Here is a 55,292-nt window from a genome sequence, read left to right on the forward strand (position 1 = left end):
CCGCCGTAAGGGCGGAACCATACGCAGCCGTTACGCAAATAACGGATATGTACTCAGCCAACCCCTCAGCGATGCTGAAACCTGGGCAACGAAGCAATCCGCAATTTAGGCTCCTGCAACCGCGCCAAATCCGCCGCAATCTGCGCCCGCCAAAAATGCGCCCCCGCCAACTGCGCATCCACCCACGCCTGGCGCAACAACACCTTGGCCTTATCCACCGACCCATACTGCGCCTGACGCAACGTCAACTGCGCCTTGATCCGCAGCATCTGCGGCACAAACCAACGCTCCTGGCGGCCCACCGCCAATTGCAGCGTGTCCTCCAACACCTCCAGCGCCAGCTTCTCCAGGCCCAGGCGCGCCAGGCCCAGCGCATATTCACAGCGCAACAGGCTATAGAGCTGGCTGTCCCCCTGGCCCTGCAACTGCTGCAACGCCTCGCCCAGTTGCGGCACGCCTTCTTCCGGCGAGCCCTGGCGAATCAACAGAATGCTCTCGAAGCACAAGCGAAACTGCCGCCAAATGTGCAGGTCCTGACGCGTGGTGCTGTCTTGCAGCAAGCTCAAATAATGCCGCGCCTTGGGCAGATTAGAGGCCAGCAACGCCAGAGGAATCGCCCCCAGGCACAGGGTGTACCAGAGCGTCGCAGGGTGATCGAGGGAGATGGCCTCGTCCACACAGGTGCCGATCAAACGCAGCGCCGGATCGACGTCGCCTTCGAGCAATTGCACCTTGGCCTTGAGGCAGCGCGCGGCAATGCGTTGGTCAAAATGCACGTCGATGATGTGCGAACGCGGCGCCGATGGAGAGCCGAGGGCTTCGTCGATGTTCTGCCGTGCGCCCGCCAGGTCGCCCATGTGAAACAGCGCTACGGCGCGCATGCGTTTGCCCAGCAATTGCTGGTTGCCGCTGCTGTCGAGGGCGATGTAGCGCTCGGCCAGCTCCAGGGCTTCGGTGTACTGGTTGCAGCCGCAGCGGTCGGTCCACAGGCCCCACAAGGCGCGCAGTTTGTGCTCGGCATCGCCGAGGTCGCGGGCGTCTTCGCGCACTTGGCGCCAGGCTTCGCGCATGGGGCCGCCGGTGCCGTAGGTGAGCATCAGCACACTGGCCAGGGCCGTCTGCAGCAGCATGCGCTGGCGCAGTGGCAACGGCGCTATGGCGTTGCTCGCCAGGCCTTTTTCCACCCAGGTGCGGCATTCGCTGACCAACGACAGGCGCAGCCACAGCGGCACGCCGCCCAGGGTCAGTTCGATGCCCAGGGGCAGGTCGCCGGCCATCGAGAACGCCCAGTCGAGGGCTGAACGAATGGTGTTGATCTCGGGTCCGTAGAGCGCCAGCCAGGTCTCCGGCGAGAGGCCGTCGAGAGTCTGTCCGGCTTCCTGCAACACGCCCAGGGCGTAACGCGCATGGCGCTGGGCGGTGAAGTGGGTTTCGCCATGTTCGGTGAGTTTTTCCTGGGCGTAGGCGCGGGTGGTTTCCAGCAGGCGGTAGCGCTTGAGCAGCTGCGATTCGCCGGCGATCAGCAGGGACTTGTCCATCAGGCTTTCGAGCAGCGGCAAGGCGTTGCGTGGGTCGAGGCTGCTGCTGGCGGTCATGGCCTTGACCGCGTCGAGGGTGAACGAACCGGTGAACACCGCCAGTTGGCGCAGCATCGCCTGTTCGTCGCTGCTGAGCATGGCGTAGGTCCAGTCCAGCGTGGCACTCAGGGTGCGGTGGCGGGCGAGGGCGGTGCGCCGGGCGGTCATCTGCAGGCGAAAGCTGCCGTCGAGCAGCCCGACCAAATCCTGGATGCCAAAGGTGCGCACGCGGGCGGCGGCGATCTCGATGGCCAGCGCATTGCTGTCGAGCTTGCGGCAGATGGCGCTGACCGCAGCGACGTCGGCGTCGTGGAACACGAAATCGGGGTCGAGGGCGCGCACGCGTTCCACGAACAGGCGCACGCCGGACCAGGCCAGGGCTTCGCCGGCACTCAGGCGCGCGTGTTCGTCCGGCACTTGCAGCGCCGCCAGGTCGTGCACCCGTTCGCCGTCGGCGCGCAGGGGCTCGCGGCTGGTGGTCAACACGCAGCAGTGGGGCGCGTGGCGCAGCAGGCTTTCCACGGCGGTGGCGGTGGCGGGCAGCACGTGTTCGCAGTTGTCGAGCACCAGCAGCAAGCGGCGTTCGGCGAGGGTGGCGGTGATGCTGTGCAGCGGGTCGTCGCTGATGGTCTGGATGCCCAAGGCGCTGGCGAGCATGCCGGCCACCCATTGCCCGCTGGTGGCGGGCGCCAGGTCGACGAAGCAGGTGGCCAGGTCGGCGTCGCTGGCCAGTCGCTGCGCCACGGCCATGGCCACGGTGGTCTTGCCGATGCCACCGGGGCCGGTGATGGTCACGAAACGCTGGCTCACCACCTGGTCGGCCAGGTTGGCGATCAAGCCATCGCGGCCGATCACTTCGGCGCAAGGCGTCGGCAGGGCGCTTTCTTCGACCCGCACGTAGGGCACCGGCAAGGCGTCTTCACTGGCGGTTTGCAGCGTTACCGGTGCTACAAAACGATAACCCCGGCCCGGTACGGTAACGATGTAGCTGAAGTTGCCGTCGTCACCCAAGGCCCGGCGCAGGGCGACGATCTGCGCACGCAGGTTGCATTCCTCCACCACCACCTTGGGCCAGGCAAAGGAGATCAGTTCGGATTTCTCCAGCAGTTCGCCGGCGCGGGTAGCCAGGGCGATCAGCAGGTACAGGGCACGGCTGCCGAGGGTGACGGGCTCGCCGTTGCGCAGCAATACATGCTGGCGTGCCAGTAACAGGAAGGGGCCAAAGCCAATGGCGCTCTCGGCGGCTGCCGGGGCCAGGGGGTCTGCGTCCATACAGGACACTGCGTGGTTCTTGCTCGAGCTCATCAATTCGTCCTTTTTATAGTCGGGCTTGTTATTGGCGATCAGGCCATTCGCCCTTTTGGGTGCAGATGTGCAGCAGCAGTCTTGGAAAGTTGATGTCGATCAAAAAGTCGGAAGGCCGCCCTCCTTTGGGGCATGGTCGTTTTTATAGGCGTTTCACGGAGCGTGTTTCAGGGGATGAGACTGTCTCAGAGCTGAAACATTTTATTACCAGAAACATGGATAAAGCAGAATGTATGCCAGTTGGCATGTAACAAAGATGACAACAACCGCATGAAATTTATGGTGATTTTTGCGGTCGTCGAACGCGCACAAGCGGCTGCGTTCGGAAAGGCGAATATTTCTAATTGTGTCGTTCGGGATGCCGAATAAAACGGCGGTGGTTTGGCGTCTGTTATTTGGCTGTGTATCGAACTGTATCCACGCCCCATCCTGATACACCGGCATGACGTTCTATCGCGTTCGCGACACAGACCGGATACACGCCTGGCTTTAACTCTGTTCACCAGCCGGCGCAGGCGGTCAACCACCGCCACACGCGCCCTGGCCACACTCAGTCAAGCCAGGAGATACACCGATGAAGCGTCCTTACGCCGCCCTCGCGGCCACCCTTGCCCTGTCCCTCAGCGCCTTCGCCGCCGTGGCCCATGCCGATGAGGCCAAACCCCAGGAGAAATGCTTTGGCGTGTCCCTCGCCGGGGCCAACGACTGCGCAGCCGGCAAAGGCACCTCGTGCGCCGGCACCGCCACCGCCGACTACCAGGGCAACGCCTGGGTGCTGGTGGACAAAGGCACCTGCACCCAGATCAAGACCCCCAAAGGCTTCGGCAGCCTGACGGAGCAGCCATGAGCCGAGCGGCCCCGGCGGTGCTGATCCAGCGCCTGCTGCCCGAAGCGTTGCTGTTGCTGGTGGCGCGGCTGGGGATCGCGGCGGTGTTCTTTCTGTCGGGGCGCACCAAGGTCACGGGTTTCCTGAACCTCAAACCATCGACCTACACGCTGTTCCGCTCGGAATACGCCTTGCCGCTGATCCCGCCCGACTGGGCCGCGCACCTGGCGACCTATGCCGAGCACCTGTTCCCGCTGTTGCTGGTGCTGGGCCTGCTGACCCGCCCGGCGGCGGCCGCGCTGCTGGGCATGACCCTGGTGATCGAGGTGTTCGTGTACCCCGACGCCTGGCCGGTGCACCTGACGTGGGCCGGCTTGTTGTTGCCGTTGCTGGCCTACGGCGGCGGTGCCTGGTCCCTGGACCGCCTGATCTCAGGCAAACGTTCCCAACTGTGATGGAGAGTTCCAATGCGTATGCTTTCTTCCCTGGCCATTGCCATGGCCCTGACGGTTCCAATGTTCGCCCAGGCAGCCGATGCCCCACAGCCCGGCGCCGGTAAAAGCGTGGTGATCGTGCCCGGTTCGTTTGTCGACGGTTCCGGCTGGCGCGTGGTGCACGACATCCTGATTCACAAGGGCTACAAGGTCACCGTGGTGCACCAAGGCCACGAAAACCTCGCCGCCGACGTGGCCGAAGCCCGCGAAGTGCTGGAGCAGCAAGTCGGCCCGGTGGTGCTGGTGGGCCACAGTTCCGGTGGCGGGGTGATCTCGATTGCCGGCGACCGCGACAAGGTCAAGGCGCTGGTCTACGTCTCGGCGCTGCAACCCGAAGTGGGCGAAAACATGGCCCAGTTGATCGGCTCCATGCCGTCGCCCAGCGATGACATCAAGCCGAGCCGCGACGGCCACCTGTTCTTCGACCGCACCAAATTCAACGCCGACTTTGCGGCCGACCTGACCACCAATCGCACCGACTTCATGGCCGCCTCCCAAGTGCCGGCCACCACCGCGCTGTTCGGCGGCACCGTATGGGCCGCGGCCTGGCACAAGAAGCCGACCTACGCCGTGGTGTCCACCGAAGACCGTGCCCTGAGCCCCGACCTGCAGCGCTGGATGTACAAGCGCGCCGGTTCCAAGGTCACCGAAATCAAGGCCAGCCACTCGGTGTACATCTCCCAGCCTGAGGCTGTGGCGAAGGTCATCGAAGACGCGGCATCCGTCATCAAGTAATTCACCCACCCCCCTGGAGAAACACCCATGAACACTGCACTCAAATCCCGCCTGAGCCTCGCTGCCGCTGCTGCAATGATCGCCATGGCGTCTGCCTCGTTCGCCACTGCCGCCAGCGCCGCCGACCAAGCGGAAAAACCCGGCCGTTGCTACGGCGTCAACACCTGCAAGGGCACCAGCCTGTGCGCCACGGCCAAGAACGATTGCAAGGGCCTCAACAGCTGCAAGGGTGAGGGCGTGATCGTCAAGACCCCGTCCGAATGCCTCAAGGCGGGTGGCACGCTGACTGAACCCAAGTAACGCCTCACCCCTCCTGTGGGAGCGGGCTTGCCCGCGAAGATCGTCAACGATGACGCGAGCGTTCAGAAAGTACGCGGCGTTCTCAGGATTTTCGCGAGCAGGCTTGCTTCTACAGGTTTAACGGAGAACCTCGTATGTCCGCATCCAACCCCCCCTTTTCCGGCTACGGCCTGGGGCTGCGCAAGGAGCATTACTGCGACTTCCTGGAGACCTCGGTGCCCGTGGATTTCGTCGAAGTGATCTCCGAAAACTTCATGGTCGCAGGCGGCCAGCCCCGGCATATCCTGCGCCAGGTGCGCGAGCGTTACCCGGTGGCGCTGCATGGGGTGTCCATGTCCATCGGTACCGCTGAAGGGCTGGACACCGATTATTTGCTGCGCCTCAAGTCGTTGGTGGACGAGGTGGAACCGCTGTTCGTCTCCGACCACCTGAGCTGGTCGCGCAGTGCTGGTTTCAATGCCCATGACTTGTTGCCCGTGCCCTATACCGACGAAGCCCTCGACCGAGTCTGCGCCAATATTCATCAGGCCCAGGACGTGCTGGGCCGCACGATGCTGTTTGAAAACCCGTCGAGCTACCTGGCGTTCGATGGCGCGTCCATGAGTGAGTGGGAATTCATCGCTGCCATGGCCAAGCGCACCGGGTGTGAGTTGCTGCTGGACGTCAACAACGTGTTCGTCAGTGCCAGCAACCACGGTTTTGATGCCTTGGCGTTTTTGGACGGTATCCCCGCCGAGCGCGTGCGCCAGGTGCATTTGGCCGGGCATAGCCAGGGCCGCGAGCTGTTGATCGACAGTCATGACAGCCCGGTGTGCGCCGGGGTCTGGGAACTGTATGCCGAGGCCATGACCCGGCTCGGTCCCGTAGCCACCATGATTGAACGCGATGATGAGATTCCGCCGCTGACCGAGCTGCTGCGTGAGTTGTCGATGGCACGGGCGTTGGGAGCGCAGCGATGAACCTGGCGGAACTGCAACAGGTCTTCAGCCACTGGTTGGTGAACCCGTCCGATGAGTCCGCGCAGTTGCTCGGCAATAACGTCGCAGGCCTGGCGGTGTACCAGAACAACTACCGCGCCCAGTTGGTGGGCTGCCTGGAACAGGCGTTTCCCCACCTGCGCCGGTGGGTCGGCGAGGAGGCGTTTTTGGCGGCGAGCATCACCCATATCGACAATCACCCGCCCCATGCCTGGACCCTGGACGCTTACCCGGAAGGTTTCTACGCCACCTTGAAAGAGGTGTTCCCGCGCAACCCCGATGTGCATGAGCTGGCCTGGATCGAATCGGCCCTGAATGAGGTGTTCGTGGCCGCCGACGCCGCGCCACTCGCCACGCAGGTGCTGGCCGAGCTGGATTGGGACAGCGCCGTGCTGAGCCTGACGCCGTCCCTGCGTTGCCATGGCCTGACGACGAATGCCGAGGCGATCTGGTCGGCACTGTGGCAGGAAGACGCTGCACCCGAGGCGGTGATGCTGGAACAGGCGGGCGGCATGTTGGTATGGCGTCGCCAATTCACCTCGCGCCTGCGCCAGGTGGATGCGCTGGAACTGGCGGCGCTGCAACAGGTGCAGGCCGACGGCAGTTTTGCCGGGCTGTGCGAGTTTTTGGTGGAACGCCTGGGCGAAGAGGCCGGCGTGATGCGCGCAGGCGAATACCTGGCCACGTGGCTGGGCAGTGAATTGATTGTGGGGGTGAGGGATGTTTGATCGTCGAGGTTTTATGCTGCTGGCGGCAGTGGCGGTGTGTGCGCCGGCGTTTGCCGTGCAAACGGTCAGCACCGATGACCAGGAGATTAGCTATGAGCGCTTCGGGCCGGAAGAGGGGCACGCGATTATTTTGCTGGCGGCCGACACCCAGGTGTTTGCCACCGTCACTGGGCCGTTGGCGGCACAAGGGTTTCGGGTGATCGTGCCGTACCTGCGTGACAGCGATGATGGGACACTGGGCCAGGAGGTGCTGGAATTGATGAACGCCCTGCATATTCCCGAGGCCGTCCTGGCGGGCGTGGAGCAGGGCGCGCGGGTGGCGGCCAAGGCGGCCACCTTGAAGCCCACCCGCTGCGTGGGGCTGGTCACGCTGAACACGCCACCCCAGCCCGGGTTTGCCGACGCGGTGGCGCTGATGGCGAAGACCGGGCATTGGCGAACATGAAAATATTGACAGCCAGGCAATAGGCCACTGAAAAAAATCCCGTCTGCCCGTACTCTAGAGGCCTTCGTCACCTGTGTGGATTGTTCATGTCTTCTGTCGCCGATGGGTTGCCCTCCAATAAACGCTTGCCGGCCGTGATCGCCCTGTCTTTGGGGATCGGCATGGCAACCCTGGACACGGCGATCGTCAACACGGCGCTGCCTACGCTGGCCGAGGGCATCGGCACCGATTCGGCCTCGGTGATCTGGGTGGTCAATGCCTACCAGCTGGCGATTATCGCCACGGTGCTGCCGTTTGCGTCCTTGAGCGATGTGCTGGGGCACCGTCGGGTGTACCTCGGCGGGTTGCTGCTGTTTATCGTGTCGTCGCTGTTTTGCGGGTTGGCCGGCTCGCTGCTGACCCTGACTGCTGCGCGAGTGGCACAAGGTCTGGGCGCGGCGGCGCTGATGAGTGTTAACACGGCGCTGCTGCGGCATATCTACCCGTCGAAGATGCTGGGGCGCGGCCTGGGCTACAACTCGCTGGTGGTGGGGTTGGCGTTCACATTGGGGCCGACCGCTGCGTCGGCGATTCTGTCGGTGGCGACCTGGCACTGGTTGTACCTGATCAACGTGCCGCTGGGCCTGCTCGCATTGGGCCTGGGCCTGCGTTCATTACCGGTGCTGCCATTGACCGGCCACGCCTTCGACCGCTTCGCTGCGGTGTTGTGTGCCGGGTTGTTTGCCTTGCTGGTGCTGGGCCTGGGCACGGCGGTGCATGGCGCGCAAGGCGCCTTGACCCTGGGCCTGATTGCGGTGGCGCTGGTGTGTGGCGCCTTGCTGCTGCGCCGTGAGGCCGGGCACCCGGCGCCGATGCTGGCGGTGGACCTGTTCAAGCTTCCGGTGTTTGCCCTGTCGTCCCTCACGGCGATCTGCGCATTCAGTGCCCAGGGCCTGGCGTTTGTCTCGCTGCCGTTTTTGTTGCAGGCGGTGCTGGGCCATAGTCAGGTGGAAACCGGTTTTCTGATGACGCCCTGGCCGGCGGTGGTGGCGGTGATGGCCCTGGTGGCGGGGCGCCTGGCGGACCGGGTGTCCCTGGGCGTGCTGTGCGGCATAGGCCTGTTGATGCTGAGCGTGGGCATGGCTGCACTGGCGACCCTGGGCAGCGGCGCGTCGGCGTTTGATATCGGCTGGCGCATGGCGTTGTGCGGTGCCGGTTTCGGGTTCTTCCAGTCACCCAACCTCAAGGCGATCATGACCAGCGCACCCTTGGCCCGCAGCGGCGGGGCCAGCGGCATCGTGGCGATTTCGCGGTTGCTGGGGCAAACGCTGGGGGCCTCGTTGGTAGCGTTCTGTTTCCATTTGTCCCTGGGCAGTGGCCCGCAATACGCGCTGTGGCTGGGCTGCGGGTTTGCCCTGGTGGGCGCGGTGGCGAGCGTCTTGCGCTTGTTGCCGTATGACAAAAAGGCGTGATTGAGCGTTGTAAAACACCGTTCGGGAAGGCTACCGTGGCGACCTGAATATTTCGGGATGTTTCAGATTTATGTCCAGCCTGGCCCAACGCACTGCTGATGTGTCTTCCCGCCGCGCCGCGCTGACCCTGGCTTTATGCTTGCCCAGTGACGTGTTGCTCTACCTGCTGCTGCCCATGGAATCCCAGGCGTTCGGCATCACCCTGGCCCAGGCCGGGGTGCTGCTGGCGGCCAACCGCCTGGTGCGGATTTTCGGCTACCGGCATGTCCTCAACTTTTACGCGCGCAACGGTGACCGCCTCACCTGCATGATCGCCGCAGGCGCCGCGACCGTGTGCGCCCTGGGCAACTCGATGCTCTCGGGCTTTGCGGCGCTGCTCTGCCTGCGCTTGATCTGGGGCCTGTGCTTTGCCGCGTTGAACCTGTCGACCCAAGTACTGGCCACCTCCGAACCCGCAGGCGCGGCGCGGAGGGCAGGGCGCTCGCGGGCCATGATCGCGCTGGGGCCGATGCTCGCGCTGCCTTTGGGCGGCTGGCTGACGCTGTGGGCGGGGCCGCGTCCGATCTTCGCGATTCTGGCCGGCTGCTGCCTGCTGGGGCTATGGGCGGCCCACGGCCTGCCGCGCACCAGGCATGACCTGCACAGCACCGGGCGGCGCTTCAAGTGGCCGGACAGCGTGGCGACCTGGTCGTTTATCGAAGGCGTGGCGTTGGATGGGTTGTTCATTTTTGGCCTGTCGATCCAGGCGCAGAAGATTTTGGGCGGCAACGCGGTGCTGATCGCCGGTGGCCTGATGGCCCTGCGGTATGCCTCGGAAATGCTCCTGAGCCCCCTCGGTGGCCGGGCCGCCCAGCGCTTTGGCGCCACCTCGATGTTGCTGCTGTTTTCATTCCTGAGTGCCCTGGCCCTGACTGCGTTTGGCAGCTACTGGGTGATCGTCGGCGCGGCGGCGGTGCTGGTGTTGCGCGCCCTGCAACTGCCGCTGGTGACCACCCTGGTGGCCGAGCGCAACCCGGGTTCGATGCGCGTTTCTGCCCTGGCGTCCAACGCGGTGTGGCGCGACGTGGGTGCGGGGCTCGGGCCGCTGCTGGCCGGTTTGTTGCTGCCGGTGGCGTCGGCCCCCTGGGTATTCGGCCTGGCAGGCGCCGCGATTGCACTGAGCGCGGTGTTCTGCTGGCGGGCAAAGGTTTCCCACTGACGATGTGAGGTTGTGTGTGTCCCTTCAAGAAAACTTCGTAAGCGTGCTGGATGAGGCATATCGACACTGGACCGGCCAGGGACTGCCGGCCCCCGAACACCTGGACCCGCCACAACGCCTGGCCTGGCTGCACGCCGAGGCCCCCTACAGCCTGCTGGCCCATGACGGCGCCGCCGACCCGCTGTTTACCTACGTCAACGCCTGCGCGCTGGCCTGCTTCAAGTACCCGCGTGAAGACTTCATCGGCATGCCGTCGCGCTTCAGCGCCTCGGAACTCGACCGCGCCGCACGTCAGGTGCTGCTGGAGCAGGTCACTGCCAATGGCATCGCCGACGGCTACAGCGGCTGGCGGGTGGACGCGCAGGGTGAGCCGTTCATGATCCACGCCGGGGTGGTGTGGACGTTGCTCGATAACGCCGGCCAACCCTGCGGGCAGGCCGCGCTGTTCTGGCCCGATGAGCAACGCATCGGCGTGCTCGCCTAAGCGCTTTTAAAGCGTTCCAGCCAGGCGGGGTCGAACCGGGTTTGCTCGGTGTCGATCCCCAGCGCCTGCAGCTTCGCCTTGTGCGCTTCAAGCTCGCCCACCAACTGCGCCTGGGCGCTGGAATTGGCATCCAGCGCATGCATCTGCGTCAGCCCCAGGTGATAGAAACGCAGCACCTTGAGGGCGGTCGGGTCGTTGGCTTGTACGCCCTCGGTGACCCGGTGCATCACGTTGGTGATGCTCATCAGGCTGCGCTTGAGTTGCCAGCCATACAACGCCGGCGCCAACCACGGCTGGTTCCACAGCGGGCCACGCACCAGGGCGACGGTGACCAACACGCCAGCAAACACACCCCCGACGTTGAAGCGGAAGTTGTCACCCCCGGGCTCGCCAAACAGCATCACCGCCAGGCTCGACAGCAACATGGCCAGGGCCACGAACACCACGGCGATAATCAGCGTGCTGCGGCGGGTGAGTTGACGGTAGGTGGCGGGGTCGCAGGGTTTGAGTTCGAACATCCGGTTCAGCTCTCCAGGAGGGGCAGGGCGGCATCTTCTCATGCTTGCGCAAAAGAGTTGAACGATGGTTCGCGGGGCTTTCTCTAAAACGGTGTAGGCCACCCACTTGAAAGGTGAACCGTCATGCCCGAATACAAACAGCCGCCGCCTGGTACGCCCAACCCTGACCGCACACCCGGCGAAGAGGAGCGCGACAACGATGCGCTACGCCCCAATGACCCGGCGGAGCGTCAGGACAACGATGTGGAACAGGTAGAAGAAGACCTGGAAAACCTTCACGACAAGGCACGTCCGCTTTAAATCAGGAGACCACCATGAGCCATCCCCCGAAAGGCCCCCGTTCGGACGAACATCGCAGTGGCGAAGATGAACTGGGCTTCGACCCGGACTCGCCGGATTTGGAAGACCCGCAGGTTGACCCCATAGGTCCGGCGATTGCGCCGTTGGACAAGGAGAAAGCGCCGGCGCAGAAACCGCGCCCCTATGATCCTTTGGGTGATCTGAAGCCATGACGGTAGCGGCTCGCCATTGCTGGGGAGTGGAGGGGACAGATGGACCGAAGCTCATCTGTTCCAACTCCAAGTCGAGTCGCTTCAACACGAACGCTTGCCTTTGAAAGTGAAGGTCCTGTTTCGGGCCATCGCTGGAACCGTGCTCATTCCATCAAAGTCGCTGATCAGCACATCGTCTCGCACATCGCATCCACAGCAGATGCGGCTGTGTACGCGCTCCTGCCCCTGAACGCTTAGCCACTGCCCCTGGATAAAGTCCTCTGGCGAAGCCCAGCCCTCGCCCCATCGGGGCTCACTTCTTTCCCATCGTCGCGTCTGATACCGAACTGATACCGAAGTGATCCCGCCATGGCCTGGCGCCATGATCGCCACCGCCGCCATATTGAATCGCCCCAATAAGGCCAACGCCAAACTCAATAACGCAATGATCAATTAACCCACTACTGGGCAGGAGCGAGCCATGAATGGCGAAATAGACACAGCCAACGTTATCAAAACTGCGGATTACAAGGAGCTCAACGGCGATCTCGGCCATGGTCGAAACCGCCTCAGCGCAGCCCAGTCACCGAAAGAGCGCGTATTTGATCCGGCATCCGGCGCCGGCATCCAGCGGCACACGGACACACGTCGCGAAGATTACTCATCATTCTACAAATCGATTCTGGATTATCGTCGCGAAACAAAGCTCGAATTCAATACGACTGCCAGCTATGGCAAATTTTCCGCCGAATTTCATTTCAACTTTGAAAGTAAATACACCTCCCACCAAGACAACACGGCCGCCGTGCGGACCCTGCGCCTGGTCTTCGGCGGCGCGAAGCTCGACGCGGTTTCGGCCGCGGTGCTTTCGTCCAAGTTCAGCGCAGAAGTCGACCGCCTGCCTACGCTGTTCAACCACGAAGAAGCGCATAAATTCTACAGGTTCTTCGACATGTTCGGGACCGACGTGGTGACCTCGATCGCTCTGGGCGGCAATCTGTACTTCCAGGTCCTGGTGCAGAAATCCAAAGTCACGGAGCTCGAAAAGATCAAGGTCGAGCTGGAGGCCGAGTACGGCAGCTTCTTCAAGGCTGACGGTTCGCTTGATGATACGGTCGAGCGCAGGCAGTACATCGAGAGCCGTGAAGCCTCAGTCACCACTGAGGGCGGCAACAACAACATCTTCTCCGACGCCATCTTCACGAAGCCGGCGAGGTATGCCGAAAAGACGAACGATTGGGTGACTTCCGTCGGGAAAAAACCAGTCGTCGTCGGACGGGAATTCAAGCCGGTCTACGCTTTCATTGCCGACGACAAGCGACGCATCGCGGCACAGAAGGCCTTGGACCACTATCTGGGCCGCTACCTGAACGTCCATTCGACCTGGGCTTACTCCAGCTTGACCGTCGGCAACATGACACAGCAAAAATCGGCCGCCGGTGCCGTCGGCAGGCCCGGTATCAAGGTACGCGTGATCGACCGCAAGACGCTGGAGGGACGGGAAGAGTATTTCACGGCCCCCGCTATCGGTAGCGCCGTACCCGAGATCAACCAGTTCTGGAATACGTTCGAGTCCGGTGTCGAATCCATGGGACTCGAGGGCGCAATCGTACTGCTGGCGACGGAATTTTGGCCACGGGAAAGCCGCTACAGCCCGCCGGATCACATCATCGATTTCCTCAGGCATAAATGCGGCGGCTCGGAGGCGACCCTGCATCGCTGGCGCGATGATTCCCTTCGCTGCGTGCCATGCCCCTATGCCGGCGCCAGCTATGGGCTGATCGGCTACGGCAGGGGCACCTTCCAGGACAAGGGTGGCGATGCCTACGTGATCGGCTTCGGCAATCCGGGTGAAACGCTGCGGCTGGAGCTTCAGATTTCCGCTGACCTCCATACTGATGAAGACGGTACGGCGAAGGTCACTTGCAACGATATCTTCCAGGGGGAAGCGATCCGTTTCCTGAAGTTTCGCAGCGAACATTGGAGCACCTGGCAGATCGCCGCCGACCCTCAGGTTCCGGGGCGCGTCATATTGGAAAACGACAGTGCGGGTGATGCCAGCAAGGCACTGTGGTACGCGCAGCCGGTACCGCCAAAATACGGCTTTCAACCTTTCTACTTGATCAACGCCCAGACCTGCGGCGTTCTGCAATGGGACAGTGGCGGAGCGGCCGAAGAGAAGGAGGCCGTGCTGCGCCCGTTCGCCCCCAATCTCGACATCAACCTGTGGCACCTGGGCTACCCTTTTATTGTGTGCCTGTCTTACAACCCGAGCTGGGACCTGCGTGCCTTTGGAGATCGGCGCGTGAAAGTGGCGCCCTACCGGGGCAGGGACACAGAACTGCGTTGGTCGCCAAGTGAAGTCAGTCGTGTGCTCTGACCCCTGTTTGCTCCGTCCTCCTATTTGAAAAGGAATATTAAAATGGCTAAGGGATACCAGTCGTTTCTGCAGAAATCGACCCGCATTACCTACTGCAGCAAAGAGAAATATGCCAATCACGAGCTCTCTGCCGTATGGGTGGCTGATGCATTGAAGCACTTCAAGATCGAGGCCTCGGACACCAAGGACTACAAATACCCTCTCGACAGCCAGCCGGCCCGAGCCACGATCTGGCCGACCTGACCGCAAGCGCTCCAGGTGCTGTAAAGGACGCAGACGGCCAGCCACTTCGTCGACAGACGGGGATGTCAACAGCCGGCTCTTGATGGCTAATGCCAGTCAGCTTGACTGACTGGCATTAGCCGCTGCGAGAACTGCGGCGATGATCTGCACTGTGTTTATCCGTTCACTAATCGCCGCGCCAATCGTATGAAAAACCCAAACCTGCCAGTCGCCACAGGCAGAAACTCACCCAAAGCGCGCATTTGACAGTCAGTACTCGATAACTGACTTTTCACTGTGGTTCCCACTCTGACCATAAACAACGGCGGCCAATGGGGGCCATTCACCTCAGCCTGACTCGTCCCCGTTGCTTCGCATTCTTCACGCACCCGCTTCAAAAAGGTCACAGGAAATGAGATCAGTAGAAAACAATCCTCCACAGCTCACGCGTATTCCGCTCGCCGCCATCGGCGCCTTGCTTGGGGTTGTTTTCAGCCCTTCGCGCAAGGTGTTCAAGGCGCTGGTGGCGTTTGTGTGGGTGGTGGTTGGGATAGGGGGGAATTTGGCGGTTCTCGCTGTGATGGTCACGTAAGCGTCCCCGGTGGTCACTCGCGAATTGCTCCCTCAGTCCCTTCAATACAGGCGAGCCCGCCTATGATTTTGAACCCCGTCATTACCGCTCATTTGGTCGCTGAAGTCAGGGCGCTTTCGGCGTCACCGCGTTGGCAATATCCAGACACTCCGGGGTCGGCGCAAATAGTCGAGTTGAGCGCGCGCCTCTGTTCTCCAACGATGTACAGAGCCTTTCGGGATACTCCTGAAGGCAATTACCTGTTGTACGTGATCGAGGCATATGAGCAGGCCATGAATGATGATTTCAGGCGCTCGCAGTAGTACCCTTGCGACCGCTCAATATTTCCGTCATGGCATGTAAGGACACAGATAAAGTATGACTCGGAACCTATCATTGATTGCGCTGTTGTTCGCCTTGGCTGGTTGCCAAAGCCTGAGCGATATGGGTAAAAACACCGCTGCCTACATCAAGACGGCACGAAATAATCCGGCATCGATGGACCTGCAAAGCACCCGCTACGAGCCGTTTGGCACCTTCGATTACACGCGTGACGACAGCCAGAGCAATGCCTGCCATGAAGCCATTTATAGCAGAGAGATTGCATCCGCTAGCCTGAAAATGGTGAAGGAGGGGAGCAATGCTGGCAATGCGACGTGCCAGCATGTACTCGGCACGTTTTACGAGAGCGGAAATGGCGTCACTCAGGATTTCGGTAAGGCCCGCAGCCTGTATCTCGAAGCGGTAAAGGATGACCCATATGCCTATGTTGAACTCGGACGCATGGCGCACGATGGGGTGGGCGAACCCGCTGATCTGGTCAAGGCCCGTGATTACTACCGACTGGCGGGGCGAGCGGGTGCGGTGGCGCTGGGTGGGATGATGGAGCACGGTCAGGGCGGTACACATGATGTGCCCGCAGCTTTGAAGCTTTATGTTGAGGCGACGCAGAAATATGGCGACTCAGCCTGGCAGGCGATGCGGCCGTTGTTGGCGCGAGGGGTTGAACTCGACGCCGAGCAGGTGCAGAAATACAACCGGTTATGGATTGAAGGATTGGTACGCCAACAACGCATTCGCTTGGTGATGTCTTCGGTGTTCAAGCATGTCAGGGCATCCGGTCAGACCTTCACGGTCACCGTGCTTTATCAGTTTGCAGTGGGGGACACCCGTTCCAAGGCCTATCTGGTCAAGAGCTGTGGCGATCCGATGATCGACAATCTCGTTGTGGCGGCCGTGGACCGTCTATCCATGAAAGACCTCTATTTGACTCCGGGAGGAAAGGGGGCTCCAAGTATTCAAGTTCCGATCATGCTGGTGCCCAGTGCTGGTTGAAATTGCGTGTTGTCATTGGCGTCATTGCCGGCTCGGACTTTGTAAAAACACCACGTGCCAACGCCGTTGAATTTATAGGGTAAGGAATTCCAATGTTTCAAGGTCGATCTCGGCGTAGCTTCCCACATCACTTTTGTAGAGCCAGATCCGAGAGACCCCCAGCGCCGTCTGCAAGAAAGCGACAAGCTGCCCAAGGGGGCCGTTGGCCTGTGCCCTGGTCGGACTCACGACAGTCGCACGCCCTGGTTCGTTATCGTATGTTCTGATCAGGAACATATTCCCTTCGTTCTGCACGCTGTGATTATAGCCACGGTACTCATACCCTAAATCGTGGTCGACATCGTCAAAACGGGTAGATTTCACTATCTTCACAGCAGCGTCCAACATTCGGGTTCGACAGGAGCATCGCTTTGCGAAGCGCTTTGTTCAAGGGGAGTATGAAGCTCAACCGCTGGCGTTCGAAACTCCCGATCGAAGCCAACGCATAACTTGTGATCTTCATCGGTGTGACCTTCATGTCATTGAGGCAACCCAGACCCAGCGGTGGGCTCCCTGTTTTTAGAAAACCTAAGATTTCTGCCGAAGCCACCCCATGCAACAACGACGGCGCTCTATCCGCCTCAATACCTGTATCCCATTCTCCGGGTCATGCAGACGACAAAGCTGCCGGTCCGTGAAAATGAAAAAGGCGCAAAATTAACCTCGAAGCTTTTTCACCATCAGCCTCGTAGAGTTTGCGCAATGAATCTTGATCGTTGAGTTTGTGTAGGTTGAAGTGATTATAGAAGGCTTGGCCCAATCGCTGATGCTTGAAGCCTCCTTGACCCCACAGCCGGATGAACTCGTCATAGACTGCGCGTTCGATCTGCAGCGACAAATTAGTTTCCATCTTCGGGAAGTCATCAACGAAAGACTCAAGTTTACGAACCGACTACGAATCTCTCAACCCTCACAGTCTGCAGCTAAGAATGGTTAAAGCCAGGCTATTCAAACAACGCACGTACTCGTTGAGCCATCTCATCGGCGTTATCAGGTACATCTACCAAAATGCCCAGATAGTGTTCAAGGTGCAACGTGAGCATCTGTTCACCCGCCATCAGATCCCAGTAGCGCTCATCCAGGCCGTCGACTTTTTCTTTCCAGTAACCGCCCAGCGCTTGTTCAAGCTTCTGAGCCACGTCCTCGAAAAGTTTCCAGTCGGCGTGTTCTGATATTTCTATGGTCACCATGCTTCACCTTACAGGAGTTGATTACGCTTGGATGGGTATAGAGGGCACTACCACCACCTCCACCAGGCCTTCTGAACAATCACCTCAGGCGCCAGCGAAGCCCTCTCAGAACTTGCGATCTTCATCGGTGTGACCTCCATGCCATCGAGGCAACCCAGGCCCAGCGGTGGGCTCTCTGTTTTTAGAAAACCCATGATTTCTGCCGAAGCCACCCCATGCAGCAACGACGACGGCGCTCTATCCCGCCTCAATACCTGTATCCCATTCTCCGGGTCATGCAGACTACTCACATCGCAGCCTTCAACGCCCTCCAGCAGCAGCGGCTGGACCGTGACTGTCCCAGGCTCATAAGTGATTTCCAGATCACCGCACACGCAACGCAACCTTTGCAGTTCACCCTTCGACGAGATGCACACAAAATCCAGCCCGTCGTCATCGGTGCAAACGCTGCAAATGTCTAATTGAAGGCTTTTACTAAGCGCCAGGTTGAGGTTCAAGAACGCTCTCTTGAAGGTGTTGGCTAGCCGGGCGCTCTCAAGCACCGTGTACACCCGCGACAACGCTGCCAGTTGTTCAGGCAGCTCAAGGGGTACATCCTTGATGGGCGGCATGGACGTGAAGGGCCATTTGCGTTCTGCGCCGGCCTTGAACGTGTCCAGGTAGAACGACGTGGTGTTTTCATCCCTGTGCAATGACCAGCCAATGCTCTTGGGTAACGTGGAAAGTGGCTCCAGCGCCGGCATCACGTTCATCGCGTGAGCCACGACAAGGTGTCCCATGGTGTAGATCCTTTCGGTATAGGACTGAGCTGGGGTGAGTGGCTCGTTGTTCTTTAGCGCTCGATACATGCAGTGTTTTATTAACGTATGCAGCAGAGGGTTTTAGTGTGGTCCCTGTAATAAAGCCCCTCTAACGTTCCGGTTACCGCTGGCAAGCCTTCGAACGACTCTGAATAGTACGACAGGGGGAGTACTTTTCTCAGCGCTTGCACCTCTGGAGGTCCATCACTCCAGGTTGGAACACTCATCCCGTTCCAAAAGGTAACGTAGCAGTCATTTCGAACAAATAGCACAGGCTGTAAATGCCTTGCTTCTTGGCTGTCGGCCCAGTAAACGTAACCCGCATATTCAGAGTTGTCGCTGCCTACAAAGCGGGTTTTGACAACACAGCATCTTTCCCCAATATCATCTTTTTCAAGCAAAGGACAAACACTGGCCTCGTTTCTCACGGTTTCATCCATGGGGAAAAACCAAACACTATGGGCATTCAAGTCTGCGAGCGTTAGATCGTATACCTGCTTGCTCTTCATGGATTATTCCTGCTGATAACATGTGTCATTGCATTTGGTGGATTTGATGATCTAAGTTTTTATAAAGCTTTTAGTGTTTATCTTCGATGGCCAACGTGAAGATAACGGGCAGGTGCATCGTAGACAGAAAGCCTCCACGCTGCCATAACAGGCTCACAACCTCCCCACACGCGGCACCTCAAGGTCGAGCAACAGCTCTTCGGTGGCGCGACCAAACTGCTTAGTCAAAAAATCCAGCAGCACCCGCACCCGGGGAGCCCTGTAGCGATTGCCGTGCAGCACCGCGTAAACACCAGCCTCACGCACACAAAACTCCGGTAACAGAACCTTCAGCCTTCCGGCACGGATATCGGCTGCGGCGTCCCAAATGGTCTTGCGGGCGATGCCGTGCCCGGCCAGCGCCCAGGCGCGTGCGAGTGCGCCATCGTTGGTTTCCCAGGCCTGGCTCATGGGCACGGTGTGGTTCCATTCCTGGCCGTCCACCGTGAAGTGAAAGGTGTTCAAGGGGCCTGCGGACGTTACCAGCACAATGAATTTGTGCTGATCCAGGTCGGCGGGTGTTTGAGGTTCGCCGTATCGCGCCAGGTAATCGGGCGAGGCGCAGAGTACCCGCCAATTGGGCGCCAGTTGCTTGGCGATCATCGAGCTGTCCTGGGGCTGGCCAAACCGGATGGCCAGGTCGACATCGTCCTGCACCAGGTTCGACACCGAATCCGACAAGGTCAGCGCCACGCACAACTGCGGATGCAACGTGCTGAATGCCTCCAGCCAGTCGTTCAAAAGGTTACGGCCAAAATCAGCCGACGCGGATATCCGCACCTTGCCCCGCACCTCTGTTTGACTGGCCTGAAGCCCGGCTTCGGCCTCATCGATCGCCCGCAACGCGACCCAGCACTGCTGCAAGTAAAACCGGCCTTCTTCCGTGAGGCGCAGCTGGCGCGTGGTGCGATCAAACAACTTGGTGCGCAACGCCGCCTCCAGCTTGATAAGCCGCGCGCTGGCCGCAGCAGGCGACAGCGCCAGTTTGCGCCCTGCAGCCGACAAACTGCCGAGTGCCGCCGCCTCGACAAACAAACGCATATCACCCAATCGGTCAGTGGCCATATTCAATTCAGTTTTGAAAATTCATCAAAGGGTAGGCCAATTATCAAAACCAATGCAATTCCCCACACTGGCGCTTCCTATCCCGTTGAGCACAGGTCATGAACGGCGAATCGCAACTTGAAAATAGCGTTTTAAATCCACCCGGCGAGCACGAACTTCGCACCACCGCACGCCTGCCACTGGCGGCCCTGTTGGCCCTGACACTGGGCAGCTTCATCGCCACCGCCAACGAAACCGTCCCCGCAGGGCTGCTGCCACAAATCGCCGAGGCATTCGGCGTGTCGCAAGCTTGGGCGGGCCAGTTGGTGACCCTGTGCGCACTCGGCTCCGGGTTGGCAGCCATTCCGTTGACCCTCGCACTCCAGGGCTGGAGCCGGCGTTTGGTGCTGCTGCTGGCCATCGCGGTGTTTGTTGTGTGCAACGCGGTGACAGCGCTGTCGCCCTGGTTCTCCTTGACGCTGGCTGCCCGCTTCTTTGTCGGCATCGCCACCGGCCTGGCCTGGAGCCTGCTGGCCGGCTACGCCAGACGCCTGGTCCCCCCGGCATTGCACGGCCGCGCCATGGCACTGGCCATGCTCGGCATCCCACTGGCCCTGGCCCTCGGCGTACCGCTGGGCGCCTGGCTCGGCCAGCTCCTGGGCTGGCGTTGGGTGTTCGGCACGCTCTCCGGGCTGAGCCTGTTACTGATGGCCTGGACCTGCCTCAACGTGCCCGACTACCCAGGCCAGCGCCCCGACCGACGCCTGCCCCTGCGCACCGTCCTGCTGACCCCAGGTGTGCGGCCTGTACTGGCCGTGGTCATGCTCTGGATACTGGCGCACTACACGCTTTACACCTACATCGCCGCCTTCCTGGCCTCCGTCGGGATGGCTGACCAGGTGGAGCAGGGGCTCTTCGCGTTCGGAGTGGCGGCCCTGTTTGGGTTGTGGATCACGGGCGTGCTGATTGATGGCAGGGTGCGGCGCCTGATGGTGCTGAGCCTGTCGGCCTTCACCTTGGTGGCGTTTGCCTTTGGGGTGGGTGGGCTGTCTGTCAGTGCGATTTATATGGGCATGGTGCTGTGGGGCTTGAGTTTTGGTGGGGCGCCGACCTTGTTGCAGACCGCCTTGGCGGACGTTGCCGGGGAGGGGGGTGATATTGCGCAGTCGATGTTGGTGACGGTTTTTAACCTGGCGTTTGCGGGGAGTGGGGTGGTGGGTGGGGTGATGTTGGCGACGTGGGGGGCGGGGGGAATTCCGTGGGTGGTGTTGGGGGTGTTGGTGTTGGGGGGGATGGTTGTTTGGGTGGGGAGGGGGGAGGTGTTTGGAGGGGGTTGTCGGTAAGGGAAGTTGGGGGTTGATTGGTTTGTTGCTGTGCGGATGGTTGTTGTTGGCTGAGGGCTCTGCTTATGGCGGCTTTCGGCCAAAAGGAGACGTTCAGATGGGGCCGTCGTATCGTCATTGTCGAAATAGAGGAATTCAGTTTCTCTCTAAACGCCGCGATACTTTGAATGGCGCCACAATTCCACCTCTTATCCTATGGATACAACTGCTCATGACGAGCGAAGCGGATAACCGGCGGTGCGATTTTCACACAGCAGGGTTGTTTCATTCTCTGCGATTTGTGGCCATGTTCGCCATCGCTCGATCTTCATACCTTCTTGACGTATCAACGTCTGAACACTTTTTCTTTATCGCATCGAAGTTATACCCATCGAAGCTATTAAATAATGCTATTCAATGGATCAAAATTTTTTTCAAAAAAATCTTCATAAACACTTCCAGCAGATATAAATGCAACAATGCTTTCCTTTGCCCGAGTAAGCCCGGTATAAATTATCTCAGCAGAATCTTTGTCACAGACAAGAAGAACAACAAGCGGGGACTCATATCCTTTGAAGCTATGAATAGTGGATAGTTTAGTAACTCCACTATTGAGGTTGAACCCAAATTTCTTTGAATTACCAAGAGCCTTTGCAGACTTATTAAATTTCGGATGCTGCATCATTTCTAGAGTGGCGAACGTCGTGAGCGTGCGCTGCTTATGCCCTTCCCCGTTACGGAGATGATAATCCAAATTTTGAAGCACACTTTCCCTGGAGCACACTATTGTCAGGTCATTTGGATGCAAGCCTTCTTTTTTTGTTAGACTTACAATTAATTTCGCACATTTATCCAGATCATCCTCATGATAATAAGAGTAGGCGTTAACCCCTAGCATCGACAGAGACGGCTGGTAAGACTCATCCACATCCAAGTCATAGTTCTCCAGGAGGTGGGTCGCCTGAAAAAGAGCGGCAACTTTCATGATATGGCTATCTTGTTTGAATCGGAAGCTTTTGGTTAGCTTTTCCCACCGTCCAAAGCCATCGATCAGCTTAGATCGTCTTTCGGAATCAATAGCTCGCGCGTAAATATTTTGCTTTTCATCCCCGAACAACACCATTTCGCCATCTGAGCTTAAAAAATTATCCCTTATTATTCTTAGCCATTCTGGCTTATAGTCTTGAACTTCATCTACCAAAATCGTATCGTATCGTCGAACACTTTCGATACTTTGAAAAATAATTTCATTTGAAAAGTAGCGATCTTCCAACTCCTCCCACGACAAATCTTTAAAATCAATCTGAATACCATAATTGTTAAACGCAGAACTCATAAATCCATGATAGTGCGCAATCTCAAAATTAGCCCATGAAAAACCGTCACGAACTTCACTGATTTTTTCTTTAATATACATTTGCAAAGTGATATTGAAGGTCAAAATCAAAACGGCACCTTCATGGCGCTTATGCGCGTTCACCGCACGTTTTGCCAATACAGTAGTTTTTCCTGAGCCAGCCACACCGCAAATTTTAGCTCTGGCTCCCTGTGAGCTTTCACATAGCCTTGATTGTAGCTTGCTATATTGCAGCTCTTTCCCCTCATTCGCATAGTGATAAGGGGGAAATAATAAACGATAAAATTCTTTATACACAGTTTCGTGAAAACTTATGCCGTGTAAATTTTTGCTAAACGAGATTCTCTGTAGATTGTCCCTGGTTACTGACAATAGCGTCAGATCCCTAGTAAGCTTTTTCTTCTTGCTCTCCAGATACTTTCGTTTCTTATCATAGCTTTCGTGTGATATTTTTTTTGACTTGAAATTACTTTCATTAACTCTAAGCTGGCAGTTTAGGCCTTCGATAGCTGGGCCATAAAAATCCTCAAGCCCCTTTTTATCAGCACAGTGAAAATACACACACACATTGACAATATTAAAAAACCTTTCATTCCTTATATTCTTTTCTAAAAGCCCGTTAATGTGAACATCGAAAAATGCTTTCTTGTATGCAAAGGCCTGTGCAAAAGGGGATTTAATTATTTGCCCGTTACTCCTCAAGCTCCAAACGTTATCTGAAGATACTCTATACCGCTGAAGATCCCAATCTTTAACCTCGAGCACCACAACGCCCAACTCCTTATTGAGCAATACAATGTCTGGCCTGTCGCCATTGAAGCAAGGTTGAAAAAAAACATTTGTGTTTTCGTCGAACATTAGGCTGAGAGCTTCGAGCAAGTGCAACTCACCAAGCGTAGGTGCTTGCCTAGATTTTTTAATCTGCTCAATATTAGGAATTACACTTGCCACAGACCTCATTCCTTTGAATATGCTCAATGCGCATAGTAGCACAAAGCCATATCTCACACAATGAATGCGCCATTCGTTCAGTTAATAATACCGGAAGCCTAAACTTTTGTTAAAGAAAAAAATCCGCTCGAAAACGGAATTCGTAGTTACCACTTTTACTAATTTTCTTTCACTAAAGGGAATCGATAGCGTGTCACGCTTTAGCCGAATGCTGCCTCTAGGAAGGGCAGCAAACGGCCAGAAGCAGACCTTCAAATCATCTGCTAAACTGTGGCGATTAAGCCACGCACTCTAGTACGCGCTGGCTGAAATCGAAAGCTGGTCATACTGCTAGTTTATCCTTTAGTAAAACGGGGGCTGGGCATCAAAGGTGGTCTGCATATAATCAAGTATTAGTTCTAATTTAGATAGCGTCTCAGGAGATAGTTTTTTGGTATCTGGTGACGGCGTACCGCATGCCTCAGCCAAATACCATCCTATTTGTTTCTTTGTCGGCTTTGATGCAATACCTAGCTCATTTTTTATAATTTCAAAGTCGATGTTGGTTAGTAACTTTTCCAAAGCCATATTCGAAAAGCTGGCATCAACAGACGCTATCGTAGCAACACGCTCTCCCGTCAGAAACCATTCATCCTTATAACGTTTGGCGGCTTTTATACCTTCCTTATCATCGTCTAAGAGAATAAAAAACTTTTGTGCCTGCCCCATGAGCTGACTTATGACTGGGTCTGAAGCCCCGGACCCCACGCCAGGCATAATGCTAAAATTAATTTGCTTTTTTAATACTTTGCGCGCCAATTCCAGAGCGTAGTAGTCAGATATTCCCTCTACAATTAGATACGGACCCGCCCCAATCAACTCTGGAGGGACATACTCTAACCTTTCGATGACTGGTTGAAAGTAACTTGATCTAGAGGGAAAATCTGATACGAATCTGCGGTAAGGAATTGCTGATATCGTGGTAGGCTTCGTATCTAGCCCAAAATTGTCGGGCTTGTCATAATCCAGAGCGGAATTTTCAACAATATAAGCTGAGCCTAACCATTGTGGATTGATCATGTGATGACTGTGAGTAGAGTAAATTATTCGATTTCCATTAGAGGCAATTCGCGAGAAACTTTTCAGAAGTTCTGCCTGTGCCTTAGCGTGCAAGTTAGCTGCGGGCTCATCGAAGATGAAGATAGTTTTCCTGTCGCTCGTATTTTTGAATGCGGTGAATAACAAGAAGGAAAAGAACCACCTGAATCCGAGAGACCTTTCATTAATTGAGAATCTAGATTCCCCATCAGAAACTTGGAAGGTTGCATAGGGCACATCATTTTTTTGGGAGTCAATTCCCCAGTCAACCGTGATGCTATTAGCTGATATTGATCGCTGAAATATTCTTTGCCAGCTACCTAAGACTTCTCTTGTTATAGTGCTTGATATTTTCTGAAACACAGAATCTATTAGCCCTTTGCTAGGGCTACCAAAAAGCATTGAGAGCCAGTTTTGGTTGTTCTGCTTTGCCTTGAACTCTCTAATTCTATCGCAAACATGTTTCCCTATGTCTATGCCAGCTTGCGAACTGTCAAGTATGTCTTGAAAGGCGAATCGATAGTGCCTATTGATTGCCGTTTCGCCCTCATACTCTTCAAGATAGATTCTCGCAGGCATGTCCACTAAAAAAGTTGGGAAGTAAGATACTCGCTCGATCTTTGTGGAAAGATGATTGATTGCAATCAACCAAAAATCAATATCATTGACCTTTTGATCTGGCCTGTCGAGCTTGATATTTTGTTTTCCTCTAGGCTTTTTAACTGTGAAGCTTATTGCCCATTCATTTATAGTCCGCTTAAGAGCGCTATCCTCAAAATAAAACTTCTTAACTAGTGTGAAGTTTCTTTTTATTGATTTTTCGTCAAGAATCAAGGAGTTCTTCTTTGCAAGATCAATAAGCTCTTGGATATCTTGCTCATGGACTTCGATGTCGGCTTGAATTTCAACCGCGTCTGAGAATGCAGCTTTGAGGTGCATAGGGATAAGACGAATAGCAGAGCTTGCTGCGAATTGGCCGTCAAAAATACTAGCGACAGACTTGTCGCCAGTAACGAACAATGAAAGAGCCTCTAAAACAGTTGTTTTTCCACTTTCATTAAGGCCTATCAGTGTTATTACTGGGCTATTCGACTTATTGGCGATATCGATACTGACGCTTTCAATTCCCTTGAATCTTTTGATGGTGAAACTTTTTATTTTCGCCACGTAAACACCCTTTAATAATCGTCATTTTTTGCGTCGCAGAGTGCGCTACGTAAATATAGGGTAGAGAAGATAAAATCGCTAGAGAGCTCGCCTTTTTTCTCTAACGAGCTCGATATTTACCTATAGGGGCGTTTGCACCCTCTGAAAAACGGCGAGGTAACGACCATCGATCTTTACATAGCTAAACTATTTTGCGTTGTCAAAGGCTAAGAAGGGCGAGCGAATTGAATCGCTCCGAGTTTCATAGATGCTTTCGAGCCTCAGGGACACCAGCCTAGTCCCAGTTAGACTGTCCGCTTCTGGCCGATTACTGCCTGTCGCGACCGCCTGAAAACGACCCAACGCAGCCAGTGACAATTGGCAGTGACCGACCAGAATCGGTCGATCGTGAGGTGGAGCCGAGCCCGTTCCGCTACCCGGTAGACGCAACGCTTAAAGCGAATAAACACTTCACGTGTTTACTCGTAGATTTTTCAGCAGTACAAAAAATTAGCGAACTGCCGCCAAGGATTGCAGGCTTGAAGCCCTTGATCGACGCCAAAATTACTGGCCTCGGCCCATGCAATAGCTCCGTCCACGAAGGCTTCTATCGTCCCGTTTTCCCAGTCACCATTCGATTTGTCTTCCGCCAGGGCGTGGGCAAAAGCCAGAAAGGTATTGGCGTCCTTGACCTGATCCAACTGCTCATGAAGCTCCATGGGTTTCTCCGCTCAAAGTCATAAGTAGCTCGTCGGATTATCCATCGAGCGACTAACGTCCGCTACGGGCCGATTGCTGCCTATCCTGAGGTGCAGCAAGCGGCCAGAAGCTACCATTCACGACCGCCAGCTTTCGACTATTTTCGGAAGTCTCTGTCTTTGTGTTAGTGAGATTTATCTAATAACTGATGATTTTCAATGGTCAAAGCAGCAACAAACCACTAAAAATTAGCGTTTCAGCGGTAATTATGACAGTTCATATTATAATGCTGCTTGCTCAAGATATTTGAACGTGACGGTGTATCAGAAATACTCACTCAGAGCACAATTTGTGCTTGACCAGAAAAAATTTATTAATCGATATACTGAACTGATTCACCCCAGAGCAGACGCCACATCAGGTGCTGCACCACACAAGCCTCAGCCCGAAGCAGGAGACAGGATGTTAGAGCGATTTCAAGGTGAGTCAGGCCGTAGGCTTACGGTCGATGCCCTTCTTTCACAGCGAATGATTTCCGGAAACCGTGAACTCGCGGAGTATTTTGCCGATAATGTGGAGCTTCTTGAGGTAGCGGTTGGCGATGTCTTGATTGAGCAAGGTGGATCGGACAATGACTTGTATTTGATTTTGACCGGGGCTTTTGACGTCGTCGTTAATAAGCGTCGTGTTGGTCGCCGGTTTTCCAGTGATCATGTTGGCGAGATGGCCGCAATAGAGCCGTCTCAACCCAGATCAGCGACAGTCGTCGCCACGGAAACGAGCGTTGTCGCTCGAGTCGCGGAAATGCATTTTGCTGAAGCAGGGCAACGTTACCCCGAGGTCTATCGCTGCATCGCCCGAGAGCTCTCAAAGCGACTTTATCAACGCAACGCGCATGTTGGGGCGGTGCGTGAGCGAATCAAGATTTTCATCATTTCTTCAGCTGAATCGCTTGGCGTCGCAAGAGCGATTCAGACCGCTTTCGGTCACGACGATTTTATTACTACCATCTGGACGGATGGGGTTTTCCGGGCCACGAACTATCCATTGCAAAGCCTATTGGATGCTGTTGATGACTCCGACTTCGCGGTAGCCATCGCGCATGCTGATGACATCGCTGCATGCCGGGGTCAACAGTGGCCCGTTCCACGTGACAACGTTGTGTTTGAGCTTGGCCTGTTCATGGGAAGACTTGGCAAAGAGCGTGCGATTCTGATGGAACCACGTGATCTCGATGTCAAACTTCCTAGCGATCTCTCCGGCATTATGACAATCATTTATCGGTATGCGACTAGTGGTGACACGGCTGCGTTGATGGGGCCTGCTTGTAACCAGCTCCGAGACCACATTCTTCGGCTTGGACCAAACAATTAGGGATGATTAATGGCATTGGCGGATGACCTGAAAAAATGGGTTGGAGAAACGTTCACGAGTACGTGGGAGGTTCACGATACGACGGGTGTGCCGAACCCCGAAGATTTGCGCCTGAACTCAAATCATGCGAAAGATCTGAGTTCTGCGACTGTTCTTTACGCAGACTTAGATGGGTCCACAGATATGGTGAGCACATACAAGTGGGAATTCAGTGCGGAAATTTATAAGACATTCCTTAAATGCGCATCCGACATCATAAAAAATGAAGGAGGTGTAATCACTGCATATGACGGGGATCGCGTCATGGCAGTCTTTACTGGGGGCTCCAAAAACACATCTGCTGCGCGATGCGCGTTGAAAATCAACGCCGCAGTAATAGATATCATCAGACCTGCTTTAGCTAAAGCTTACACCACGAATTTTGTCTTGAAGCACGTTGTTGGCATCGATACCAGTCAACTTAGAACTGCTCGGATTGGAGTTCGTGGTGACAACGATTTGGTTTGGGTAGGTCGAGCCGCAAATTATGCAGCGAAACTCACAAGCCTTGCTGACAAGCCGACCCGGATCACAGAAAGCGTCTATGAAAAGTTGGCAGACGAATTAAAATACACTAACGGTCAAAGCATGTGGGTGAAGGAGTATTGGGAAGATATGAAAATTTGGACGTACACCTCGACTTGGAAGTGGGCGGTGTAAACTTTCCGTGATTCATTGAATCGATATTAATCTAAGGAATTAAGCTAAAGGTCCAGTCAAGGCTTGATCAGCGGGCGCCTACAACTGCCCTAACGAATGGCAGCTCATGGCCGATTGCCACTTCCCGTCAGAAGCTTGCTTGGGCCTAGCTTGAGGCATCAAGGACCGGGGACTTATGAACGCTTTATCAATGCAGCAACGAGTTCGAGTAAAAGATCATGAGCAGTGACGAAAACGAGCACAAAATCACTCTGCCCCCCGGCTCTCGATTTCGGCGACAGGCTGGTCCGTATGACTTAGATACCGGCCGTCCGTGTTACGCCGTCCAGGTAATCGCGCTGGATGAGCAGTCGAGACGCCGGGTCGAGGACAACTCACAAATCATGGGCACTCCTGGCAAGCACTTTTATGTGTGGGATATCAAGAACGGCTCGACTTGGCCTGTTTTCCTGACCCTGACAGTGGATGGAGTGACGGTAGGCAAGGACAACGACTGACAAACTGTTCGAGGAAACCGAAGCATGGAACCCGTCATACGCTGATAGCTTTAGGTTTGATTATTGCCGCGATAATTGCGGCGAATACTTCAGCCTGCAATCCACCGGCACATACAGCATCCTCGACGCAGCAAGCGAAGCAGATCTGCGATGAAGTTTACGATGACAGCGAGGACGCTAGCGGATACGGCGATTGCGTCAACTCAGCAAAGCGAAGCCTCGAAAATACTAATTGACGGAAAAAGGAAACTCCGCATTGAAATATCTCATCGTTTTAAGCGTCACCGTGCTCTTGGCCGGCTGTGGTCAGGAATCCAAGCCAGCAGCTGTACTTCACCTTGCACCGATCACACCTGGTGCCATTCCCGAAAAGATCGGCGGCTGCGGGGAAGGTTGTAAGAAACTGGACAAGTTTGCTAAGTGGCAACCGCTGCTCGCTCCGCTGGTTGAAATGCACCGCAGGCAGGAGAAGTGCTCCTCAGTTGAGTATGCAATGCCCGATACCGACTCTGACCCAGCGGACCCGAAGTTTTATGTACAGTGCAAAGAAGTGAGAAGCGGCCAGCTTTACAACACCTTCTATACTCGGACACAGATCGAGATGGGCACGCCGGCTACGAGTGAGCCGGTTTCCCGTGGGTATGCTGAACCTCTTTGTGCAGGCCAATTGGCTGAAAAACTGCCCGGCGCTACAATTGCCAACCAAGGCTTTTACGAAGCTTCAAACGGCTCAGTACGTCTAACCTATGACTTAAAAGTAAGTGGCGTCGACAAGAAGGCGGCTTGTCTAGTTAGCCACGAATCTGTTGAGTTAAACGTCGTCCGGTAGCTCAGTAATCAAGGAAAAAATGACTCTCGCAATAAACGTGATTCTTGGCCTATCGCCGCAGCTGCAGGCACTGATTGACTAGGTGAAAGCCGAGGAAATTCGCTCAGCCTCCTCAAAGGGACGTGTCATGTAAAGTTGAGCCGTAAGACAAGAATTTTAAGGCCGTTAGAGGCGCTGCACGGGTTCTGGAGATATTCCGATGAATTTTTTGAAAGTAATATTGGCTGTCACTTTTTTTGCTGCTGCCCCCTCATGGGCTGGAGATTTGACTGGACCTCAAAGTAATGCAGTCAGATCAGCGAAGCAGTATCTCAGCATGACGGGCTTCTCACGGAATGGGCTTATTCATCAGCTTTCATCTGATGCTGGAGAGGGTTTCGACGTTTCTGACGCTACGATAGCAGTGGACAGCATGAACATTGACTGGAACCAGCAGGCGGTGAGGTCTGCGAAGCAGTATCTCAATATGATGGGCTTCTCGTGCAAAGGCCTCATTAAGCAACTTTCCTCGAGTGCTGGAGAAAAATACACTGTGGACCAAGCAACCTACGGCGCAAAACATGCAGATGGTTGCTGAAAAACGACGTGCTTTAAATCGCCCCTAGTTTCGTAGACGCCATCAAGCTACAAGGAAGGGTTGCTAACCCAGCATAACTGTCCGCTTTTGGCCGTTAGCCGCCAAAGTGGCGACCAGCAGCCCCCTCAACCCCTCCTCACAGCCCCACCGCCTCGACAGCCCTCGACCGCCAAACAACCCCCAACACCATCAACAAGCCCAACCCAGCCATCGCCGCCCCCGCTAGCGAAATCGCCGGATACCCCAACCCCGCATTAATCACCGCGCCTCCCAACGCCGCTCCAATCGCGTTCCCAAAATTAAACGCCCCAATATTCACCGCCGAAGCCAGGTTAGGCGCGTCCTTGGCCGCTTCCATAACCCGCATCTGCAGCGGCGGCACCAATGCGAAGCTGGCGATGCCCCAGATCAGGATGGCGACGGCGGCCGGCAGTGGCCAGCGCATGAGGACGGTGAACGCCAGCAGGACCAGGATCAGCACGCTCAGCGAGACGATCAGGGTGCTGTCTATGGAGCGGTCGGCGGCTTTGCCACCCCAGAGGTTGCCAAGTGTCAGCCCTACACCGAACAGCACTAGCATGGCGGTGATGAAGGCGGTGGAGGCGTGGGTCTCGCTGCTGAGGATGGGGGCGATGTAGGTGAAGACGGTGAACATCGCGCCGGAGCCGACGACGGTAAGGGCCAGCGCGCCCAGTACCGGGCCACGGCACAGCACGCGGATTTCGGCCATTACACCCACGCTTGGCGGTGCCTTGAGGTCTGGGAGGGCGAACCACAGCGCGGCCATGGCCACCACGCCGAGGCCGGTAATGCCCCAGAAGGCGGTGCGCCAGCCGAACAGTTCGCCAAACCAGGCGGCCAGCGGCACTCCGCCAATGGTCGCGAGGGTCAGGCCCATGAACATGGCCGCCACCGCGCCGGCACGCTTTTCCGGAGTGACCACGCTAGCGGCGACGATGGAGCCGACGCCAAAGAATGCGCCGTGGTTCAGTGAGGTCACCACTCTGGCGATCATCAGGCTGTAGTAGTCGGTCGCCAGGGCGGACATCAGGTTGCCGAGGGTGAAAATCGCCATGAGGCCTATCAGCAGATAGCGCCGGGGGATTTTGCCTGTGGTCAGGGTCATCAGCGGCGCGCCAAGCAGCACGCCGAGGGCGTAGGCGCTTACCAGCAGGCCCGCAGCGGGAATCGAAACGCCGAGGTCAGCAGCAATGCCCGGCAACATGCCCATGGGGGCGAACTCGGTCACGCCGATGCCAAAGGCACCTATAGCGAGTGCAACAAGGGGTGGGTTGATACGCATGAAAGGCTCCTTATCTATGCCGCCAATGCTACGATCTAGCCTTTTAGGGCGGTAGATAGTGTTTTTGGTAATCACCTTTGCGTAAGGGGCACAAGTGGACTTCAACGGCCGATCAGGTGAAATGTTTGTGTTCGCCACCGTGGCGCAAGAAGGCAGCCTGTCGGCGGCTGCTCGTGTATTAGGGCTCACGCCCTCGGCGGTCAGTCGGATCATCGCGCGTGCCGAACTGCGCCTCGGCACTCGGCTGCTGTTGCGCACCACGCGGGCGATCACCTTCACCGCCGAGGGCGAAGCGTTTCTGCGCGGCGCGCGGCGCATCCTGGCCGACATGGATGAAGTCGAAGAAGCCATCGCAGACCAAGGCGTACCCCGGGGGCGATTGCGGGTCAGTGCCGCCCTTGGCCATGGGCGTATGTCCATCGTTCCGTTGGTGGCGGCCTTCAGCGAGCGCTACCCGAACATCGTCGTCGACCTCACCCTGGGCGACGAAGTGGTCGACATCCTCAGCGGCCAGGCCGACGTGGCGATACGTTTTGGCTACCTGCCCGACAGCCCGCTGACCGCACGCAGGATCGGCGACACCGGCCAGGTGGTGGTGGCATCGCCGGAGTACCTGCAGCGCCACGGTATCCCGCAGGAGCCGCAAGACCTGCTACGGCACAACTGCCTTCGCTTCAACTTCCGTCGCGCTGAACCCAACTGGCCGTTTACGCGCGACGGCAAGGAGTTTTCCCTCAAGGTCAGCGGCAACATCGAATGCAGCAGTGGGGAAGCGTTGGCCCAGCTTGCGCGATTGGGCGCCGGAATTGCGCGTATCGGCGAGTTCACGGTCAGCGAGGACCTGCGCCGTGGCCAGCTGGTACCGCTATTGCAAGCCTGCAACCCCGGCGACCGGGAACCAATTCATGCGGTGTTTGTGGGGGGGGGCCACGATGCCAGCGCGGGTGCGGTTGTTTGTGGATTTTTTGGTGGAGCATCATCGGATGTAGGTGGGTGGCTTACACATCACGAATGGCTGAGGTGAGAGACTGCTTTCGACCCATAGCTGCCTGTCGAGAAGGGCGGCAATCGGCTACTAGCTGACGCTGATCATACCGTGTAAAAGCAGGAGCATCCGGTTAGTAAAGTAAGAGGCGTTAAGACTGGACGTGTAGTAGCCTTACGCCATCCAACAAAAGAGGTTCAACAGCATGGAAGCCGTTAATGTTATAGTCCGAACAGTGGGCGATGCCAAAGCAATGATACTGGCTGCTGTTCTGTTAACCGGCGGTTGCGCAAATTACGCGGAGCCTAAGACAGTCTTGATCGATGGAATAACAACACCAGAACACTCGTCGTTGGTTCATCCGACTCAGGTTCCTGGCGGACTCATGTTAATTCATGCGGTCGATCAAAAAAGCACCTATACCTTGTCGATTGGGTTCTTTGGTTCACTTTACGTCCCGCCAGGTTTGCATGAGTTTGAAGTAGAAGTTTCCCATGGTTTTGTAGTTCAAGATGCGGGAGGCCCGGCTTGGACTGCTCCACCCGGCGTGCAAGTTTTCGCTGTAGAGGGCATTAATGCGGGACAAATTCTTAATAAAAAAGGTACGTCCAGGCCTCACTTTCATTTGGAAGCCGGAAGGTTTATGAAATCAAATTTGGCTTTGATAGAACCAATCCAAAAAATCCGGTTCCGGTAACTTGGATTTCCCTGATTCCAAGCGCGTGACAAGGTGTAAAACGATCGTGAGCGACTGTATTTGGCTGATAGCTGCCGCTAACGAATGACCGCTTCCAGCCAAGAACGGACGCTAACAAGCGACCGCTACCAACCCTTAACGGCCTGTCATAACATTAGTTGTGCATTTTTGGGACTGAGTTCCTGAGGTTTCGCCTAGGCAGCAAACTTATGCTAGATGACTTTGCCGGACGCATTCAAAGTTCTGATAGGTGAGCGATGTTCAAAGAATATGAGTTGTTTCTGCATTCATGCGACTCTGAAGACTACTGGTCGGATGAAGGCATTGATGTTGCCGGTGCTCAGGTCTCTGAATTCACCGCGTCTGACTGGTGCGAACTTGAATCCGCCATTGTCGTGAAGCCTGATGTGTGGCTGCGCCGATGTGCCGAATCGCTCACCGATTGCAATGATGTACACGCGTTGCAGATACTGTTAAGGCTGCTTGAAGCGAAAGAGGAATCGGTAGTCATTCATGCGCTTGAGTCAATCGATGCGCTCTTTTTAGCCAGTTACATACGGAACGTGAGCCCTGTCATCACGGCCTTGAACGAAAGGGTTGATGCTTCCACTAGGACCCTGGAATTGATGGTGGCTACCTTGATCAGGAAGCTCAAATAACGAACGACGGATGTATTGCCCGGACGGTTACGAAACAGCTCCGAAAGGGGAGGTAATCCCGCAGCCTACTTGGTCGACCGTGGCCATGTGGCCGGTATGTGCCATTGAATAGCAATGTGCAAAGTAACCGTTGTCGGGCCATGCGTGAAAACACGAATGCCCGCTTGTGGCCGAAAGCAGTCATTCCCCCCGGCACTCTCAACCCGCCACCTAACTGTACCCACCAAACCGCTTACCCAGATTAATCCCCCCAACCCCCCGCACATACCTCCCCGGCGAAGCCCCCAACGTCTTCCTAAACATACTGATAAACGAACTCACCGACTCATACCCCAACGCCTCCGCCGTCCGCTGCACCGACTCCCCCTCGGCCAAGCTCTGCAACGCCACGATAATCTGCCACTGCTTTCTCCACTGTCCAAACGTCAGCCCCGTTTCGCGTTTAACCAACCGCGCCAGCGACCGTTCGCTCATCGCCACTTGCTTAGCCCACTCCGCCATGTTGCTGCGATTATCCGGCGCCTGGGCCAGTTGGCGGGCAATGGTTCGCAACTGAGTCGAGGCGGGTAGGGGCAGGTACAGCTGTTCCGAGGGCGCCTGCTCCATTTGTTCGATCAGCACACCCGCCAGGCGGGCGGTGGGGCTTTCGGGGGGGTAGTCCTGGGGCAGGGTGCTCAGGTGCAGGATCAGTTCGAGGATGAGGGGGGACAGCACCAGGGTGCAGCATTTTTCCGGGAGGGTGGCGGCGCCGGGTTCGATGAACAGGAAGCCGACTTTGCCGTTGGCGGTGATGCGGTTGCTGTGGGCGACGCCAGCGGGGATCCATACGCCGAAACCGGTGGGCACCATCCACACGCCGTCTTCCACAGTGCACACGATGCCGCCGTGGCAGGCCACTACCAGTTGGCCTTTGCGATGGGTGTGTACGGCGTATTCGGCGTTGTTGCGCTGGGTGCCGAGCATCACTGCGACGGCGGGTTGCGTGAAATCATCGAGTTCAAACTGGCCCACGGTGTAGAGGGTTGTCTCGTCCATTACGCGGCACTCAGGTGTCTGAATTTGATTATAAGTTGGCAGCATACTCAATATCGGCACACCCGGGCACTGCCTACCATGGCAGCAGGGCCTTCAAGGTGAAGGCCGATGGTGAGACTTCTGCAATGCTCAGCGAAATCACGTTTGCCAACCTCTACTTGCCGCCGTTTCTGCTTTATGTGGGCGCTGCGGCGTTGATGTATGCGGTGCTGGAACGGCTCATGCGCCGGTGGCTGGACTGGACCTGGCACCCCAGCCTCACGCGGTTTTTTGTCTCGCTGATTGTGCTTTCCACCCTAGTGCTGAAGCTGTGAGGGCGACGCGATGAGGCTCAACAACACGTTGAAAATCCTGGTGACGCTGGTGCTGGGGCTGGTTGCCTTGCTGTTTTGCACGCAGTTGTGGCGCGCCTATGTGCTGGCGCCCTGGACGCGGGACGGGCGGGTCAGCGCGCAGGTATTGCGGATTGCGCCCGAGGTGTCCGGCCAGGTCGAGCGGTTGCTGGTGGGCGACAACCAGTGGGTAGCCAAGGGCGCGTTGCTGTATCAGATCGATCAGCGTGCCTACCTGTTGGCCCAGCAGCAGCGCATGGCCGAGCTGGCCGAGGCGCGCAGTGTGTTGGCGCAGCGCACGGCGCAGTTCCGGCGTCGCACTCAGTTGGGCGATGCGATTGCGCGGGAAGAAACCGACAACGCCGCCCAGGACCTGGCCGTGGCCAAGGCGCGGGTGGACGCGGCGCAGAGCCAGTTGGCCCAGGCCGAGCTGGACCTGGCGCGCACGACGATTCGTTCGCCGGTGGACGGCTACGTCACGCAACTTCGCCTGCAACCGGGGGATTACGCGGTGGCGGGCAGCACCAATATCTATGTGGTCGACGGCCACAGTTTCTGGGTCACCGGATACTTCGAAGAGACCAAGCTGCCGGGCGTGTGGGTGGGCGCGCCGGCCTCGATCAAGTTGATGGGCTTTGCGCCGTTGCTGGAAGGGCATGTGGCGAGCATCGGCCGGGGCATTGCCGACGGTAACGAGTTGCGCAGCGACAGCGGCCTGCCCCAGGTGGCGCCGACGTTCAGTTGGATACGCTTGGCGCAACGCGTGCCGGTGCGCATTGAGTTGGACGCGGTACCCGAGGGCGTGGAGCTGGCGGCCGGGATGACGGCCAGTATCGAAGTGACCGAGCCCGGGAGCGCGCCGCATTGGCGGCTGTCGCGCTGGCTGCAGGCGTTCATGTGATGGCCGGGTACGTGGGGCGGCTATGGGCCGCACTGCCTCGGCCGTGGACCCAGGCCACCTGGGGCTACGTGGCGCGCAGTGTGATGGCGGCGACGTTGGCGTTGTGGCTGGGTTTTCAATTGCACCTGGACTCGCCGTTCTCGGCGGTGTCGACGGTGTTGTTGCTGATCCATCCGCTCCAGGGCGCGGTGATCGGCAAGGGCTTCATGCGGGTGGTGGGCACTGCGCTGGGGCTCCTGGTGGCGGTGATTTTGCTGGGGTTGTTCGCGCAGAAAATGTTGCTGTTCATCCTCGGCATCGGCGTGTGGCTGGGGCTGTGTGTCGCGGGCATGACCCTGCTGCGGCACTACCACGCCACGGCGGCGGTGGTGGCGGGGTACACGGTGTGCCTGGCGCTGGGCCCGGCCATCGTCGCGCCGCAGCAAGGCTTTGATCATCTGGTCACGCGGGGCACGGCGGTGGTGCTGGGCGTGTTGAGCCTGAGCCTGGTGGCTTCCTTGTTTGGGCGTAAGACGGTCGAGCGGCGTCTGGGCCCTATGCTCAAGGACGTTTCTTCGCGAGCACTGCGGTTGCTGGCTAGCCAGTTCAAGGGGGAGGGTGTAGCCGCTGCCGAACGGCGCCAACTCGCCCTCGACATCGCCAAGGTGGATGACCTGCTGGGCATCGGTCGAGGCGAATCCGTGTTGATCCGTTCCCGGTTGTCGACACTGCAGGCGGGGCTGGCGTATCTGCAGGCCGTGGCCCTGCAACACCTGTCGGTCAGCCAGCCGGTCGTGGGCGTGGCTGAGGCCCTGCAAAAGCTGGCTGAAACCGATGCGGATTTTTCCACGACCGCCGCGCGGGTCAGGGCGTTGCAAGAGGGCCTTGATGAAGAGTCGATACAGCTGAGCGATCCGCTGGCGGACCTTTCCAATGCCTTGCAGAACTTCGCCTGCCTCGAACACGACACTCCGGCGCCGGCCCGTGCGGTCGGCTTCCACCGGCACTACGGCGACGCCTTGCTCAACGGCCTGCGCGCCCTGGTCGCGACTCTGGCAACCGCTGCCGTCTGGTACTTCACGGCGTGGGACCAGGGGCCAACGTTGCTTGCGGTGCTGGGCCCGTCCTGCACCTTGCTGGCGACCAGTCCGGCGCCTACCCGGGGCCTTGCCGGTCTGTTCAGGGGCACGATTTACGGCATCGTGGCGGCGGCCGCGTGCAAGTTTCTGCTGCTGCCGCACATCAGCGGCTTCGCGTTGCTGGCGGTGGTGCTGATCGCCTTCTGGGTGTGGGGAATACAGGCCACCACCCAGCCGCGTCATGCCTTGCAGGCCATTGCCTACCTGATCGCCTTCAACACGCTGGTCGGCACCGGTGGCACCGCCCACTACGACTTTACCGACTTCGCCAACCAGGCCCTCGCCTGGCCCGTGGCGCTGGCGATCTGCATGCTGGCTTTCCAGATCCTGCCCAGAAACCCCGCCGCCCAGGTGCGTGCGCTGAAACGGGCGCTGCACACAAGTACCGGGCGGTTACTGCGTGATGGCGCGCGGATGGACCTGTTGAAATGGCAGGCCAGGCAACAGCATCGGATGGTGTCGTTGCAGGCCTTGCCGGGGGGCGAGCGTGACGCGGTGGGCGCGTTGTCGTTGCAACTGAGCCGCAGCTTGGGCCGGGTGTATGCCAGGACACGGGAACTGGCGCCGGACACACCGGTTGCGCGGTGTGCGCAGCGGGGTATTCGTCGGCTCTCCAGGCATGCGTTTGAGCCTGGAATGAACGCGGTTCAGGCTCGACGCACGGCACAGGGGTTGCGGTTGCTGGGGGCAGGGGAGTTGGCGCGGTGTTATCAGGAGGTGGCGCAATTGCTGGGGGCGTATGCGGCGTCCGGCGGCCAATCTTCATAGACAAAGCAGCCTTCAGAGACCGGGTTGCCATCCATGTGGTAGGCCACCCACGCCAGTATGTGCGCCATCCGCTTCGTACCCGACGGCGTCAATTTGCAGGCCTCGGCGACCTCGTGCAAGCGCGCCCGGCAAATATCGATGTGGCGCCGTACCCCCGAGAACCCGCCGAGGTAGCGATAAAATTCATCGAGATAAATACCCACACCGCTCACGCCATAGGTGCCCGCCACCCCTGGAGCGTCCTCGTAAATGGCCATGATGTCGTGGCCCTCCAGTGTTGCGACACGGGTCAGCACGTCGCAAAAAGCATCCTTCAGGGCATTGCTGATCCAAAGGTTATAGCTGTCACCGATGATGATGGGGGCGCCCATGTGGCTGTTCTCAGTGTCTAGAAAGAAGTGGAGTCGAATCTGATGCCGTGTCTTCGATGGCAACGTTCGATCAATAACGAATCCGCTTCCGGCCATACTCGGAAAAAACGGTTGGTCTCGTCAATTCAAACCTTGACGCCGGTCGTTCCAGCTACAGTCCAATAGGCTTCTGCTTCCCAGCGAATCGCGATGGAGTGCCAGTGCTTGATGGTCTTACGTGCGTTCGCAGCTTCAATATCATTGACGTCTAACGGTCGCCATTCGACCCCTCGTCGTAATCCCCCTGCATGCTGAACAGACCTTGGGTATTTGTTTAAGAGGCTCATCTGAGCGGCAGCGAGGGACATCGAATTTGCGCCTCCGTCTGACGTTGGATTAGCTAACTGGACACCATCGTCTTCCCAGCCACAGAGGGGGCAAATAGTGTACGAGCCGTACTCGCGCTCCAATGTCTCGAAACCGCAGCACGGGCAGGGTAGATCACGCATACGACATCACCTGGTTTAATCGTCTACGGGTATCGGCCAAGTGATCTTTTACTTGGGGAGCAGATTAAAAAATAACTGACGGCCAATTCCACTCACTGAGAAGAGTTGCTAAGGGCGAGGTTGAGGTCATCCATCGTAGCGTTCCTGTTTCCAGTGATGCGAGCTCAGGATACTGTTCCGAGTCTAAGCCCACGGATGACCTTATGACTTCCCTACCTACCCACCGCGTCTGTAATCGCTGCGGCGAACGGATAACCGCTTATTGCCCTTCGATTGAAACGCTATCAACTATAGGGGTTTTCCATGACTTGGGTGACCAGGCTGTAGTCGATGAGATAGTGCGACGGGAACACATTGATCCCGTCATTGTGTGGGAGTACTTCCACCATCGGATGAGGTTTCGTTGCGTGCAAAAGGTTGCCTTCTGTTCATTCTGCGGTGGGCAACTGAGAACCTGGCGTGCACGACAATGTATGCACTGCTTAAGGGATTGGCACTGATACTCGCAACTTCGAAGATGGGCACTACAACGCCCGCACCGGAATACAGATCTCGCAGTTGAATTCCCCGGTCCGAGGATCAATCACCGTAGGCGCCGAAAACATCTCGAAGCATGGCCGGTCGTCGCATTGCAGCCCGCTGGACGGCATCCATTCTCGCGTCAGCCACATCCAGGCGTGGGCGATCTGTTCCGGTTTGCCCTTGAAGCGCGCCACGGCATACCGGCCGCCCGGCAGCGTCTGGGTATCGGCCTGGCCGCTGGCGACAAACCGCGCCGGTACTTCGACGCACGCGTCATAGCGGCACTTGTTCGCGGGGGTGAGCGACGGGTCGTCATAGCCTATGCCGTAGCAGGTTTGATCGCTGAGGCCATGGGAATGCATCCACGGCGCCATGACCCCGCGCCAGAACTCGCCGATGGCAGGCCCGTAGGGGCCGATCAAACGTTGGTACGCGACACGTGCTTTAGGTAAATCGATGATGCGTACATCCATGGCAAAGTCATCCGCTGGCCGATAAGAGCCGTCAGATTCGCCGAACTCGCGTTCGCCTGCCTGATGTGGATTGCCGAAGACCTGATCAGGATTGCTCTGCTGGCTGCCAGGCGGTAGCCCAATCGCCGCGGCCTGGGCTTTGAGCCGCTCAAGCGTGGTGGCGCGCCAGGCCGAAGGCGTGCAGCCGAACTTGAGCTTGAAGGCCCGCGCAAAGGCTTCACCGGATTGGAAGCCGGTGGCCAATGCGGTTTCCAGTACGGTTTCCGGGGTGCCGCAAGACAACCGAAAGGCTGCTTTCTCCAGCCGTCGCCGTTGCGCATAACTGCCCAGGGTTTCGCCCATCCAGGCGGCGAAGATGCGATGAAAGTGGAAGCGCGAGAAATTGGCGATGTCCGCCAGGTGCGTGCCATCCAACGGTTGATCGAGGTGCGCGTCGATGTGGTTGAGCACACGGTTGATGCGGCGTGTGTACTCGGCGCGGGAGGCTTGGGGGGAGGGTTTGGTGGGCATTCTAGATGTCAGCGTTCAGGTAGCTGTCGAATCGTTGATTTTATAGCCCGTCACCTTTGAAAAAGGCAAATAACCCGCAAAAAACCCGCCTTATAAGGCGGGGCTTTTCCTTTCACTTCGGCGCAACCCACGTCACCTCGGTAATCCCGAACTTTTCCGCCCAAGGCCGTGTGGTTTTCTTGACCTGCTCATGCCCCACACGCCCCACGCGGCTGACGTGGGCGATGTCGGCGTCCACCGCTGCCCAGTGCCAGGCCTCGGCGTTGTTCATCACTTCGGCGCGTACCACAAAGGACTTCGGTTGACCGTGCAACTGATAATGGATGGTGTAGATTTTTGCGGAACTCATGTTGCCTCCCTGTCTTGTTATAGATGGATAGGTTGGCGTCGCAAAAGGTTCATTCAAAATGACAAGGTGCACGCTGGCGCGGCATAGTGACGCCTCTGCCACGTGCCCAAGGAATGTGCCATGCCCCACCTGACCCACAGCCAGCGCTACCTGCAGCGCCTGGGTTATGACGCGCCGCCACCGCCGACCCTGCAGACCTTGCAGGCGCTGCAACTGCGTCACGTGTGTACCTTTGCGTTCGAGAGCCTGTCGACCTTGATGCACCTGCCGGTGCCGATCGACCTGGCCAGTGTCGAGCAGAAAGTGCTGTTCGATGGGCGCGGTGGCTATTGCTATGAGCTGAACCAGATGTTCCTGGCGCTGCTGCAGGAACTGGGCTTCGAGGCGCGGGGCATTACCGGTTGGGTGGTGATGGGCGGGCCGGCGGACGTGCGCACCGGGCGTACCCATCGCCTGAGCCTGGTGACCCTGGACGGGGTGCGCTATGTCACCGACGTCGGCTTTGGCGGCATGGTGCCCAGCAGCCCGCTACGCCTGAACACCGAAGCGCCGCAAGCCACCGCCCACGAGCCCTATCGCCTGACGCACCATGAGGGGCAGTACACGCTGTGGGCCCAGGTCGCCGAGGAGTGGCGTGGCCTGTATGTGTTCGACCTGCAAGAGCAGGTGGCTATCGACTATGAAATCGGCAACTGGTACGTCTCCACGCACCCGGGCTCGACGTTCGTGGGCCAGTTGAAAGCCGCGCTGCTGGCGCCGGGCAAACGCTATACCTTGAACAACACGAACTACGCGGTCCACTCCCTCGACCAGCCCAGCGAAAAGCGCACCCTCGACAGTGCCGATGAACTGCTGGCGTTGCTCGGCAGCACCTTTGGCCTGCGTGTGGCGCAACTGCCTGCGCTGCGCACCGCCCTCGAAGGCCTGCTGCAGGCCTGACCGCCCAATGCGGGGCAGGGTGGCTGGCCGCCCAAGCCCCCCTTTGTGTCCCCCAAAACCCTCAACGCCGCGAGACGGCTGCCTTAGTGTGGACTGCACTTTCCACCGTATAAGAAGAGAGGGTGGCCATGCGCCGCATCGCATTACTGTTGGCTCTGCTCGGCCTGCTGACGGCCTGTGACGATAAACCCAAACCCCGCCCTGATAGCGCCTCCGCTGCCACCGCCATGCCCGCCGACCCGGCGCTGGCCCAGGTCTACGACACCAGTTGCAAGCTGTGCCACGCCAACCCGGCGTCCGGTGCGCCGCTGACTGGCGACCGCAGCGCCTGGAGCCCGCGCGTGGCCCAGGGCGCGGACACCCTGCTGGACCACAGCATCAACGGCTACAACGGCATGCCGCCGATGGGCCTGTGCATGCAGTGTTCCGAAGAGCAGTTCCTGGCGCTGATCAGCTTTATGTCCGGTACTCAAATCCAACAATAAGAAGGGGTGGTGGATGACGCTTTCACGGCGGCAACTCTTGCAACGGTCGGCGGCTGCCGGCGCCTTTCTGGCGCTGACCAGCAACCCGGTGCTGGCCCAATTGGCGCGTGCGCCACGGCTGATTCCGTGGCGCAACTGGTCGGGGGCGCAGACCTGCCTGCCCTTGGCGCGCCTGGCGCCGAAGGACCTGGATGAACTGGTGCAGGTGATACGCCAGGCGCCGGGCACCATTCGGCCAGTGGGCTCGGCCCATTCGTTCAGCGCGCTAGTGCCAACCGACGGCACGCTGTTGTCCCTGAGCTATTTCAACGGGCTGCTCGAGCATGACCCCGCCACGTTGCAGGCTACTTTCGCGGCCGGTACGCCGATGTCGCGCATGGGGCCGGCGCTCAAGGCGGTGGGGCAGGCGCTGCCGAATATGGCCGATATCGATTACCAGACCCTGGCCGGGGCGATTTCCACCTCCACCCATGGCACAGGCGTGGGCTTCACCTCGTATTCCGGCTGCGTCACCGGCATGCAACTGGTGACGGCCCAGGGCGAAGTGCTTGATTGCGATGCCGAGCATCACCCCGAGGTATTCAGTGCGGCCCGGGTGTCCCTCGGTGCCCTGGGCGTGGCCACCCGGATCCGCTCGCAGAACCGCGCGCCGTACCGGCTGCGCGAGCGCCAGTGGATCGCCAAGACCGAAGAACTGCTGGAAGACGTCGACAAGAACACCCGGGAAAACCAGCACTGGGAGATGCTGGTGGTCACCCATTCCGACTACGCCTTGTCCATCGCGCTCAACGAAACCACCGACCCCGAGACCCCGCCCATCGATCCGGCCGAGGCGGGTGGCAATGAGTTTGTGACCATCATCGAGAAGCTCGACAAGTACGCCAGTGACTTCCCCGACACGCGCCGCACCTTGCTCAACAGCCTGCGGTTTTTTGCCAGTTTCCAGGACCGGGTGGCCGAGTCGTTCCAGGTGTACGCCAATGTGCGCAATGTGCGTTTCAACGAAATGGAGTACTCGGTGCCCGCTGAACATGGCCCGGCGTGCCTGCGAGAGATCCTCAAGCTGATCAACGACAAGGACCTGCGCACCTGGTTTCCCATCGAGTACCGCTACGTCAAGGCCGACAATATCCCCTTGAGCATGTTCGAAGGCCGCGACAGCTGCTCGATCTCCGTGCACCAGCACTACGCGATGGACCATCACAACTTCTTTGCCGCCGTGGAGCCGATTTTCTGGAAGTACGCCGGGCGTCCGCACTGGGGCAAGTTGCACACCCTCAACGCCCGCACCTTGCAGCCGCTGTACCCGCGCTGGGACGAATTTACCCGGGTACGCCGCGAGCTGGACCCCAGCGGCAAATTCCTCAATGCACACCTGTCATCCATCCTGGGAGTGGCCTGATGAAGCGCCGACATTTTGTATTGGGCAGCGCCGCCGTGCTGGCAGCCGGCGCCTGGCTGCTGCGCCCGAGCGATCGTGGCGGGCCTTACAACGAGTATTTCCGCACCCTCAATGCCGAACTCAAGGCCCACGGGCCGATGCGCCCGGTGATGCTGATCGACCTCGACCGCCTGGACCACAACATCGACGTGGTGATGCAGTCGGTGAAGCGCGGCGGCAAGCACCTGCGGCTGGTGGAGAAGTCTTTGCCGTCGCCGGGGCTGTTGGCGTACATCGCCAAACGCGCGGGAACGCAGCGCTTGATGTCGTTTCATCAGCCTTTCTTGAACCATGACGCCCAAGTGTTTCCCGAGGCCGATATCCTGATCGGCAAGCCGCTGCCGGTGCGGTCGGCCGAGCTGTTTTATCAAACCCACAGGGGCACGTTCGACCCTGCGCGGCAATTGCAGTGGTTGCTGGATACGCCGCAGCGTCTGCAGCAATACCTGGAGTTGGCGCAGGGCCTGGGTACGCGCTTGCAGGTCAATATCGAGCTGGACGTGGGGCTGCACCGTGGCGGCATCAGCGATAACGCCGTGCTGGGGCAGATGCTCACGCTGATCGGCGCCCACCCGCAGTACCTGGCGTTCGCCGGTTTCATGGGCTACGACCCGTTCGTGGGCATGGGCGTGCCGGGGATTCTCGGTTCGCCCCAGGCATTGTTCGAGCAGGTGATGCAACGCTACAACGGCTATGTCGACTTCACCCGCCAGCACGTGGCCGGGCTGTGGAGGGAAGGGCTGACCTTGAACACCGCCGGCAGCCCGAGCTATCGCATTCATGAGCAGGAGCGCTTGAGCACGGAAGTGTCGGTGGGCACGGCGTTGCTCAAGCCTACCCATTACGACCTGGCGTCCCTCAGCGAGCATGTGCCCGCCGCGTTTATTGCCACGCCGGTATTAAAAAGCACCGGGCCGGTGAACATCCCGGCACTGGACGGCAAGTCGCGGGTGTTCTCGTGGTGGGACCCGAACCAGCGCAGCACGTTTTTTATCTATGGCGGCAACTGGATGGCCGAATTCGAATCGCCCCAGGGGCTGCAAAGCAATGACCTGTATGGGCGCAGTTCGAACCAGGAGATGGTCAACGGCTCGCCGTCGGTGGGTTTGAATGTCGAGGACCAGGTGTTCCTGCGGCCCACCCAGAGTGAGTTCGTGCTGCTGCAGTTCGGTGATTTACTCGCGGTACGTGGCGGCAAGATCGTCGACACCTGGCCCGTCTACACCTGACACCCCGAGGTAAAAATGTGGGAGCGGGCTTGCCCGCGATGCAGGCACCTCGGTGTGTCAGTCACACCTCCGTGATGCCATCGCAGGCAAGCCAGCTCCCACATTTTACAGGGCAAACGGAATCGTCAGCTTCGCCCACAACATGTCACCCTCCGGCCGATTCTTCACGTCGAATTCCTTGGCCCAGCGAATCTCCGCACTGGCGTATTTGAGAAAGGTGAAATACACCGCAGGCCCAATCGCAAACACCTGCCCGCGCACGCCGTCGTTCACGTCCTCGCCGAAGATGTTGACCACCGTGCGCCCGTACTGCTTATCGTCGGTGGTCTGCTTGAGGTAGTAGCCGTTGACCCCCAGGCTCAGGTTGTCGGTCACTTTGTAGCTGGCCGAATAATCGAAGTGGAAGATCTGCCCGGAGCGGTAGTCGGTGTCGTGGTTCTCTTCGTTGAAGCTGTAGGTGGTCTTGATCGACAGCTCCGTGCGCGCGTTGGGCATCCAGGTGGCCGAGACCAGTGGCTTGTAGGTGTAGAAGTTGTTGCTGGTATTGGCCAAACGCGTGGCGTCGTATTCGCCGGTGGGCAGGGTGATTTCCACGGCGGCGGCCAGGGTCAGGTCCTTGCCCATGTCCCACAGGATGATCGGCGCGACGGTGGTGTCACCCATGCTTTCGCGGGTGTCAGCCATACCGAACAGCGACACCTGCTGCTTGAGGTAGGGTTGCGCGATGTAGCCCCCCAGCCGCCCGCCGAAGATGCGCACCGGGCTCAGGTAGTCCAGGCGCGGGATGATGGCGTCGGACTTGATGCGCACGTCCGATACCTTGCCGCCCAGGGAGCTGATGTCCAGTTTGCGCGCCTCGTAGTGGTTGTAATACAGGTTGAAGGCGAACATATGGTCCGGCAGGTTGTTCACGTCCAGGGGCAGGATGTAGAAGCCGTCTGTGCCGGGGCCGATGTTGTCGACGCCACCTTCGGTGGCCAGGGCCGGCAGGCTGAACAGGCTCAACAGCGCAAAATGCAGCGGGTGAAATGCACGGGTGGGGTTCATGTCTGGCCTCTTTATTATTGTTAGGGCACCGCAGGCCATAGAAATAAGCCCTCGGCGCGCAGCGAGGCAGGGTTTTGGAGGACAGATAGGGGGACTTTGCCGGACAGGTTTCACTCAGTATGCAACGACTCTTGCAAGCGCCTATGATTGTCAGAATGTTTCTAAAACAAGAGCTGAAGCACTCAGTCAGGAACCCGTGATCCATGCAAAGGAAAGCCGTTGACCCTCAATTCGAGCTGGCGCTCGTGTCGCCGTTCCTGTTGCAGACCCTGGGGCAGGTGGTGGCGCAGAAGGGCGCCAGTGCTGAAGCCCTGTGCCGTGGCCTGGGCTTTACCCTGGCCGACCTGGATGACCCGGCCCAACGCATTTCCTATCGCCAAGCGGTCGCGATGATCCAGCGCGCGCTCAAGGTGCTGCCCGACCAGGGCCTGGGCCTGTGTGTGGGGCACCAGAACGTGTTGGGCACCCTGGGCTTGCTCGGCCATGTGATTTCCCTGTGCAAGACCCTGCGCGATGCCTTCGCCATCGGCGAGCGCCACCAGCACACCTCCGGCGGCATCGCCACCACCCGCACCCACGAAAGCGCCCACGAAGTGTTTATTGACGTCGAATGCCTGCTGCCCTACGCCGAGGTGCAGGTGTTTGCCGCTGAGGAGTTCTTCGCCAGCATCATGGTGTACGGCCGTGCGTTGGTAGGGGCGGACTTTATGCCGCTGCGGGTCGAATTCATGCACGCGGCGCCGCCCTATGCAGCGGAGTACCAGCGCCTGTTCGGCGATGACGTGCGGTTCGGCTGCCTGCACAACCGCATGGTGCTGGCGCCCCATTGGATGGACGTGCGTTTGCCCAATCACCATGCCCTGGCGTTGCGCCAGGCCCTGGAATTACTTGAGCTGGAAAGCGCGCAGTTGCACCAGAAGATGGACCTTATCCAGGCCGTGGAACGCGCCATCTCCCGCGACCTGCAAGGCAGCCAGTTGGAGAAGGTCGCCAGCGACCTGAACATGAGCGGCCGCACCTTGCGCCGGCGCCTGACCGAGCACGGGCTGACCTTCGAGGGCCTGCTGGAACAGGTGCGGCGTGCGCGCACCATGGGCTTGCTGGGCAACCCGGGGTTGTCGATCGAGCGGATCACCGAAGAGGTCGGCTACAGCGATGTGCGCAGCTTTCGGCGGGCGTTCAAGCGCTGGACGGGGGTGAGCCCCAGTGCGTTTCGCGGGGAGGGAGGAGGGCTGGCGTAGTCCTTCGGGTGGTCCCGTTGCGGACGCCGGCCTAGAGCGGTTTCAGGAGGTTGAAGAATTGGCGGGGCGAGCGCGCAAAGGTTTGCTTTTTGGCGAATCAAAAAGCGCGCCGATCGCTTGACGCGCCCGCGACAGCCGGCTCATTACCGTACCGATCGGCAGGTCGAGCATCTCGGCCGCCTCTTTGTAGCTGAAGCGTTCGACGCCCACCAGCAGCATGACTTCGCGCTGGCCGTCGGGGAGTTTTTCCACGGCTTCGATGATTTGCCGGTGCATCAGGTCCGACTCCGGGTTGGGCGCCTCGGGGTCACTGACGGTTTCGAGGAATTCGTCGTTCCAGTCCATGCGCGAACGGCTGCGCACCTTGCGTGAACGCAGTTCGTTGATCCAGGTGGAGTGGACAATCGAAAACATCCAGCTCAGTACCGAAGTGTCGGGCTGCAGCTGATGGGAGCGTTCCAGTGCACGCACGCAGGCGAGCTGAACCAGGTCTTCGGCATCGTGCTTGTCGCCGGAAATGCGCAACGCGAATGCCCACAGGCGTGGCAGCAGTTCTGGAAGCAGTGCGGGTAAGTCAGCACCGGTGATCGACATATTTCCTCTTTTTATTTCTTGATGCCTAAAATGGTGCGGTCAGGCTACGAGGTCGATACCGTAGCGGATGCCTGTGTCGCGGCGTCCTTTTTGCGGTGCTGGGGCTCCTTTGATGACGGCGAATTGTATCAAGTCGTTAACAAAATGTATCAGTTTGGCAGGGTATTGAAAGGTTATTGACAGCTTATGCAGGTACCAGGCCAAACATTCTGACAATCGTGTCAGGAAAAGTACCCCTACACATGGTGAAACATATAAGATTTATTCGGCCCTGGGAATATTTTCAGTTCCAGGGTGTTTTCTTAATGTCTTTGTACGTGTCGCCGAGTGTTTTTGCGGCTGCTTTTAGAAAGTGTTCTGGCCTGTTGCCAGGGCAGGATTGATGTCAATATGATGGCTTGTCGCTACCCGCTGACTCGCCGCTTCGGCCCATAAGGCCGAGAACCACCTAGCAGAAACTGATTGATGACAAACGGAGAGATAACCCCATGGTAGCGGATGATGCCTTGCTAATGGCCTATGTTGACGGCGAGCTTTCGTCGCAACAGAACCAGGAGCTTGAGCGGCTGATCGATGCGTCGCCGGACCTGGCTGAGCGCGTCTCTCGGTTGATGGCTTCGTGCCTGCCTTATGAAGAAGCCTTCGCCCGCCAGAACCTGCCGCCTGTGCCCGAGAGCCTCAAGCTCAGTATCGCGGCCCTGGCTGCCCAGCATTCGGCGGCGGCCGAACCCGAGGTGGCACCTGCCCAACGCGCGGCTGCCCATCCGTCCGGTAAAGCAGACAGCGTTTTCTCGCGCCTGTTCGCGCTCTTCCAACCTAAATTTGCATGGCCGGCCCTGACGTTCGTTGCCGGTGCTGCCTGCTATGCCCTGGTGCTCCAGGTTGGTGCATTCAACGGTGCCCTCAAGCCCGGTTTTGATGCAAGCGCGCCGGCCGTTGCCCAGACCTCTCCCTGGGTTCAGCAGGCCGCCGCCTACCAGCATCTCTACACCCGCGAAACCGTCGCCTACGGCGCACAGCCCTCGGATGTGGTCACCAAGACCCTCGCCGATATCCGTGACATCGACGGCCTGGCCCTGCGCGTGCCCGACCTGAGTTCCGCCGGCCTGACCTTCAAGCGCGTGCAACGCCTGCGCTTCAACAACAAGGCCCTGATCCAGTTGGTGTACCTGCCGGCCAATGGCGCGCCGGTGGCGTTGTGCGTGATGAAGGAGCCCAAACCGGACCAGTCCATCACCCAGCAAAGCGTCGCGCAGATGAACGTAGTAACCTGGCGCCAGTCTGAACTGGGCTACGCGCTGATCGGCGAGCCCGAACAAGGTGTAGACCTCAACGCCGTTGCCCGACTTGTCGCCGACCGAAGTGCGGCCCAGCTGTTTGCTGCTGTGCCTGCACCGATGTGGATCGCCGCTATCCAGAAATAACCGCTCTGGGGTCGGGCATGGGTTCCCAATGCTGCGATCCCAGATAGCTAGATGAAAACAACCTTCTCGCTGCAAAAACGTCATTACCTGCCCCTCGCCCTTGCTGCCGTGGTGGTCACAGGCCTCGCCGCCTGGCTGCTGCCGTCGTTCCATCCTGCGTCCCCCACAGCCGTGCAAATCGTCGATGAGATGGAAGCCGTGGCGGGCGGCACCCACCCCGGGTTTCGTCGCAACCATGCCAAGGGCCAGTGCATCAGCGGCCATTTTGAAAGCAACGGTAATGCGGTAGAGATTTCCAGCGCGTCCTTGTTACAACGTGGCAACTTCCCGTTGATCGGCCGCTTGTCGGCGGCCGGGGGCGACCCGGCCCAGGCCGACGTGCACGGCATGATCCGCAGCATGGCCCTGCGCCTGGCCGACGCGGAAGGCGAGGCCTGGTACATGGCGATGAACTCCGTGCCGGTGTTCCCGGTGAATACCCCCGAAGGCCTCTACGAACAGCTGCGCGCCTCGATGCCGGAGTACGGCGGCAGCGGCCCCGACCCGCAAAAGATGCAGGCCTTCAAAAACAGCCACCCCGAAATCCGCCCGTTCGAAAACTGGCTGGCCTCCCACCCGGAGGCGTCGGGGTTTGATAACTCCACGTTCTACAGTGTCAATGCCTTTCGCATGACCGACGCCAGCGGCCGGGTGCACTTCGTGCGCTGGAGCATGGTGCCAGAGATGCCTTACACGCCCATGACAGCCGGGCAGTCCCGCGACCCGGACTTCCTCGCCTTCGGTTTCGCCACCCGGCTGGAGCAAGGCCCGGTGCGCTGGCACCTGATCATCACCCTGGCCAACCCCGGCGATGTGACCACCGACGCCACCGTGCGCTGGCCGGAAGGGCGCCGCCAGATCAATGCCGGCACCCTGGTCATCGACCGCCAGCAGTCCCAGGTGGAGGGCGCCTGCCGCGATGTGGACTTCAACCCGCTGGAACTGCCGGCCGGCATCGGCCCTTCGGATGACCCGCTGCTGACGGCGCGCGAAGCCGCGTATGCCGAGTCCCACCGGCGGCGCGTCGAGGAAGAAAGCGCGCATTAAGAATTTTTCTCGCCGCGCGGAATAAATCATTTCCCTCGCTTGTTCTATTCCCAGAACAACTTGAACGAGGGAAGTACGATGGGCCTGCCCACCGAAGCTCAACCACTGGATTTCACCGCGCTGGCCTTGCCATTGAGCGAGGCCGACGCCTGTGGCCAGAACTTCGAATACGACCCCCAGTTTCTCGAGCTGGAAGAAGAAGCCCTCGGCAAGCCCGAAGTGCAGTACGGCGACACCATCTCCCAGGCCATCGAGCCGAGCTGGAAACGGGTGATGGCCCTCGCGCTGCCGCTGATGGAGCGCAGCCGCGACTTGCGGCTGGCCATCTGGCTGACCCGCGCCCAGCTCAACCTCAACGGTATTGTCGGCCTCGCCGCAGGCCTGGCGCTGGTGCAGGCCCTGCTGGAAAACTGCTGGGACGGCCTGCACCCACAACTCGATCCCGACGACGACAACGACCCGCTGCTGCGCATCAACATTCTTGCGTTTCTGTGCGAGCCCACCGGCCTGCTGCGCGACGTGCTGGATGCGCCGCTGGTCAGCGCCCGCAGCCTGGGCAGCGTGAGCCTGCGGCAGGTGGAGTCGGCCACCGGTGAGCAAAGTGACGGCGAGAATGCGAACCTGGCGATCATCGACGGCGCGTTTGCCGAAGCCGACCCCCAGAACCTGAGCGCCACTGAGGCGGCCCTGGCGCAAGCCTTGAAGCACAGCGTGCAGATCGAGCAGCTGCTCACCGAGAAGGTCGGCGTGGGCCGTGCCATCGACCTCAGCGGCCTGGCGACCCTGTTGCGCCGCGCCGGCGAAGTGATCCGTCGCCGTCTGCCAGGTGTTGCGCCCATCGAAGCCGCACCGGTCGTCACTGCCACGGCGCCCATCGCTGTCGCTGCGCCGCAAGCCGTGCGCGGTGAGATCAACAGCCGCGAAGACGCACGCCAGACCATCGACCGCCTGTGCACCTATTTCCAGACCTTTGAACCCGCGAGCCCGGTGCCGATTCTGCTGCAACGGGCCAAGAAGCTGATCGACAAGAATTTCATGGAATTGCTGCAAGACCTCGCACCCGACGGTCTCGCGCAACTGGCGCTGGTCAGCGGTGTTCGCAACAGCGACGACTGACCCTTTTAGTACTCACCCCCACTCACCGGAGCTATTCCTGTGGCCAAAGAAAGCAGTCAGAAGTTCATCGCTCGCAACCGGGCGCCACGTGTGCAGATCGAATACGACGTGGAGATCTACGGGGCGGAAAAGACCGTGCAGTTGCCCTTCGTCATGGGCGTGTTTTCGGACCTCTCCGGCAAACCGGCCGAGCCGTTGCCACCGGTGGCCGAGCGCAAGTTCCTGGAAGTCGACATCGACAACTTCGACGAGCGCCTCAAGTCCATGAAGCCGCGCGTGGCGTTCCAGGTGCCCAATACCCTGACCGGTGAAGGCAACCTGCCGGTGGAGATCACCTTCGAATCCATGGACGACTTCACCCCGGCCGCCATCGCCAGCAAGGTGCCGAGCCTCAACCAATTGCTGACGGCCCGCAGCCAACTGTCGAACCTGCTGACCTACATGGACGGCAAGGTGGGCGCCGAGGAATTGCTGGCCAAGCTGCTCAGCGATCCGACCGTGATGCAAGCCTTGAGCAGTGCACCCAAACAACCTGAATAACTGAAAAAACGTTAACGCCGCCGGTGCCCTGTTTGCCCCGGTACGGGGACGCTTTGCCCAAAATTTGAGGATGCCTTCATGTCCACGACCCAATCTGAACAGCCAGGGCAGCTTGCCCCCGCCACGGCGTTCGACGCCGGCGACTTCGCCAGCCTGCTGCAAAAAGAGTTCAAGCCCAAGACCGACAAGGCCAAGGAAGCGGTGGAAACCGCCGTGCGCACCCTGGCTGAACAGGCGTTGCAAGGCACGCAGCTGATGCCCAACGACGTGCTCGGCACCATCGAAGGCCTGATCGCCGCCCTCGACCAGAAGCTCACCGAACAGGTCAATCACATCCTGCACCACGAGGAATTCCAGGGCGTGGAAAGCGCCTGGCGCGGCCTGCATTACTTGGTCAACAACACCGAGACCGACGAGACCCTGAAGATCCGGGTGATGAACATTTCCAAGAACGAAGTGCACAAGACCCTGCGCAAGTTCAAGGGTGTGGCCTGGGACCAGAGCCCGATCTTCAAGAAGCTCTACGAAGAGGAATACGGCCAGTTCGGCGGCGAGCCGTACGGTGCATTTGTCGCCGACTACTACTTCAACAACAGCGCGCCGGACGTGGAGCTGCTGACCCAGATGGCCCGCGTCAGCGCGGCGGCCCACTGCCCGTTGATCACGGCGGCCGACCCCAGCGTGATGCTGATGGAATCCTGGCAGGAACTGGCCAACCCACGGGATCTGACCAAGATCTTCCAGACCCCCGAGCACGCCGCCTGGCGCAGCTTCCGCGCCAGTGAAGATTCGCGTTACGTGGGCCTGGCCATGCCGCGCTTCCTGTCCCGTGCGCCCTACGGTGCCAAGACCAACCCGGTGGAAGCCTTCGATTTCGAAGAGACCACCGACAGCGCCGGCGCCAAGGACTTCACCTGGGCCAACGCCGCGTATGCCATGGCGGTGAACATCAACCGTTCGTTCAAGCACTACGGCTGGTGCTCGCAGATCCGTGGCATCGAATCCGGTGGGGTGGTGGAAGGGTTGCCGGTGCACACCTTCCCGACGGATGACGGCGGCGTCGACATGACCTGCCCGACCGAAATCGCCATCAGCGACCGCCGCGAAGCCGAGCTGGCCAAGAACGGTTTCATGCCGCTGGTGCACAAGAAGAACAGCGACCTGGCTGCCTTCATCGGCGCGCAATCGATGCACAAACCTGCCGAGTACGACGACCCGGACGCCACCGCCAACGCCAACCTGGCCGCGCGCCTGCCGTACCTGTTCGCCACCTGCCGGTTCGCCCATTACTTGAAGTGCATCGTGCGCGACAAGATCGGCTCGTTCAAGGAGCGCGACGACATGCAGGTGTGGCTCAACAACTGGATCGGCCGCTACGTGGAGCACAACCCGGCCACCGCCACCGACGCCGACAAAGCCCGCAAACCCCTGGCCGGCGCCGAAGTGGTGGTGGAAGAAATCGAAGGTAACCCCGGCTACTACGGCGCCAAGTTCTTCCTGCGCCCGCATTACCAGCTCGAAGGCCTGACCGTGTCTTTGCGCCTGGTTTCCAAGCTGCCGTCCACCAAATCCAACTGATCAACCTGAAAGGTAACCACCATGATCCTGCTCAACTTCAAAGGCACCCAAATCAAGGGCACTTCCACCGTCGACGCGCACAAGGACTGGATCACCATCGACGCCATCCAGATGGGCGTGGGCCGTGCGATCTCCATCAGCGGCGGCGGCACCGACCGTGACACCAGCAACCCGTCGTTCTCGGAAATCTCCCTGACCAAGGCCACCGACCTGGCCTCGGCCGACCTGTTCATGCAGGCGGTGTGCGGCAAAAGCCTGGGCGATGCCGAGATCCACTTCATCCAGACCGGTGGCCCGGACAAGAAACAACAGGTGTTCCTCAAGCTGATCCTCGGCCAGGCAATCATCAGCTCCTACTCCGCCAGCAGTAATGGCGAGCGCCCGAGCGAAACCTTCTCCATCAACTTCACCACCATCAGCTACGAGTACGACTCCTTCACCGGCGACACCGTGATCACCGGCACGCCGAAGAAGTGGGACCTGGAGAAGAACCAGAAGATCTGATGTTCACCCGGCTTGGTGTGGTGGGGGGCGTGTTGTGGCGAGCGGGCTTGCCCCGCGTTGGGTGGCGAAGCCGCCCCAAAACCTGCCACCGCGGTTTGCCTGGCGTTGCGCGGTGGCCTTATCGGGGCCGCTTCGCAGCCCAACGCGGGGCAAGCCCGCTCGCCACAGCAAGCGGGCTCACCCCAAGACGATGGAATGCTGATTGTATGGCCGAGCTGACCAGTCGTGAACGTTTGCAACCGTCGTTGCTCGATCGCTTGAGCGACGACGACACCGAGCATGCCGTGGAGCCGCGTGACAAGCGTGTGCTGTCCATGCGCGGCTTGCGCAAGGCGGTGTTGCGTGACCTGGGGTGGCTGCTCAACAGCACCAGCCTGGGCAGTTTCCGCGACCTCAGCGCACACCCGCTGGCGGTTCAGTCGGTGATCAATTTTGGTTTGCCGGACCTTGCCGGCAAGACCGCCGCAGGTTTGGACCGGGAAGAGCTGGGGCGGCGCATCCGCCAGGCGATCTGGGATTTCGAACCGCGGATTTTACGTGACAGCGTCCGCGTGGTGCCGGTGGCGCCCTCGGGGGCGGCGGCCAGTCCTAACCAGATGGCCTTTGAAATTCATGGCGAGTTGTGGGGCCAACCATTGCCCGAGCGCCTGTACCTGAAGACCGAACTCGACCTGGAAGCAGGCGAGGCGCGGGTCTTCGATATCGAGACAAGGGACGTGCGGTGAACGCCAAACTGCTGCGCTATTACGAACGTGAACTGGCCCACCTGCGGGAAGTCGGCGGTGAATTCGCCCGCGACTACCCCAAGGTCGCCGGCCGCCTCGGGCTGGAAACCTACGCCTGCGCCGACCCCTATGTGGAACGGTTGCTGGAGGGCTTCAGCTTCCTCGCGGCCCGGGTGCAGTTGAAGATCGACGCAGAATTCCCGCGCTTTACCAACCACCTGCTGGAACTGGTGTACCCGCAATACCTGGCGCCCACGCCGTCGATGGCCGTGGTGCAGCTGCAGCCGGACATGAGCGAAGGCAGCCTCGCCGCCGGGTTCACGGTGCCGCGTGACAGCGCGTTGCACAGCCAGTTGGGCAAGGGCGACCAGACCGCCTGCGAATTCCGCACTGCCCATGACGTGACCCTGTGGCCGGTCGAACTGGTCGAGGCGCGCTACTTTGCCTGCGGCGCGCAAGTGGCCGGGGTCGACCTGTCGCGCCTCGGCGGGGTCAAGGCGGCGCTGCGTCTGCGCCTCCGAGTGGGTGCTGGCTTGACCTTCAGCGACCTGGCCCTGGACGACCTGGCGCTGCACATTCGTGGCGGCGAAGCCATGCCCTCGCGCATCCTCGAACACCTGCTGGCCCAGGCGGCGGGAGTGCTGGT

At 58.7% G+C, this 55,292-nt stretch carries 59 protein-coding genes and 1 pseudogene (1 of these 60 running past the window's edge); 41 read left to right on the top strand and 19 right to left on the bottom strand.

The features are described 5' to 3' along the window. Nucleotides 1-65: 65 nt before the first annotated feature. On the bottom strand, nt 66-2,882 hold the full coding sequence (locus HX792_RS07130) for a winged helix-turn-helix domain-containing protein (RefSeq protein ID WP_176995410.1): 2,817 nt from the start codon (nt 2,880-2,882) through the stop codon (nt 66-68). A 574-nt stretch (nt 2,883-3,456) separates the two neighbouring features. Between HX792_RS07130 and HX792_RS07135 the strand changes: the two genes are divergently transcribed. The 10 genes from HX792_RS07135 to HX792_RS07180 all read left to right on the top strand — a co-directional run bounded on the left by HX792_RS07135 (nt 3,457) and on the right by HX792_RS07180 (nt 10,520). Continuing rightward, the gene (locus HX792_RS07135; protein ID WP_176995411.1) at nt 3,457-3,729 is read left to right on the top strand and encodes a DUF2282 domain-containing protein; all 273 of its coding nucleotides are present in this window, start codon (nt 3,457-3,459) and stop codon (nt 3,727-3,729) included. After that, a complete protein-coding gene (locus HX792_RS07140; RefSeq protein ID WP_176995412.1) occupies nt 3,726-4,163 on the top strand; it encodes a DoxX family protein in 438 nt (145 codons plus the stop codon). The genes HX792_RS07135 and HX792_RS07140 overlap by 4 nt, the downstream gene beginning before the upstream one ends. Nucleotides 4,164-4,175: 12 nt before the next feature. Continuing rightward, entirely contained in the window at nt 4,176-4,937 is a 762-nt protein-coding gene (locus tag HX792_RS07145; protein WP_176995413.1) for an alpha/beta fold hydrolase, read from the top strand. A gap of 27 nt (nt 4,938-4,964) precedes the next feature. Next, on the top strand, nt 4,965-5,237 hold the full coding sequence (locus HX792_RS07150) for a hypothetical protein (protein WP_176995414.1): 273 nt from the start codon (nt 4,965-4,967) through the stop codon (nt 5,235-5,237). A 134-nt stretch (nt 5,238-5,371) separates the two neighbouring features. After that, nucleotides 5,372-6,196 carry a DUF692 domain-containing protein gene (locus HX792_RS07155; protein WP_176995415.1) on the top strand — a complete coding sequence of 275 codons (825 nt, stop codon included), beginning with the start codon at nt 5,372-5,374 and terminating at the stop codon, nt 6,194-6,196. Continuing rightward, nucleotides 6,193-6,942, top strand: coding sequence for a DNA-binding domain-containing protein (locus tag HX792_RS07160; RefSeq protein ID WP_176995416.1), 750 nt, complete (start codon nt 6,193-6,195; stop codon nt 6,940-6,942). The genes HX792_RS07155 and HX792_RS07160 overlap by 4 nt, the downstream gene beginning before the upstream one ends. After that, on the top strand, nt 6,935-7,387 hold the full coding sequence (locus tag HX792_RS07165; protein ID WP_176995417.1) for an alpha/beta fold hydrolase: 453 nt from the start codon (nt 6,935-6,937) through the stop codon (nt 7,385-7,387). The genes HX792_RS07160 and HX792_RS07165 overlap by 8 nt, the downstream gene beginning before the upstream one ends. 86 nt (nt 7,388-7,473) lie before the next feature. Then, a complete protein-coding gene (locus HX792_RS07170) occupies nt 7,474-8,838 on the top strand; it encodes an MFS transporter (RefSeq protein WP_176995418.1) in 1,365 nt (454 codons plus the stop codon). Nucleotides 8,839-8,908: 70 nt separating this feature from the next. Then, the gene (locus HX792_RS07175; RefSeq protein ID WP_176995419.1) at nt 8,909-10,036 is read left to right on the top strand and encodes an MFS transporter; all 1,128 of its coding nucleotides are present in this window, start codon (nt 8,909-8,911) and stop codon (nt 10,034-10,036) included. 16 nt (nt 10,037-10,052) lie between these two features. Further along, nucleotides 10,053-10,520 carry an MEKHLA domain-containing protein gene (locus tag HX792_RS07180; RefSeq protein ID WP_371319332.1) on the top strand — a complete coding sequence of 156 codons (468 nt, stop codon included), beginning with the start codon at nt 10,053-10,055 and terminating at the stop codon, nt 10,518-10,520. On the opposite strand, the gene HX792_RS07185 is transcribed toward HX792_RS07180, so the two are convergent. After that, nucleotides 10,517-11,038 (bottom strand): DUF3087 domain-containing protein, encoded by a 522-nt coding sequence (locus HX792_RS07185; protein ID WP_176995420.1) that lies wholly within the window; start codon nt 11,036-11,038, stop codon nt 10,517-10,519. The genes HX792_RS07180 and HX792_RS07185 overlap by 4 nt on opposite strands. Before the next feature lie 123 nt (nt 11,039-11,161). Here HX792_RS07185 and HX792_RS07190 point away from each other — a divergent pair, with 123 nt between their 5' ends. The 6 genes from HX792_RS07190 to HX792_RS07215 all read left to right on the top strand — a co-directional run bounded on the left by HX792_RS07190 (nt 11,162) and on the right by HX792_RS07215 (nt 16,037). After that, on the top strand, nt 11,162-11,338 hold the full coding sequence (locus HX792_RS07190) for a hypothetical protein (RefSeq protein ID WP_176995421.1): 177 nt from the start codon (nt 11,162-11,164) through the stop codon (nt 11,336-11,338). Nucleotides 11,339-11,352: 14 nt separating this feature from the next. Next, complete coding sequence (locus tag HX792_RS07195) at nt 11,353-11,550, top strand: DUF6021 family protein (RefSeq protein ID WP_176995422.1); 198 nt, start codon at nt 11,353-11,355, stop codon at nt 11,548-11,550. A gap of 460 nt (nt 11,551-12,010) precedes the next feature. Beyond that, nucleotides 12,011-13,909: an MAC/perforin domain-containing protein gene (locus tag HX792_RS07200; protein WP_176995423.1), complete on the top strand. Its 1,899-nt coding sequence runs from the start codon at nt 12,011-12,013 to the stop codon at nt 13,907-13,909. Between the two features lie 42 nt (nt 13,910-13,951). After that, nucleotides 13,952-14,152, top strand: coding sequence for a hypothetical protein (locus tag HX792_RS07205; RefSeq protein WP_176995424.1), 201 nt, complete (start codon nt 13,952-13,954; stop codon nt 14,150-14,152). 391 nt (nt 14,153-14,543) lie between these two features. Next, nucleotides 14,544-14,723, top strand: coding sequence for a hypothetical protein (locus HX792_RS07210; RefSeq protein WP_176995425.1), 180 nt, complete (start codon nt 14,544-14,546; stop codon nt 14,721-14,723). 375 nt (nt 14,724-15,098) lie between these two features. Next, the gene (locus HX792_RS07215) at nt 15,099-16,037 is read left to right on the top strand and encodes a tetratricopeptide repeat protein (RefSeq protein ID WP_176995426.1); all 939 of its coding nucleotides are present in this window, start codon (nt 15,099-15,101) and stop codon (nt 16,035-16,037) included. Nucleotides 16,038-16,109: 72 nt separating this feature from the next. Here the strand turns inward: HX792_RS07215 and HX792_RS07220 are convergent, their stop codons facing one another. The 6 genes from HX792_RS07220 to HX792_RS07245 all read right to left on the bottom strand — a co-directional run bounded on the left by HX792_RS07220 (nt 16,110) and on the right by HX792_RS07245 (nt 19,679). Next, nucleotides 16,110-16,424: a hypothetical protein gene (locus tag HX792_RS07220; protein WP_176995427.1), complete on the bottom strand. Its 315-nt coding sequence runs from the start codon at nt 16,422-16,424 to the stop codon at nt 16,110-16,112. Nucleotides 16,425-16,683: 259 nt separating this feature from the next. Beyond that, entirely contained in the window at nt 16,684-16,926 is a 243-nt protein-coding gene (locus tag HX792_RS07225; protein WP_176995428.1) for a hypothetical protein, read from the bottom strand. 94 nt (nt 16,927-17,020) lie between these two features. Continuing rightward, a complete protein-coding gene (locus HX792_RS07230; protein WP_176995429.1) occupies nt 17,021-17,266 on the bottom strand; it encodes a DUF3630 family protein in 246 nt (81 codons plus the stop codon). Nucleotides 17,267-17,313: 47 nt separating this feature from the next. Beyond that, nucleotides 17,314-18,045 carry a hypothetical protein gene (locus HX792_RS07235; protein ID WP_176995430.1) on the bottom strand — a complete coding sequence of 244 codons (732 nt, stop codon included), beginning with the start codon at nt 18,043-18,045 and terminating at the stop codon, nt 17,314-17,316. Between the two features lie 80 nt (nt 18,046-18,125). Next, nucleotides 18,126-18,575: a hypothetical protein gene (locus HX792_RS07240; RefSeq protein ID WP_176995431.1), complete on the bottom strand. Its 450-nt coding sequence runs from the start codon at nt 18,573-18,575 to the stop codon at nt 18,126-18,128. A gap of 153 nt (nt 18,576-18,728) precedes the next feature. After that, nucleotides 18,729-19,679, bottom strand: a complete 951-nt coding sequence (locus HX792_RS07245) for a LysR family transcriptional regulator (RefSeq protein ID WP_176995432.1) — start codon at nt 19,677-19,679, stop codon at nt 18,729-18,731. 98 nt (nt 19,680-19,777) lie between these two features. On the opposite strand from HX792_RS07245, the gene HX792_RS07250 reads away from it, so the two are divergent. Then, entirely contained in the window at nt 19,778-21,001 is a 1,224-nt protein-coding gene (locus tag HX792_RS07250) for an MFS transporter (RefSeq protein WP_176995433.1), read from the top strand. Nucleotides 21,002-21,380: 379 nt separating this feature from the next. Here the strand turns inward: HX792_RS07250 and HX792_RS07255 are convergent, their stop codons facing one another. From HX792_RS07255 to HX792_RS07265, 3 genes are all read right to left on the bottom strand, one after another. Further along, the gene (locus HX792_RS07255; protein ID WP_176995434.1) at nt 21,381-23,288 is read right to left on the bottom strand and encodes a UvrD-helicase domain-containing protein; all 1,908 of its coding nucleotides are present in this window, start codon (nt 23,286-23,288) and stop codon (nt 21,381-21,383) included. Nucleotides 23,289-23,630: 342 nt separating this feature from the next. Further along, nucleotides 23,631-25,532, bottom strand: coding sequence for an AAA family ATPase (locus tag HX792_RS07260; RefSeq protein WP_176995435.1), 1,902 nt, complete (start codon nt 25,530-25,532; stop codon nt 23,631-23,633). Nucleotides 25,533-26,005: 473 nt separating this feature from the next. Further along, complete coding sequence (locus HX792_RS07265; protein ID WP_176995436.1) at nt 26,006-26,230, bottom strand: hypothetical protein; 225 nt, start codon at nt 26,228-26,230, stop codon at nt 26,006-26,008. A 292-nt stretch (nt 26,231-26,522) separates the two neighbouring features. On the opposite strand from HX792_RS07265, the gene HX792_RS07270 reads away from it, so the two are divergent. The 5 genes from HX792_RS07270 to HX792_RS07290 all read left to right on the top strand — a co-directional run bounded on the left by HX792_RS07270 (nt 26,523) and on the right by HX792_RS07290 (nt 30,186). Continuing rightward, complete coding sequence (locus HX792_RS07270) at nt 26,523-27,584, top strand: TIR domain-containing protein (protein ID WP_218172595.1); 1,062 nt, start codon at nt 26,523-26,525, stop codon at nt 27,582-27,584. 9 nt (nt 27,585-27,593) lie between these two features. Then, nucleotides 27,594-28,283, top strand: a complete 690-nt coding sequence (pycC, locus tag HX792_RS07275; RefSeq protein WP_176995437.1) for a Pycsar phage resistance system uridylate cyclase PycC — start codon at nt 27,594-27,596, stop codon at nt 28,281-28,283. Between the two features lie 218 nt (nt 28,284-28,501). Then, nucleotides 28,502-28,780 carry a hypothetical protein gene (locus HX792_RS07280; protein ID WP_176995438.1) on the top strand — a complete coding sequence of 93 codons (279 nt, stop codon included), beginning with the start codon at nt 28,502-28,504 and terminating at the stop codon, nt 28,778-28,780. A gap of 256 nt (nt 28,781-29,036) precedes the next feature. Continuing rightward, the gene (locus HX792_RS07285; protein WP_176995439.1) at nt 29,037-29,609 is read left to right on the top strand and encodes a hypothetical protein; all 573 of its coding nucleotides are present in this window, start codon (nt 29,037-29,039) and stop codon (nt 29,607-29,609) included. 199 nt (nt 29,610-29,808) lie between these two features. Next, nucleotides 29,809-30,186 carry an Ltp family lipoprotein gene (locus tag HX792_RS07290; protein WP_176995440.1) on the top strand — a complete coding sequence of 126 codons (378 nt, stop codon included), beginning with the start codon at nt 29,809-29,811 and terminating at the stop codon, nt 30,184-30,186. A 136-nt stretch (nt 30,187-30,322) separates the two neighbouring features. Here the strand turns inward: HX792_RS07290 and HX792_RS07295 are convergent, their stop codons facing one another. Then, entirely contained in the window at nt 30,323-31,489 is a 1,167-nt protein-coding gene (locus tag HX792_RS07295) for an MFS transporter (RefSeq protein WP_176995441.1), read from the bottom strand. A gap of 94 nt (nt 31,490-31,583) precedes the next feature. Between HX792_RS07295 and HX792_RS07300 the strand changes: the two are divergent. The 3 genes and pseudogenes from HX792_RS07300 to HX792_RS07310 all read left to right on the top strand — a co-directional run bounded on the left by HX792_RS07300 (nt 31,584) and on the right by HX792_RS07310 (nt 33,830). Further along, nucleotides 31,584-32,478: pseudogene (locus HX792_RS07300) on the top strand (LysR substrate-binding domain-containing protein). A 201-nt stretch (nt 32,479-32,679) separates the two neighbouring features. After that, entirely contained in the window at nt 32,680-33,171 is a 492-nt protein-coding gene (locus HX792_RS07305; protein ID WP_176995442.1) for a hypothetical protein, read from the top strand. Between the two features lie 257 nt (nt 33,172-33,428). Next, a complete protein-coding gene (locus HX792_RS07310) occupies nt 33,429-33,830 on the top strand; it encodes a HEAT repeat domain-containing protein (RefSeq protein WP_176995443.1) in 402 nt (133 codons plus the stop codon). A 210-nt stretch (nt 33,831-34,040) separates the two neighbouring features. On the opposite strand, the gene HX792_RS07315 is transcribed toward HX792_RS07310, so the two are convergent. Next, the gene (locus tag HX792_RS07315) at nt 34,041-34,865 is read right to left on the bottom strand and encodes a helix-turn-helix domain-containing protein (protein WP_176995444.1); all 825 of its coding nucleotides are present in this window, start codon (nt 34,863-34,865) and stop codon (nt 34,041-34,043) included. Between the two features lie 125 nt (nt 34,866-34,990). Between HX792_RS07315 and HX792_RS07320 the strand changes: the two genes are divergently transcribed. From HX792_RS07320 to HX792_RS07330, 3 genes are read left to right on the top strand one after another with little or no spacing between them, the layout of a single operon-like run. Further along, nucleotides 34,991-35,179, top strand: coding sequence for a DUF1656 domain-containing protein (locus HX792_RS07320; protein ID WP_176995445.1), 189 nt, complete (start codon nt 34,991-34,993; stop codon nt 35,177-35,179). 10 nt (nt 35,180-35,189) lie between these two features. Then, entirely contained in the window at nt 35,190-36,098 is a 909-nt protein-coding gene (locus HX792_RS07325) for an HlyD family secretion protein (protein ID WP_176995446.1), read from the top strand. After that, a complete protein-coding gene (locus HX792_RS07330; protein WP_176995447.1) occupies nt 36,098-37,984 on the top strand; it encodes an FUSC family protein in 1,887 nt (628 codons plus the stop codon). Before HX792_RS07325 ends, HX792_RS07330 begins: the two co-directional genes overlap by 1 nt. On the opposite strand, the gene HX792_RS07335 is transcribed toward HX792_RS07330, so the two are convergent. From HX792_RS07335 to HX792_RS07350, 4 genes are all read right to left on the bottom strand, one after another. Beyond that, a complete protein-coding gene (locus HX792_RS07335; RefSeq protein ID WP_176995448.1) occupies nt 37,927-38,355 on the bottom strand; it encodes a hypothetical protein in 429 nt (142 codons plus the stop codon). The genes HX792_RS07330 and HX792_RS07335 overlap by 58 nt on opposite strands. A 125-nt stretch (nt 38,356-38,480) precedes the next feature. Beyond that, a complete protein-coding gene (locus tag HX792_RS07340) occupies nt 38,481-38,843 on the bottom strand; it encodes a CPCC family cysteine-rich protein (RefSeq protein WP_176995449.1) in 363 nt (120 codons plus the stop codon). Between the two features lie 524 nt (nt 38,844-39,367). Next, nucleotides 39,368-40,348 carry a GyrI-like domain-containing protein gene (locus tag HX792_RS07345; RefSeq protein WP_176995450.1) on the bottom strand — a complete coding sequence of 327 codons (981 nt, stop codon included), beginning with the start codon at nt 40,346-40,348 and terminating at the stop codon, nt 39,368-39,370. Nucleotides 40,349-40,460: 112 nt separating this feature from the next. Next, entirely contained in the window at nt 40,461-40,697 is a 237-nt protein-coding gene (locus tag HX792_RS07350) for a DUF6555 family protein (protein ID WP_176995451.1), read from the bottom strand. Between the two features lie 120 nt (nt 40,698-40,817). Here HX792_RS07350 and HX792_RS07355 point away from each other — a divergent pair, with 120 nt between their 5' ends. The 4 genes from HX792_RS07355 to HX792_RS07370 all read left to right on the top strand — a co-directional run bounded on the left by HX792_RS07355 (nt 40,818) and on the right by HX792_RS07370 (nt 44,791). Further along, nucleotides 40,818-41,636, top strand: coding sequence for an arylamine N-acetyltransferase (locus HX792_RS07355; protein ID WP_176995452.1), 819 nt, complete (start codon nt 40,818-40,820; stop codon nt 41,634-41,636). Between the two features lie 128 nt (nt 41,637-41,764). After that, entirely contained in the window at nt 41,765-42,121 is a 357-nt protein-coding gene (locus tag HX792_RS07360; protein WP_176995453.1) for a cytochrome c5 family protein, read from the top strand. A 73-nt stretch (nt 42,122-42,194) separates the two neighbouring features. Then, nucleotides 42,195-43,523 (top strand): D-arabinono-1,4-lactone oxidase, encoded by a 1,329-nt coding sequence (locus HX792_RS07365; protein WP_176996156.1) that lies wholly within the window; start codon nt 42,195-42,197, stop codon nt 43,521-43,523. A gap of 59 nt (nt 43,524-43,582) precedes the next feature. Then, nucleotides 43,583-44,791: a DSD1 family PLP-dependent enzyme gene (locus tag HX792_RS07370; protein WP_176996157.1), complete on the top strand. Its 1,209-nt coding sequence runs from the start codon at nt 43,583-43,585 to the stop codon at nt 44,789-44,791. Nucleotides 44,792-44,896: 105 nt separating this feature from the next. Here HX792_RS07370 and HX792_RS07375 read toward each other — a convergent pair whose 3' ends face one another. Continuing rightward, on the bottom strand, nt 44,897-45,838 hold the full coding sequence (locus HX792_RS07375) for a transporter (protein ID WP_176995454.1): 942 nt from the start codon (nt 45,836-45,838) through the stop codon (nt 44,897-44,899). Between the two features lie 203 nt (nt 45,839-46,041). Here HX792_RS07375 and HX792_RS07380 point away from each other — a divergent pair, with 203 nt between their 5' ends. Continuing rightward, nucleotides 46,042-47,079, top strand: coding sequence for an AraC family transcriptional regulator (locus HX792_RS07380; protein WP_176995455.1), 1,038 nt, complete (start codon nt 46,042-46,044; stop codon nt 47,077-47,079). Nucleotides 47,080-47,121: 42 nt separating this feature from the next. Here the strand turns inward: HX792_RS07380 and HX792_RS07385 are convergent, their stop codons facing one another. After that, nucleotides 47,122-47,673: an RNA polymerase sigma factor gene (locus HX792_RS07385; RefSeq protein ID WP_176995456.1), complete on the bottom strand. Its 552-nt coding sequence runs from the start codon at nt 47,671-47,673 to the stop codon at nt 47,122-47,124. Nucleotides 47,674-48,161: 488 nt separating this feature from the next. Here HX792_RS07385 and HX792_RS07390 point away from each other — a divergent pair, with 488 nt between their 5' ends. The 8 genes from HX792_RS07390 to tssF all read left to right on the top strand — a co-directional run. Next, the gene (locus HX792_RS07390) at nt 48,162-49,097 is read left to right on the top strand and encodes an anti-sigma factor (RefSeq protein WP_256349818.1); all 936 of its coding nucleotides are present in this window, start codon (nt 48,162-48,164) and stop codon (nt 49,095-49,097) included. A 51-nt stretch (nt 49,098-49,148) separates the two neighbouring features. Then, nucleotides 49,149-50,183 (top strand): catalase family peroxidase, encoded by a 1,035-nt coding sequence (locus HX792_RS07395; RefSeq protein WP_176995457.1) that lies wholly within the window; start codon nt 49,149-49,151, stop codon nt 50,181-50,183. A gap of 78 nt (nt 50,184-50,261) precedes the next feature. After that, nucleotides 50,262-51,299, top strand: coding sequence for a type VI secretion system protein TssA (gene tssA, locus HX792_RS07400; RefSeq protein WP_176995458.1), 1,038 nt, complete (start codon nt 50,262-50,264; stop codon nt 51,297-51,299). A 39-nt stretch (nt 51,300-51,338) separates the two neighbouring features. Continuing rightward, on the top strand, nt 51,339-51,839 hold the full coding sequence (tssB, locus tag HX792_RS07405; protein ID WP_176995459.1) for a type VI secretion system contractile sheath small subunit: 501 nt from the start codon (nt 51,339-51,341) through the stop codon (nt 51,837-51,839). Between the two features lie 78 nt (nt 51,840-51,917). Beyond that, nucleotides 51,918-53,417: a type VI secretion system contractile sheath large subunit gene (tssC, locus tag HX792_RS07410; RefSeq protein ID WP_176995460.1), complete on the top strand. Its 1,500-nt coding sequence runs from the start codon at nt 51,918-51,920 to the stop codon at nt 53,415-53,417. Nucleotides 53,418-53,438: 21 nt separating this feature from the next. Next, complete coding sequence (locus tag HX792_RS07415) at nt 53,439-53,921, top strand: type VI secretion system tube protein Hcp (RefSeq protein ID WP_176995461.1); 483 nt, start codon at nt 53,439-53,441, stop codon at nt 53,919-53,921. Between the two features lie 206 nt (nt 53,922-54,127). Further along, complete coding sequence (tssE, locus tag HX792_RS07420; protein WP_176995462.1) at nt 54,128-54,646, top strand: type VI secretion system baseplate subunit TssE; 519 nt, start codon at nt 54,128-54,130, stop codon at nt 54,644-54,646. Further along, a protein-coding gene (gene tssF, locus HX792_RS07425; RefSeq protein WP_176995463.1) for a type VI secretion system baseplate subunit TssF crosses the window boundary here: on the top strand, nt 54,643-55,292 show its 5' end (the start). Its footprint extends 1,228 nt past the window's final position; only the first 650 of its 1,878 coding nucleotides appear in the window; it begins with the start codon at nt 54,643-54,645; its stop codon lies beyond the right edge, outside the window. Before tssE ends, tssF begins: the two co-directional genes overlap by 4 nt.

This window comes from Pseudomonas sp. B6002 (genome assembly GCF_013385985.1).
Classification (GTDB): domain Bacteria; phylum Pseudomonadota; class Gammaproteobacteria; order Pseudomonadales; family Pseudomonadaceae; genus Aquipseudomonas.

What these genes read in the sequence shown, in the direction of transcription:
- HX792_RS07130 (WP_176995410.1), bottom strand. Translation starts at nt 2,882, where the DNA reads ATGAGCTCGAGCAAGAACCACGCAGTGTCCTGTATGGACGCAGACCCC.
- HX792_RS07135 (WP_176995411.1), top strand. Translation starts at nt 3,457, where the DNA reads ATGAAGCGTCCTTACGCCGCCCTCGCGGCCACCCTTGCCCTGTCCCTC.
- HX792_RS07140 (WP_176995412.1), top strand. Translation starts at nt 3,726, where the DNA reads ATGAGCCGAGCGGCCCCGGCGGTGCTGATCCAGCGCCTGCTGCCCGAA.
- HX792_RS07145 (WP_176995413.1), top strand. Translation starts at nt 4,176, where the DNA reads ATGCGTATGCTTTCTTCCCTGGCCATTGCCATGGCCCTGACGGTTCCA.
- HX792_RS07150 (WP_176995414.1), top strand. Translation starts at nt 4,965, where the DNA reads ATGAACACTGCACTCAAATCCCGCCTGAGCCTCGCTGCCGCTGCTGCA.
- HX792_RS07155 (WP_176995415.1), top strand. Translation starts at nt 5,372, where the DNA reads ATGTCCGCATCCAACCCCCCCTTTTCCGGCTACGGCCTGGGGCTGCGC.
- HX792_RS07160 (WP_176995416.1), top strand. Translation starts at nt 6,193, where the DNA reads ATGAACCTGGCGGAACTGCAACAGGTCTTCAGCCACTGGTTGGTGAAC.
- HX792_RS07165 (WP_176995417.1), top strand. Translation starts at nt 6,935, where the DNA reads ATGTTTGATCGTCGAGGTTTTATGCTGCTGGCGGCAGTGGCGGTGTGT.
- HX792_RS07170 (WP_176995418.1), top strand. Translation starts at nt 7,474, where the DNA reads ATGTCTTCTGTCGCCGATGGGTTGCCCTCCAATAAACGCTTGCCGGCC.
- HX792_RS07175 (WP_176995419.1), top strand. Translation starts at nt 8,909, where the DNA reads ATGTCCAGCCTGGCCCAACGCACTGCTGATGTGTCTTCCCGCCGCGCC.
- HX792_RS07185 (WP_176995420.1), bottom strand. Translation starts at nt 11,038, where the DNA reads ATGTTCGAACTCAAACCCTGCGACCCCGCCACCTACCGTCAACTCACC.
- HX792_RS07190 (WP_176995421.1), top strand. Translation starts at nt 11,162, where the DNA reads ATGCCCGAATACAAACAGCCGCCGCCTGGTACGCCCAACCCTGACCGC.
- HX792_RS07195 (WP_176995422.1), top strand. Translation starts at nt 11,353, where the DNA reads ATGAGCCATCCCCCGAAAGGCCCCCGTTCGGACGAACATCGCAGTGGC.
- HX792_RS07200 (WP_176995423.1), top strand. Translation starts at nt 12,011, where the DNA reads ATGAATGGCGAAATAGACACAGCCAACGTTATCAAAACTGCGGATTAC.
- HX792_RS07205 (WP_176995424.1), top strand. Translation starts at nt 13,952, where the DNA reads ATGGCTAAGGGATACCAGTCGTTTCTGCAGAAATCGACCCGCATTACC.
- HX792_RS07210 (WP_176995425.1), top strand. Translation starts at nt 14,544, where the DNA reads ATGAGATCAGTAGAAAACAATCCTCCACAGCTCACGCGTATTCCGCTC.
- HX792_RS07220 (WP_176995427.1), bottom strand. Translation starts at nt 16,424, where the DNA reads ATGTTGGACGCTGCTGTGAAGATAGTGAAATCTACCCGTTTTGACGAT.
- HX792_RS07225 (WP_176995428.1), bottom strand. Translation starts at nt 16,926, where the DNA reads ATGGAAACTAATTTGTCGCTGCAGATCGAACGCGCAGTCTATGACGAG.
- HX792_RS07230 (WP_176995429.1), bottom strand. Translation starts at nt 17,266, where the DNA reads ATGGTGACCATAGAAATATCAGAACACGCCGACTGGAAACTTTTCGAG.
- HX792_RS07235 (WP_176995430.1), bottom strand. Translation starts at nt 18,045, where the DNA reads ATGGGACACCTTGTCGTGGCTCACGCGATGAACGTGATGCCGGCGCTG.
- HX792_RS07240 (WP_176995431.1), bottom strand. Translation starts at nt 18,575, where the DNA reads ATGAAGAGCAAGCAGGTATACGATCTAACGCTCGCAGACTTGAATGCC.
- HX792_RS07245 (WP_176995432.1), bottom strand. Translation starts at nt 19,679, where the DNA reads ATGGCCACTGACCGATTGGGTGATATGCGTTTGTTTGTCGAGGCGGCG.
- HX792_RS07250 (WP_176995433.1), top strand. Translation starts at nt 19,778, where the DNA reads ATGAACGGCGAATCGCAACTTGAAAATAGCGTTTTAAATCCACCCGGC.
- HX792_RS07265 (WP_176995436.1), bottom strand. Translation starts at nt 26,230, where the DNA reads ATGGAGCTTCATGAGCAGTTGGATCAGGTCAAGGACGCCAATACCTTT.
- pycC (WP_176995437.1), top strand. Translation starts at nt 27,594, where the DNA reads ATGGCATTGGCGGATGACCTGAAAAAATGGGTTGGAGAAACGTTCACG.
- HX792_RS07280 (WP_176995438.1), top strand. Translation starts at nt 28,502, where the DNA reads ATGAGCAGTGACGAAAACGAGCACAAAATCACTCTGCCCCCCGGCTCT.
- HX792_RS07290 (WP_176995440.1), top strand. Translation starts at nt 29,809, where the DNA reads ATGAATTTTTTGAAAGTAATATTGGCTGTCACTTTTTTTGCTGCTGCC.
- HX792_RS07295 (WP_176995441.1), bottom strand. Translation starts at nt 31,489, where the DNA reads ATGCGTATCAACCCACCCCTTGTTGCACTCGCTATAGGTGCCTTTGGC.
- HX792_RS07305 (WP_176995442.1), top strand. Translation starts at nt 32,680, where the DNA reads ATGGAAGCCGTTAATGTTATAGTCCGAACAGTGGGCGATGCCAAAGCA.
- HX792_RS07310 (WP_176995443.1), top strand. Translation starts at nt 33,429, where the DNA reads ATGTTCAAAGAATATGAGTTGTTTCTGCATTCATGCGACTCTGAAGAC.
- HX792_RS07315 (WP_176995444.1), bottom strand. Translation starts at nt 34,865, where the DNA reads ATGGACGAGACAACCCTCTACACCGTGGGCCAGTTTGAACTCGATGAT.
- HX792_RS07320 (WP_176995445.1), top strand. Translation starts at nt 34,991, where the DNA reads ATGCTCAGCGAAATCACGTTTGCCAACCTCTACTTGCCGCCGTTTCTG.
- HX792_RS07325 (WP_176995446.1), top strand. Translation starts at nt 35,190, where the DNA reads ATGAGGCTCAACAACACGTTGAAAATCCTGGTGACGCTGGTGCTGGGG.
- HX792_RS07330 (WP_176995447.1), top strand. Translation starts at nt 36,098, where the DNA reads ATGGCCGGGTACGTGGGGCGGCTATGGGCCGCACTGCCTCGGCCGTGG.
- HX792_RS07335 (WP_176995448.1), bottom strand. Translation starts at nt 38,355, where the DNA reads ATGGGCGCCCCCATCATCATCGGTGACAGCTATAACCTTTGGATCAGC.
- HX792_RS07340 (WP_176995449.1), bottom strand. Translation starts at nt 38,843, where the DNA reads ATGCGTGATCTACCCTGCCCGTGCTGCGGTTTCGAGACATTGGAGCGC.
- HX792_RS07345 (WP_176995450.1), bottom strand. Translation starts at nt 40,348, where the DNA reads ATGCCCACCAAACCCTCCCCCCAAGCCTCCCGCGCCGAGTACACACGC.
- HX792_RS07350 (WP_176995451.1), bottom strand. Translation starts at nt 40,697, where the DNA reads ATGAGTTCCGCAAAAATCTACACCATCCATTATCAGTTGCACGGTCAA.
- HX792_RS07355 (WP_176995452.1), top strand. Translation starts at nt 40,818, where the DNA reads ATGCCCCACCTGACCCACAGCCAGCGCTACCTGCAGCGCCTGGGTTAT.
- HX792_RS07360 (WP_176995453.1), top strand. Translation starts at nt 41,765, where the DNA reads ATGCGCCGCATCGCATTACTGTTGGCTCTGCTCGGCCTGCTGACGGCC.
- HX792_RS07375 (WP_176995454.1), bottom strand. Translation starts at nt 45,838, where the DNA reads ATGAACCCCACCCGTGCATTTCACCCGCTGCATTTTGCGCTGTTGAGC.
- HX792_RS07380 (WP_176995455.1), top strand. Translation starts at nt 46,042, where the DNA reads ATGCAAAGGAAAGCCGTTGACCCTCAATTCGAGCTGGCGCTCGTGTCG.
- HX792_RS07385 (WP_176995456.1), bottom strand. Translation starts at nt 47,673, where the DNA reads ATGTCGATCACCGGTGCTGACTTACCCGCACTGCTTCCAGAACTGCTG.
- HX792_RS07390 (WP_256349818.1), top strand. Translation starts at nt 48,162, where the DNA reads ATGGTAGCGGATGATGCCTTGCTAATGGCCTATGTTGACGGCGAGCTT.
- HX792_RS07395 (WP_176995457.1), top strand. Translation starts at nt 49,149, where the DNA reads ATGAAAACAACCTTCTCGCTGCAAAAACGTCATTACCTGCCCCTCGCC.
- tssA (WP_176995458.1), top strand. Translation starts at nt 50,262, where the DNA reads ATGGGCCTGCCCACCGAAGCTCAACCACTGGATTTCACCGCGCTGGCC.
- tssC (WP_176995460.1), top strand. Translation starts at nt 51,918, where the DNA reads ATGTCCACGACCCAATCTGAACAGCCAGGGCAGCTTGCCCCCGCCACG.
- HX792_RS07415 (WP_176995461.1), top strand. Translation starts at nt 53,439, where the DNA reads ATGATCCTGCTCAACTTCAAAGGCACCCAAATCAAGGGCACTTCCACC.
- tssE (WP_176995462.1), top strand. Translation starts at nt 54,128, where the DNA reads ATGGCCGAGCTGACCAGTCGTGAACGTTTGCAACCGTCGTTGCTCGAT.